Below are 44,058 nucleotides of genomic sequence, written 5' to 3' on the forward strand. Positions count from 1 at the left end.
TCCGCGCGCTACCTGCGGGACCTGCGCGCGCGGCTGCCGCACGCGGACGTGCACCGCTTCGAGGGCGCCGGCCACCTGGTCGTCGAGGATGCGGACGTCGCGGGTGCCGTGCTGCGCTGGCTGGACGCACGTGACGACCCCGCCCCGACGACCGCGCCGCACGAGCCGTTCCGCGCGCTCGGCGCCATGCTGGTCGAGCGGGCAGCAGACCAGGGGACCGCGCTGATCGAGCTGGCCGGTCCGCGCTCGCGCCGGGTCACCTGGGCCGCGCTCGCCGCCCGCACGGACCAGCTGGCCCGCGGACTCGCGGCCAGCGGCGTTCGACCCGGCGACCGGGTCGCGCTGCTGGTGCCCCCGGGTGCCGACCTCACCGCCGTGCTCTACGCGTGCCTGCGCCTGGGCGCGGTCGTCGTGGTCGCCGACGCGGGCCTCGGGGTCCAGGGCCTCACCCGCGCCGTGCGCGCCGCGGAACCGAGCGTCGTGATCGGGATCGAGCGCGCGCTCGTCGCCGCTCGGTGGCTGCGCTGGGCGCCGACGCTGGTGAGCGCGGGTCCGCTGCGGGCGGGCGTCGCGAAGGCCCTCGGGGTGAGCACGTCGCTGGACGCGCTCGCCGCGCTCGGCAGAGAGTCCACGGTCGACCTTCCGTGGCCCGACGCCGACGCGGACGCCGCGATCCTCTTCACGTCCGGCTCCACAGGGCCCGCCAAGGGCGTGGCCTACACCCACCGCCGGCTGGCCGCGATGCGCGACGTGGTGGCCCGCACCTACGGGATCGGGCCGGACAGCCCGCTCGTCGCGGCGTTCGCGCCGTTCGTCCTGCTGGGCCCCGCGCTGGGCGCGACGAGCGCGAGCCCGGACATGGACGTGACGGCGCCGGGGACGCTCACGGCGCGGGCGCTCGCCGAGGCGGTGCGCGCGATCAACGCCAGCGTGGTGTTCGCGTCGCCGGCCGCGCTGCGGTCGGTCGTGCGCAGCGCGGACGGGTCCGAGCTCGCCGACCTGGCCGGTGTGCGTCTGTTCCTGTCGGCCGGTGCTCCGGTGGGCGTCGACCTGCTCGAGGCGGCGGCCGCGCTCATGCCCGGTGCCGAGGCGCACACCCCCTACGGCATGACGGAGGCGCTGGTCGTCGCCGACATCTCCCTCGACGAGCTCCGCACGGTCGGTGCCGGCGACGGCGTCTGCGTCGGCCGACCCGTGCCGGGCGTCCGCGTGGCGGTCAGCGCGCTCGACGCCGGCGGCGAGCCCACCGGTGCGCCCGTGCACGTCGCGGGGGTGACCGGCGAGGTGCTGGTCGGCGCGGCGCACGTCAAGGAGCGGTACGACGGGCTCTGGCTCACGCAGCAGGAGTCCGCGCGGGACGCGGGGTGGCACCGGACGGGCGACGTCGGGCACCTCGACGACGACGGCCGGCTGTGGATCGAGGGCAGGCTGGCGCACGTGCTGGTCACCGCGGACGGCGTCCGCACCCCGGTCGGGCTCGAGCAGCGGGCGCAGGGTGTCGCGGGGGTGGTGTCTGCGGCGGTCGTCGGGGTGGGGCCGCGTGGTGCGCAGCAGGTGGTCGTCGTGGTGCAGCCCGAGGTGTTCTCGCACGGCCCGGTCGTCGCGGAGCCGGAGCTGGCCGCGGCGGTGCGCGGAGCACTCGTCGGCACGGACGTCGCCGCGGTGCTCGTGGTGGAGCAGCTGCCGACCGACGTCCGGCACAACTCGAAGATCGACCGGTCGCGGGTGGCGGCCTGGGCCGAGCGCGTGCTGTCGGGGGACCGGGCCCGGCTGTGACACGGGTCCTGGTCACCGGCGCCAGCGGCATGCTCGGTCGGACGCTCGCCGAGCGTCTGGTCGCGGACGGCCACGACGTCCGCACGCTGCAGCGCAGCCCGTCCCGCGTGACCGGTGCGCACGACGTCGCGGGGTCGGTCACCGACCCTGCCGCCGTCCGTGCCGCCGTGCGCGACCGTGAGGCGATCGTGCACCTGGCGGCCAAGGTGGGCATCACCGGGCCGCTCGCCGAGTTCGAGGCCGTGAACGTCGGGGGCACGCGGCTCCTCCTCGAGGAGGCCCGGGCGGCCGGTGTCGGGCGGTTCGTGCACGTCTCCTCGCCGTCCGTGGCCCACGTGGGCCGCTCGCTGGCCGGAGCCGGCGCCGGACCGGCCGACCCCGAGCACGCCCGGGGACCGTACGCGCGGACGAAGGCTGCGGCCGAGCTGCTCGCGCTCGCGGCCGACGACCCCGACGCCTTCCGGGTGATGGCCGTCCGTCCGCACGTGGTGTGGGGCCCAGGGGACACCCAGCTCGTCGGGCGCGTGGTCGACCGGGCGCGGGCGGGTCGGTTGCCGGTGCTCGGTCAGGGAGCGGCGCTCATCGACACCACCTACGTGGACAACGCGGTCGACGCGCTCGTCGCCGCGCTGCACGCCCGTGCGAGCGCGTTCGGCGAGGCATACGTCGTCACCAACGGCGAGCCGCGCCCGGTCGTCGAGCTGCTGGCGGGGATCTGTGCCGCGTCCGGTGTCCCACTGCCGCGGCGGCACGTCCCCGCAGCGCTGGCACGCGGCGCGGGGTCGGTGCTCGACGTCGCGTGGCGCACCCTCCCGCTGCCCGGCGAGCCGCCGCTGACCCGGTTCGTGGCCGAGCAGCTGTCCACCGCGCACTGGTTCGACCAGCGCCGCACGCGCGAGGCGCTGGGGTGGGTGCCCCGGGTGAGCCTCGACGACGGGCTGGCGCGCCTGGCGGGATGGACGGCGAGGCAGGCCTCGGCGCCTGCTCCCTAGACTCGGCACGTGACTGCTGATCTCGCCCGCGGAGCGCTCCCGCTGCGCCCCGACCTCGTCGGCCTCGAGCCCTACGGCGCCCCCCAGCTGGACGTGCCGCACCTGCTCAACGTCAACGAGAACCCGTACGCGCCCGCCCCGGACGTCGTGGCGGACATCGCCGCGGCGGTCGGCGAGGCCGCGTCGGGGCTGAACCGCTATCCCGACCGTGACTTCGAGTCGTTGCGTGCCGACCTGGCCGCCTACCTGCGGGTGGAGTCCGGCGTGGAGCTCGCCACCGCGCAGGTGTGGGCGGCCAACGGGTCGAACGAGATCATGCTCCACGTCCTGCAGGCGTTCGGCGGCCCGGGCCGGACCGTGCTGTCGTTCGCGCCCACGTACTCGATGTACCCCGAGTACGCCCGGGACACGTTCACGGGCTGGGTCGCCGGGCGCCGCGCGGAGGACTTCGGCCTGGACGCCGACGTCGCGCGCGCCGCGATCGCCGAGCACGCCCCCTCGGTGGTCCTGCTGGCCAGCCCCAACAACCCCACGGGGACGGCGCTGCCGGCCGAGACCGTGCTCGCGGTGCTCGACGCCGCGGCCGCGGTCCCGGGCGGGTGCGTCGTGGTCGTGGACGAGGCCTACGGCGAGTTCCGCCGGGCGGGCACGCCGTCGGCGCTCGAGCTGCTGGCCGACCACCCGCACCTCGCGGTCAGCCGGACCATGTCCAAGGCGTTCGGGCTGGCGGGTGCGCGCGTCGGCTACCTCGCCGCCGCGCCTGCCCTCGTCGACGCCCTGCGCGTGGTGCGCCTGCCGTACCACCTGTCCGCGGTGACCCAGGCGGTGGCCCGGGCCGCGCTCCGCCACGCGCCCGCGCTGATGGCCCAGGTGGGGTCGCTGCGCGACGAGCGTGACGCCCTGGTGGTCTGGCTACGCGAGCGCGGGCTGACCGTGGCCGAGTCCGACGCGAACTTCGTCCTGTTCGGCCTGTTCGACGACCGGCACGCGATCTGGCAGGGTCTGCTCGACCGTGGGGTCCTGATCCGCGAGGTCGGGCCCGACGGGTGGCTGCGGGTGTCGGTCGGCACACCGCAGGACATGGTGGCGTTCCAGGACGCCCTGGTGGAGGTGGCAGGACTGTGAGCCCCAAGAGTGGCGGCCGTACCGCGCGCATCGAGCGCGCCACGAGCGAGTCGAGCGTGCTGGTCGAGCTGGACCTGGACGGCACCGGCCGCACCGACATCTCGACGACCGTGCCGTTCTACGACCACATGCTCACCGCGCTGGGCAAGCACTCGCTCATCGACCTCACGGTGAAGGCCACGGGCGACACCCACATCGACGCGCACCACACGGTCGAGGACGTCGCGATCACGATCGGCGAGGCGCTGCGCCAGGCGCTGGGCGACAAGCGCGGGATCTCACGGTTCGGCGACGCCACGGTGCCGCTCGACGAGGCGCTCGCGCAGGCGGTCGTCGACGTCTCCGGCCGTCCGTACCTGGTGCACACCGGCGAGCCCCCCGGGCAGGAGTACCACCTCATCGGCGGTCACTTCACGGGGTCGCTCACCCGGCACGTCCTCGAGTCCATCGCGCACCACGCCGCGTTCAGCATCCACGTGCGCGTGCTCGCGGGCCGCGACCCGCACCACATCGTCGAGGCGCAGTTCAAGGCCCTCGCCCGTGCCCTGCGGTTCGCCGTGGCGCTCGATCCCCGCGTGGAGGGCATCCCGTCGACGAAGGGCGCGCTGTGACCGACCTCCCCGACGACTTCGAGGTTCCCGACGACCTCTCCGGGCTGCTCGACGGCGCGGACGAGGACCCGTCGGTCGTCCTGGTGATCACGCAGGTCGCTGCCCCGGCCCCGCTCGCGGCGGCGTGCGCGATCGCCAAGGTGGAGGTCGACGTCGTGCCGACGCCCATCGGGGCGATCGCGTCCCTGCGCGACCCGAAGGCCGCCTCGGACGGTGCCGCGGCGATCTCCAAGCTGCTGCGGACGATCCCGGTGATCCTGCTGGAGCGGCGCGAGGGGCAGATCACCGCCTCGCGCTGGACCGCGGGCGAGCGTGGCGACGACCTGCCCGCCGGGCTGGTGCTCTCGGACGCGCCGCCCGTGCTCGAGGACCTGCTGCTCGGGTCGGTGCAGGCGGGGGACGTCGAGGGCGTGGTCACCAGCGTCGGGATGTCGCGCTGGCAGGCGATGCGGACCATCGCGAGCTCGGCCAAGCGCCGCTAGGCGTCGTCGTCTCGCGGACCGGCGGCCGTCCGTCCCGGGTCGGCGCCGCGGGTACCGTGGTCCGGTGCCTGCCCAGCCCCTCGTCGTCGTGCTCGACCACGGCGCCGACGACCTCTCCGCCCTGGCCGAGGCGCTCACCGGGGCCGGTGCGCGGGTCGTCGTCACCGCGGAGAAACGGGTCGCGCTCGCGGCCGACGGGCTCGTGATCGCCGGTCGTGCGCGCGCCGCGGACGTGATGCCGGCACTGCGCTCGATCGGTGCGGACCAGGTGGTCGACCGTCGCCTCGCCGGCGGCCGCGCGGTCCTCGCCGTCGGTGTCGGCATGCACGTGATGTTCTCCGAGGTCGTCCAGGACGACACGGCGACGGAGGGTCTGGGGGAGTGGGCGGGTGTCGTGGACGCCGTCGGTGCTCCCGCAGGGCCGGCCGAGGTCGAGGTGCCCGTGGGGTCGGCGCTGTTCGCCGGTCTCGAGGACGCCCGCTTCCACGTCGCCCTCGAGCACGCCGCCCGCACGTTCCCGCTGCTCGACGACTGGCCCGCGGACACCCGCCTGGTCGTCCCGCTCGTCACCTGGTCGCGCGGCGACGAGCGGTTCGTCGTCGCCGTCGAGAACGGCCCCCTCGTCGGCCTGCAGGTGCACCCTGAGTCCTCCGGCGAGCCCGGCGCGCAGGTGCTCGCCCGCTGGGTCTCGTCCTTGCCCGCCACCGCCCCCGACCTCCCGGAGTGACCGCATGACCGACCGCCTCGAGCTGCTGCCCGCCGTCGACGTCGCCGACGGGCAGGCCGTCCGGCTGACCCAGGGCGCCGCCGGCACCGAGACCGGCTACGGCGACCCGCTGTCGGCCGCGCTGGACTGGTACGCGGGCGGGGCGGAGTGGATCCACCTCGTGGACCTCGACGCGGCCTTCGGGCGGGGCTCGAACGCGGCCCTGCTCGCCGAGGTGACCGCGGAGCTCGTCGCCAAGGGCGTTAAGGTCGAGCTGTCGGGAGGCATCCGCGACGACGCCTCCGTCGAGCGCGCTCTCGGCACCGGCGCGACCCGCGTCAACCTCGGCACGGCGGCGCTGGAGAACCCCGAGTGGACCGCCCGCGTGATCGGGTCGTTCGGCGAGCAGATCGCGGTCGGGCTCGACGTGCGCGGCACCACGCTCGCCGCCCGCGGCTGGACGCAGGAGGGCGGTGACCTCTGGGAGGTCCTGGCCCGCCTGGAGGACGCCGGCTGCGCCCGGTACGTGGTGACGGACGTGAACAAGGACGGCATGCTCAACGGTCCGAACGTCGAGCTGCTGCAGCAGATGTGCGCCCGCACGGACGCGCCCGTGATCGCGTCGGGCGGGGTCTCCAGCCTGGAGGACCTGCGCGTGCTGCGGACGCTCGTCCCGCTGGGCGTCGAGGGTGCGATCGTCGGCAAGGCCCTCTACGCGGGCGCGTTCACGCTGCCCGAGGCGCTGGACGTCGCCGGGCGCCCGTGACGGGACGCGAGCTGCCCCCGTCGTCGCCCTTCGCGGGGGACGACGGCACGGCTGATCCAGCTGTCGCGGCGGCGCTCGCCGCGCTGGGCACCGGTGCCGGCACGGTCGCGGACCTGGTCGACGCGCTCGCGGGCACCCGCGTGCTCGTGCCGGTGCTCGCGGAGCTGGAGGTCGAGGACACGGTCGTGCACGACGGCCACGCGCACACGGTCGACAAGGAGGCGTCGGCGGGCATCGTCGCGCTCCGGGCGCCCGACGGCCGGACGGCGCTGCCGGTGTTCACCTCGGTCGCGACGATGGCCGCCTGGCGCCCGGACGCCCGCCCGGTCCCGTCGGACGTCGCGCGTGCGGCGCTGTCCGCGGTGACGGAGGGGTGGGAGGTTCTCGTCGTCGATCCCGGTGGTCCGACGACGGTGCTCGTCCCGCGGCCGGCCGTGTGGGCGCTGGCGCAGCAGGAACCGTGGCGTCCGGCGGTGACCGCGGGCGTCGTCGACCCCGAGGTCCGTGCCGCGATCGCGGCCGCGGTCACGCCCGTTTCCGGCGTGGTGACCGTCGACGCCGTCCCGGGGACCCGCGCCGAGGTGGCCGTGGTCGTCGAGCTCGTCGCGGGGCTCGACCGAGCGGGGCTCGACGCGGTGCTGGTGCAGGTCAACGCCGCGCTGGCGGGCGTGGAGCTGGTGGCGACGCGTGTCGACTCGCTCGAGCTGCGTCCGCGCGCAGCCGGCTAGCGACGCTTGACCGCCCAGGCGAGCGCGAGCGCGGTGACCACGACGGCGCCCACCAGCTGACCGCCGAGGATCACTCGGTTGAGGTCCAGCGTCGGCTGCCAGTGGGCGCCCGACGCGTCCACGACGAAGACGCCCACGGCCTTGACGTGGACGCCGTACCCGCCGCCCCCGCCGTGGCCCTCCTGGTGACCCGGCGGCACCTCCTCGCCCTCGGCCCTGGACGGCGCGCCTGCCTCGCCGGAGCCGGCCCCGGAGCCTGTGGCTCCCCAGACGCGTGCGACGGGGATGACGAGGGTGCCCTCGCGTTCGTACGCCTCACCGAACACGCGGCGCACGGTCAGGGTGTCGTTCACGGCCCGCGTGACGTCGGCGGGGTCGAAGTGCGGAAGCGCCATGGGGTTCCTCCCGGGGAACTGGTCAGCCGGTGCAGGGGGCGGTCGGTGTGAACGACGCCTCGTCCTCGAGCATGGACCGGAGCGTGCTCACGGGTACGACAAAACTGTGCCCCTTCGAGTCCTTCGCGTACACCACCCCGACCACTCGGCCGTCGCTGTCGAGCACCGCCGACCCGGAGCTGCCGGGTTCCACCGGCGCGTCGGTGACCAGCACCTCACCCAGGTTCGCGTTGAGCGGGTCGGTCTGGCTGCCGACCACCTGCCCGGCGGTGACGGTCAGGGCGCGCCCGAGCGGATAGCCGACGACGGTGATGGTGTCCCCGATCGCCGGGTCGGCGGCGGCGAGCTCGGGCGCCGCGGGCAGGGCGTCCTCGGTGCGGACGATCGCCAGGTCCGCCAGCGCGGCGGTGCTGGCTGCGGCGGCGGTCAGGTCCCGGCCGTCGTACGTGCTCAGCTGCAGGGTGGAGGAGTCCGTGACCACGTGCCGGTTGGTCACGAGCGTGTGGTCGTCGAGCGCGAACCCGGAGCCGGTGGAGAGGGTGCCGCAGCCGATGTTGCGGATCCGCACGGCCATCCGCTGCGCCGAGTCGAACCCGTCGGGGGACAGGTTGCCGCTCGACGACGGGGTCTGCTGCGGCAGGTCGGTCGGGACCACGCTCGTCGGTACGGGATCGGGCATCGCCGGCAGCATGCTGCAGCCGCCGGTCAGGGCGAGGAGCGCGACGACGCTGCCGACGAGCGCGGCGCGCCGGCTCATCGCTCGAGCTCGCGCTGCAGCGCCGCGTTGGCGTCCGTGGCGCGGGCGCACACGGTCTGCACGTCCGTGGTGAACCGCGCGAGGTCGTCCGGGTCGTACTGGGACGAGTTCTGCAGGTAGCCGATGAGACGCTGCTGGCCGTCCACGCAGCTCGCCAGCGCGGTGGCCACCTGGCCGGCCGCCTGCGACACCCGGGACTGGTAGTCGGCGAGCTGCTGCTGCGACGCGCTGGTGTCCCCGAGCTGCGCCTTCTCGTCCGCCAGCTGGGTGATCCGCTGCTGCGCCGTCGCCAGCTGCGCGCTGATCGCGTCCAGCTCGGCCTGGGTCGCCTCGAGGTCCGCCTGCGACGCCGCCAGCTGCTCGCCGGTCGAGCGCGCGAGAGTCTCCCACTCCTGCGTCGACGCCTGCCACGCCTCGTTCGTCGAGAACATGCGCGAGAGCACCAGCCCCGCGCCGACCAGGGTGGCGACGAGCAGCACGGCGAGGATGACCGTGGCAGCACGCGGACCGCGACGGCGGACCGGCTGCGGGTCGGCCATGGGCGTGGGCGCGGCGAGGGACCAGGGCGCGGGATCAGGGGCGGGCGCCGGCGCGCTCACGCGGAGGACCTCCGTGACCGGTGGCTCCGCGCCGGGGTGCACGTCGTCGCGCGGGCGAGGGTCGTCGGGCTGCATCGGCCCAGGATAGGAGGCGTTCCGCGCAGTCAGCGGGCGTCAGACGACGGAGCCCGTGAACTTCTCGCCAGGGCCCTCACCGGGGGCGTCCGGGAAGGGCGAGGCCTCGCGGAACGCCAGCTGGAGCGAGCGCAGGCCGTCGCGCAGCGACCGGGCGTGCTGGTTGCCGATGTCCGGTGCGGAGGCCGTGACCAGCGCGGCGAGCGCGGTGATGAGCTTGCGCGCCTCGTCCAGGTCGAGGAAGTCGCGGCCCTGCGCCTCGTCCGTGTCCGGGCTGAGCCCGCACTTGACCGCCGCTGCACTCATCAGGTGCACCGCCGCGGTCGTGATCACCTCGACGGCAGCGACGTCCGCGATGTCGCGCACGGCCTCCGCCTCGGACGTGCGGGGGGCGTCGGGAGTCGTGCTCGCGGTGTGCTCGTCCATGCGCCGATCCTCTCATCGCAGCGTGGGGGGTCGTCGCCGCAGGCGGGGTGGGTCAGGCGATCGGGACGCTCGCCGTCGCCGGCTCGCCCGTCTCGACCGGCGCCGCACCGGCCAGCGCCGCGCGCAGGGCGGCACCCAGGCCGGCGTCGACGTTCGTCCAGTACTGGATCGCGCGCTCGCGGATCTCGTCGCTCTGCACGCCGCCGACGTGACCCGTGACCGTCTCGAGGAACCGCCCACGCGCCGCGTCGTCGAAGACCTCGCGGTAGAGCGTGCCGGCCTGCCCGAAGTCGTCGTCCTCGGGGTGCAGCGTCGCGGCCGAGCGCTGCAGCACCCCGTCCGACTCCCAGCCGGGCGACTCGGCGGCGCGGGCCGGGTCGGCTGCGGCGCCACCGACGGAGTTCGGTGCGTAGACCGGCGTGGTCGGCGCGTTGAACGCGTACCGCGCCGCGCCGTCCTTGGAGTACGAGTGCACGGGCGCCGCGTGCGGGGCGTTCACGGGCAGCTGCGCGTGGTTGGTGCCCACCCGGTACCGGTGCGCGTCGGCGTAGGAGAAGATCCGCGCCAGGAGCATCTTGTCCGGGCTGGCCGCGATGCCCGGCACGAAGTTGCTCGGTGCGAAGGTGGCCTGCTCGATCTGCGCGAAGTAGTTCTCCGGGTTGCGGTTGAGCTCGAGCTGCCCGACCTCGATGAGCGGGTAGTCGGCGTGCGGCCACACCTTCGTCAGGTCGAACGGGTTGAACCGGTACTCGGCCGCGTCGGCGTACGGCATGACCTGGACCGAGAGCGTCCACGACGGGAAGTCGCCGCCCTCGATGGCCTCGAACAGGTCGCGGATGTGGTGGTCGGCGTCCGACCCCGCCAGCTGCGCGGCCTCGTCGCCCGTGAAGCTGCGGATGCCCTGGTTGGTCCTGAAGTGGTACTTGACCCAGAACCGCTCGCCGTCGGCGTTGATCCACTGGTAGGTGTGCGACCCGAACCCGTCCATGTGCCGCCACGACGCGGGGATGCCGCGGTCGCCCATGAGCCACGTGACCTGGTGCGCCGACTCGGGGGACAGCGACCAGAAGTCCCACTGCATGTCGTTGTCGCGCAGGTGGCTGCCCGGCAGGCGCTTCTGGGAGTGGATGAAGTCGGGGAACTTGATGCCGTCCCGGATGAAGAACACGGGGGTGTTGTTGCCGACCAGGTCGTAGTTGCCCTCGGTCGTGTAGAACTTCAGCGCGAACCCGCGGGGGTCGCGCCACGTGTCGGGGGAGCCCTGCTCGCCGGCGACCGTCGAGAACCGCAGCAGCGCCTCGGTGGTGACGCCCGGCTGGAACAGCGCCGCCCGCGTGTACGCGCTGACGTCGTGCGTCGTGGTGAACGTCCCGAACGCCCCGCCACCCTTGGCGTGCACGATGCGCTCGGGGACCTTCTCGCGGTTGAACTGGGCGAGCTTCTCGACGAGGTAGTGGTCGTGCAGCGCGATCGGGCCGTCGGCGCCGACGGACTGCGAGTGCGCGTCCGAGGCGACCGGCGCGCCGGCGTTGGTGGTGGTGTACGGGACCTGGGTCACAGTGTTCCTTTCACGAGGCCGGGCAGAGCCGACCGGGAGGTGCCGCGCGGCGGACGGAGCCGGCGGCGTGGGCGAGTCAGGGCGTCAGGTGGTTCCGGCGGCGCGGCAGGCGGGGCACAGGCCCCAGTAGGTGACCTCGGCGGTCTCGATGGTGAAGCCCGACGTGGAGCTGGGGACCAGGCACGGCGCGTGCCCGACGGCGCAGTCGACGTCGCCGAGGGCACCGCAGCCGCGGCAGGCGACGTGGTGGTGGTTGTCACCGACCCGGCGCTCGTAGCGGGCGGGATGCCCGGCCGGCTCGATGCGGCGCAGCAGCCCCGCGTCGGTGAGGGCGTGCAGCACGTCGTAGACCGCCTGCACGGAGACGGTCGGCAGGGTGCGGCGGACCTCGGTCAGGACGGTGTCGGCGTCGGCGTGGGGATGGCGGCCGACGGCCTCGAACACCCGCAGCCGCGGCTCGGTGACGCGCAGGCCGCGTTCACGCAGTGCGGCGGAGGGGTCCATGTCGGCAGCCTTGCACCGTTTCTGGAATCATTCAAGTAAACGCGGAGGCCCGTTCCCGTCTGACCGCCCGCACGTGGTAGCCTATTACCCGACCAGCCGCGTCCTGCTGCCCCGATCCGGGTGAACGGCCGCGGTGTACAAGTGGAGCTGATCCCACCCGAGCATCAACCGCTCGCCTCCTGCCTGCGCAGGGGACGACGACAGAGGCCGGGTCCGGTCCGAGGATGTGTCGCGATTTCCGCGGCGCGTGCCTGGTGTCGTGCCGTTCGTCGGCCCGCACTGTCGGACCTGTGAGGCCCCCACCTGTACCCAGGGCGGGGGCCTTCCTCGTTCCGGCGGTCACCCACGACGAACCTGAGGAGCACCACATCAGCGAGCCCCGCATCAACGATCGGATCCGCGTCGCCGAGGTCCGCCTGGTCGGCCCCAACGGCGAGCAGGTCGGCATCGTCCGCGTGGAGGACGCCTTGCGCCTGGCCCAGGACGCCGACCTCGACCTCGTCGAGGTGGCACCTGACGCTCGTCCGCCTGTCTGCAAGATCATGGACTACGGCAAGTTCAAGTACGAAGCAGACATGAAGGCCCGCGAGGCCCGGCGGAACCAGACGAACACGGTCCTCAAGGAGATCCGTTTCCGGCTGAAGATCGACCCGCACGACTACGGCACCAAGAAGGGCCACGTCGAGCGGTTCCTCACCGCCGGCGACAAGGTCAAGGTCATGATCATGTTCCGCGGCCGTGAGCAGTCGCGCCCCGAGATGGGCGTCCGTCTGCTCCAGCGGCTCGCGGACGACGTGTCCGAGCTCGGCTTCATCGAGAGCATGCCCAAGCAGGACGGGCGCAACATGATCATGGTGCTCGGCCCGATGAAGAAGAAGGCCGACCAGAAGCTGGAGCAGCGCCGTGCGGCGCAGGCTGCAGCCGCCCGTGAGCAGAACGCTGCGGCTGCTGCTGCTGCTGCGGCCGCTGCGGCGGAGAACCCGGCTGCGGCCGAGCCCGCCGTCGAGGCACCGACCCCCGTCGAGGCGCCGGCTCCTGTCGAGGCTCCGGCCGTCGTCGAGGCCCCCGCCGCTGCCGAGGCTCCCGTGGAGTCGCCGGCCGCTGTCGAGACGCCTGACGTGGTCGAGGCCCCCGCGGCGGTGGAGGCACCGGCGCCCGCGCCGGCCGCTCCTCGTCCGGCTGCTGCTCCTCGTCCGGCCGCGTCGCGTCCGGCCGCACCGCGCTCGACGCCCGCCGCCGCACCCCGTGCGACGACGCCGCGTCCGGCCGCGGCCGCTCGACCCGCAGCCTCGGCCCCCCGGCCAGCCGCTGCGAGCAAGCCGGCGACGCCGACCGCTGCGGCTCCTGCCGCGGCCCCGTCGACGCCCGCCGAGCCGAAGGCGGCCACGCCGAAGCCCGCCACGCCGAAGCCGGCCTCCACCCCGCGGCCCGCGCCGCGGCCCGGTCCGGCGAAGGCACAGACCAGCACGACGGCCTCGGAAGAGGCCAGCTGAACCAGCACGAACGGACGGCCCGGCCCACCGGTCGGACCGCACCAGACGAGTCGTACGAACCCGTGCGATGTGAAGGACAAGGAGACACGGCAGCCATGCCGAAGAACAAGACGCACTCCGGTGCCAAGAAGCGCTTCCGGGTCACCGGGACCGGCAAGGTCATGCGCGAGCAGGCCGGCGGCCGCCACCTGCTCGAGCACAAGTCGAGCCGTCGCACCCGCCGCCTCGCCGGCGACCTCGTCGTCTCCCCTGCCGACGCCCCCCGTATCAAGAAGCTGCTCGGTAAGTGACCTTGGGGGCGCTGCTGCGCCCCGGTCACTCGGCCCGAGCCTGAGACAAGCAAGGAGCATCACGTGGCACGCGTGAAGCGGGCGGTCAACGCCCAGAAGAAGCGCCGTACGACCCTGGAGCGCGCTGCGGGTTACCGCGGCCAGCGCTCGCGCCTGTACCGCAAGGCGAAGGAGCAGGTCACCCACTCCCTCGTCTACGCGTACCGCGACCGCAAGGTGCGCAAGCAGGACTTCCGCAAGCTGTGGATCCAGCGCATCAACGCGGCCTCCCGCGAGCAGGGTCTCACCTACAACCGCCTCATCCAGGGCCTCAAGCTGGCCGGCATCGAGGTGGACCGCCGCGTGCTGGCCGACCTCGCCGTGAACGACGCCGCGACGTTCGCGACGCTCGTCAACGCCGCGAAGGCCGCCCTGCCCGAGGACGTCAACGCGCCGAAGGCTGCGTGACCCTCGTCCGCCGCTGAGCCGACCGCCCGATCGCCCCGCCGCCGCGGGGCCGGGCGGCGGCTCGGAGCACCCGGAGCCCCCGGAACCGTCACGGTTCACGGGGGCTTCGTCGTGCCCGGGCATGATGTCCCCGTGACCGACGAGATCCTGACCAACCCCCGTGCCGAGCGCGTCAAGGCGGTGCGAGCGCTGGCGGGACGCTCCGTGCGCCAGCGCGCCGGGCGGTTCGTGGTGGAGGGTCCGCAGGCGGTGCGCGAGGCGGTGCTCGTTGCCGACGTGCACGACGTCTACGTGACCGAGGCGTCGGCGCAGCGGTACGAGGAGATCGTGGCCGGCGCGCAGAGCCGGGGGATCCGGGTGCACGTCGGGACGGCCGAGGTGCTCGACGCCATGAGCGCCGACGGGCAGCAGGTCGTCGCGGTCGCGTCGCTGCTCGAGCACACCCTCGAGTCGGTGCTGGCGGGTGCTCCGCGCCTGGTTGCGGTGCTCGCGCACGTCCGCGACCCGGGCAACGCCGGCACGGTGATCCGTGCGGCCGACGCCGCCGGCGCGGATGCCGCGGTGCTCACCGCGGAGAGCGTCGACGTGCACAACCCCAAGGTCGTCCGGTCGACGGCCGGCTCGCTGTTCCACCTGCCGGTGGTGACCGGCACGGACCTGGCCGTGACGGTCGCGGACCTGCGCGCCGCCGGGCTGCTGGTGCTCGCTGCGGACGGGGCGGGCACCTTCGACCTCGACGACCTGCTCGACGTCGCGGGCTCCGCGGAGGACGGCGTCCCGGACCTGTCGCGCCCGACGGCGTGGGTGTTCGGCAACGAGGCCTGGGGTCTGCGCGACGAGGACCGGGCGCTCGCCGACGCCGTCGTGCGGGTGCCGATCCGGGGCCGTGCCGAGTCGCTCAACCTCGCGACCGCGGCGACCGTCTGCCTGTACGCGAGCTCGCGGGCGCAGCGATGAGGATGTTCGCCGCGGTGTGGCCGCCCGAGGTCGTGCTCGACCACCTGGACCTGGCCCTCGCCTCGGTGCGGGGTGCGCCGTCGGGCCTCTCGTCGGCGGTGCGCTGGTCCGCCCGCGAGACGTGGCACCTGACCGTCGCGTTCTACGGCGAGCTGCCGGACGGGGCACTGCCCGGGCTCGTGGCGGACCTCGCGCAGGTCGCCGCCGGCGTCGAGCCGTACGAGCTCGGGCTGCGAGGCGCCGGCGTCTTCTCGCACCGCACCCTCTGGGTGGGGGTGGCGGGCGACCTGGACTCGCAGCGGGCCGTGACCCGCGGCTGCGTCGAGGCGGGGGAGTCGGCCGGGGGTCTGCTGGACGTCCGGCCACGCGACCGCCCGCACCTGACGATCGGCCGTGTCCGCCCGGGGAGCCGGCCAACCCGCCGGCGCTCGTCGCGACCGGACCGGCCCGGCGCGCGGCCCGACGCTCAGGCGATGGACGACGAGGACGTCGCAGCGGCGCTCGTGCGCGCGCTCGCCGTGTACGAGGGGCCGCGCTGGCTCGTCGACGAGCTGCACCTCATGTCGTCGCGTCCGGGAGCCGGGCGCGGTGGGGGACCGCTGTACGAGCGCGTCGAGACGTTTCCGCTCGGACGATAGGCGGGGTCGTGGCAGGATGGCCGCCATGACAGCGCGTGCGCAGGCGGCTGGTGGTCGCCGATTTCCCGGGCCCGTACCCGGGCCGCGCCGCTGACGCGCATCTGAGCAGGTCGTCCGTCGCTGGACCGGCCGCACTCACCCGGATCGGGCGCCTCTAGACTTGTCCGCTGGCCGGGCCCCTGCGCCCAGAGCCACGGCCGTGCGCTCGCGCCGGCTGCCCAGAACCTGCACTGGAAGGTCAGGATGTCCCACGACACCGCCCTGTCCCCGCTCGACGCCTCGGGCATCGAGTCCGCCGTCGAGGACGCGCTCAAGGCCCTCGCGGCCGCGACCGACCTCGACGCCCTGAAGACCGCCCGCCTCGAGCACGTGGGCGAGCGCAGCCCGATCGCGCTCGCCAACCGTGCCATCGGCGGCCTCGCGCCCGCCGACAAGGCGACCGCGGGCAAGCTGCTCGGCCAGGCCAAGGGCCGTCTGGCGCGCGCGCTCGCCGAGCGTCAGACGCAGCTCGAGGCCGAGCGCGACGAGCGTGTCCTGGTCGAGGAGTCCGTCGACGTGACGCTGCCCACCGACCGGCACCCGCGCGGCGCCCGGCACCCGCTGGAGACGCTGTCGGAGCGCGTCGCGGACATCTTCGTCTCGATGGGCTGGGAGATTGCCGAGGGCCCCGAGCTCGAGGCGGAGTGGTTCAACTTCGACGCGCTGAACTTCGGCGTCGACCACCCGGCGCGGCAGATGCAGGACACGTTCTTCGTCGACAGCCCTGGGCTCGTGCTGCGCACGCACACGTCGCCGGTGCAGGCGCGCACGCTGCTCGAGCGCGACCTCCCGGTGTACATCGCGTGCCCGGGCAAGGTGTTCCGCACGGACGAGCTGGACGCCACGCACACGCCCGTGTTCCACCAGGTTGAGGGCCTCGCGGTGGACAAGGGTCTGACCATGGCGCACCTCAAGGGGACGCTGGACCACTTCGCGCAGGCGATCTTCGGGCCGGAGGCCCGCACGCGCCTGCGGCCGTCGTTCTTCCCCTTCACCGAGCCCAGCGCGGAGATGGACCTCTGGTTCCCGCAGAAGAAGGGCGGCGCCGGCTGGATCGAGTGGGGCGGCTGCGGCATGGTCAACCCGAACGTGCTTCGCGCCTGCGGGGTCGACCCCGAGGTCTACTCGGGCTTCGCGTTCGGCATGGGCATCGAGCGCACCCTGATGCTGCGCCACGGCATCGCCGACATGCACGACATGGTGGAGGGCGACATCCGCTTCTCCGCGCAGTTCGGGACGGAGATCTGATGCCGCGCATCCCCCTGACGTGGCTCGCCGAGCACGTCGAGCTCCCCGCAGACCTGTCCGCCGAGCAGCTGGCGGCGGACCTCGTCCGCGTCGGGCTCGAGGAGGAGGCCATCCACCCCGCCGCCGTGACCGGTCCGCTGGTCGTCGGCCAGGTGGTGGAGCTGGCGCCGGAGCCGCAGAAGAACGGCAAGACCATCAACTGGTGCCGGGTGGACGTCGGCCCGGACCACAACGAGCCCGGCGGCGCACCCCGCGGCATCGTCTGCGGCGCGCACAACTTCGCCGTCGGCGACCGGGTGGTCGTCGCGCTGCCGGGAGCCGTGCTGCCCGGGCCGTTCGCCATCGCGTCGCGCAAGACGTACGGGCACGTGTCCGACGGCATGATCTGCTCGGCACGCGAGCTCGGCCTCGGGGACGACCACGCCGGGATCATCGTGCTCTCCACCCTCGGGCTGGACGCGCCGGTGGGCACCGACGCGCGCGAGCTCCTGGGCCTGGGCGACGAGGTCCTCGAGATCAACGTGACGCCCGACCGTGGCTACTGCTTCTCGATGCGTGGCGTCGCCCGCGAGTACGGCCTGTCCACGGGGGCGGCGTTCACCGACCGCGGGCTGCCGACGGGCGACGAGCGTCCGGCCGGTGGCGGCTTCGCCGTGGAGATCGACGACGCGGCGCCGATCGACGGCGTCCCGGGTGCGGACCGGTTCGTCGCGCAGATCGTCCGTGGCGTGCGCGCCGACGAGCCGTCGCCGTCGTGGATGCAGCGACGGCTGCAGCAGGCGGGCATGCGGCCGATCAGCCTGGCCGTCGACGTGACCAACTACGTGATGCTCGACCTGGGTCAGCCGCTGCACGCCTACGACCTGGCGCACTTGGCGGAGCCGATCGTCGTCCGGCGCGCGATGCCCGGCGAGAAGATCCGGACCCTCGACGACGTCGAGCGCACGCTCGACCCCGAGGACCTGCTCATCACGGACAGCCCGGACGGTGCGCGCGGCTCGCGCCCCATCGGCCTCGCGGCGGTCATGGGTGGCGGGGACTCCGAGGTGAGCAGCGGGACCACCGACCTGCTCATCGAGGCCGCGCACTTCGAGCCGATCACGGTCGCGCGGACCGCCCGGCGGCACAAGCTGCCCAGCGAGGCGGCCAAGCGGTTCGAGCGCGGCGTCGACCCCGAGCTGCCGCCGGTCGCGGTCGCGCGGGCGGTCGCGCTGCTGGTGGAGCACGGTGGGGGCGTCGCCGGCGAGCTGACGGACGTCGACCGGCGGGTGCCGGTGCCGCCGTTCGACCTCGCGCTGGACCTGCCCGCCCGGCTCGTGGGCGTGCCGTACACGGCCGACGAGGTGCGCGAGACGCTGGTCTCGATCGGGTGCGACGTCTCCGACGCCGCTCCGGGCACCGTGCGCGTGCAGGCACCGACCTGGCGGCCCGACCTCCTCGTGGGTGTCGACCTGGTCGAGGAGGTCGCCCGCCTGCGTGGGTACGACGCGATCCCGTCGATCGTCCCCCCGGCGCCCCCGGGCGCGGGCCTGACGTCGGGTCAGCGGACCCGCCGGTCGGTCGCCCGGGCGCTGGCCGACTCCGGGCTGGTGGAGGTGCTCAGCTACCCGTTCGTGGGCACCGAGCAGCTCGATGCGCTCCGTCTGCCCGCCGACGACGACCGCCGCCGCGCGGTCCGGCTGGTCAACCCGCTGTCCGACGAGCAGCCGTTCCTGCGGACGAACCTCCTGGTCACCCTGCTCGACACCGCCCGGCGCAACGTCAGCCGTGGCGCGAGCGACGTGGCGATCTTCGAGCTCGGTCTGGTCACCCGCCCGGTCGCGGACGCGCCCGCTGCGCCGCAGCTGCCCGGGGGAGTGCGCCCGTCGGACGAGCAGCTGGCGGCGATCGACGCGGCCGTGCCGCCGCAGCCGCGCCGGGTCGCCGGGGTCCTCGCGGGCCAGCGCGAGCCCGCCGGCTGGTGGGGGCCTGGTCGTCGGGCCGACCACACGGACGCCATCGCGGCCGCCCGTGTGGTGGCGGAGGTGGTCGGGGTGGAGCTGCACGCGCAGGCCGACGCCGACCACGCGCCGTGGCACCCGGGCCGCTGCGCGCGGCTCACCACGGCCGACGGCACGCTCGTCGGGCACGCGGGCGAGCTGCACCCGACCGTCGTGTCGGGCCACGGGCTGCCGGCCCGCGCGGTCGCGTTCGAGCTGGACCTCGACGTGCTGCTCGCGGCGGCCTCGCCCGACCCGGTGACGGCGGTGCCCGTCTCGACGTTCCCCGTGGCCAAGGAGGACATCGCCCTCGTCGTCGACGCGTCCGTGCCCGCCGCCGACGTGCTGGACGCGGTGCGCGTCGGTGCCGCGTCGAGCGCGGCAGGGGACGTGGTCGAGGAGGTCCGGCTGTTCGACGTGTACACCGGGTCCCAGGTGGGCGAGGACCGCCGGTCGCTCGCGTTCTCGCTGCGGCTGCGGGCCGACGACCGGACGCTCACCGCCCAGGAGGCGGCGGACGTCCGCGAGGCCGTCGTCGCCGAGGCGCACCGGAGGTTCGGCGCGACGCTGCGCGCCTGAGCACCGACGACGAGACCCCCGCCGACCCCACGGTCGACGGGGGTCTCGTCGTCCGGCAAGTCGTCGGATGAGTTCACCCAATAGTTACCGGGGAGTAGTTGCCACGATTCGGGCGAACAGCGAAGGTTGTCCAGGCCGTCACGAGCGGCCGCTTTTGCGTTCCCCCGACGAAAGTGAGCCCGACGTGCGCCGTGCGACGAAGTCGATCAGCGGGGGCATCGCCGCCCTCGCTCTGGCGGTGACGGGGGCGGTGGTCACAGCCGGTGCCGCCCACGCCGGTGTGGGCACCAGCCCACGCATCCTGATCAACGAGGTGTACGGCGGCGGTGGGAACAGCGGCGCCACCTACACGAACGACTTCATCGAGCTGGTCAACCCGACGAGCGCACCGGTCGACCTGACCGGCTGGTCGGTCCAGTACGCCTCGGCGGCGGGTGCGTTCGGCGCGACCCTGACCACGCCCCTCACCGGCGTCATCCAGCCCGGCGCCGCGTTCGTGGTGGTCGAGGCGGCCGGCACCGGCGGCACGACCCCCGTCCCCGGCAACGTCACCGGCACGATCGCGATGAGCGGCACCGCCGGCAAGGTCGCCCTGGTCAACACGACCGCGGCGCTGACCTGCGCGGCGGCCGCGTGCCCCGCGAGCGACCCGGTGGTCGACTTCGTCGGGTACGGCGCGACCGCCAACGCGTTCGCCGGCAGCGGCCCCGCCCTCGGCGCCTCCAACAGCCAGTCGGTCACGCGCGACGGGCTGCTCACGAACACCGCGAACAACGCGGGCGACTTCGCCGCGGCGACCCCGACGCCGGGCGTCGCGGGCACCCCCGGCCCGGTCACCCCGGTCGCGGCCACCATCGCCGAGGTCCAGGGAACGGGCGCGACGTCGCCGCTCGCCGGCCGGACCGTCATCACGGACGGCGTCGTCACCGCGGCCTACCCCACGGGCGGACTGAACGGCTACGTCCTCCAGACCCCCGGCTCGGGCGGCACGACCGACGCGACGCCGGGTGCGTCCGACGCGGTCTTCGTCTTCTCGTCGGCCACCGCCGGCGCGGTCGCGATCGGTGACCACGTCCAGGTCACCGGCGTCGTCTCGGAGTTCAACGGTCTGACGGAGATCACGGTCTCCGCGGCCGCGGACCTCGTGCCGCTGCCGGCCGCCGCTGCGGCGACGCCCGTGTCGGGCACGTGGCCGACCACCGACGCCGCACGCGAGGCGCTCGAGTCGATGCTGTTCCAGCCGACCGGCGACCTGACCATCACCAACACGTTCTCCACCAACCAGTACGGCGAGGTCGGCCTCGCGGCCGGCACCCTGCCGCTCCTGCAGCCCACCGAGGTGGGCCGTCCCGGCTCGCCCGCGGCGCTGGCGGCCGTCGCGGACAACGCGGCCCGCGGGGTCGTGCTCGACGACGGGTCCTCCACCAACTTCCTCTCGGCCGCCAACTCCGGCCTCACCCCGCCGTACGTCTCGCTGACCAACCCGGTCCGCGTCGGCGCCGCGGCGACCCTCACGGCCCCGGTCGTCGTCGACTTCCGCAACAACGTGTGGAAGCTCAACCCCACGTCCCCCGGACCGGCCGCCGTGACGTTCGAGAACGACCGGACCACGGCTCCGACCGCGGTCGGCGGTGACCTCAAGGTCGCGTCGTTCAACGTGCTCAACTACTTCACCACCCTCGGCGCCACGACGGCGGGCTGCACGTCCTACAACGACCGCACCGGTGACCCGGTCACGGTCAACACCGGTTGCGACCCGCGCGGTGCCTGGGACCCCGCCGACCTGCAGCGCCAGCAGGACAAGATCGTCGCGGCGATCAACGCGCTCGACGCCGACGTCGTCGGCCTGCTCGAGATCGAGAACTCGGCCCGCGTCGACGGGGTGCCCGACGAGGCGCTCGGCACGCTGGTCACCGCGCTCAACGCGGCCGCCGGCTCCACGGTCTGGGCCTTCGTCCCCTCGTCGACCGAGCTGCCGCCGGCCGCCGGCCAGGACGTCATCACCAACGCCCTCATCTACAAGCCCGCCGCCGTCGAGCGGACCGGCGAGTCCCGCGCGCTGGGCGACCAGAGTGGGGACGACCAGGCGTTCGGCAACGCCCGCGAGCCCATCGGCCAGGTGTTCACGCCGGTCGGCGGGGGCGCACCGTTCTTCGTCGCCGTGAACCACTTCAAGTCCAAGGGTTCCGCGGGACCGTGGCAGGACGACGCCGACACCGGCGACGGTCAGGGCGCCTCGAACGGGTCGCGGAAGCGGCAGGCCGCCGCGCTGCGCGACTGGGTCCCGACGGTCCAGGGCGACGCCCAGGCGGTCGCGCTGGTCGGTGACTTCAACGCGTACACGCTCGAGGACCCGCTGCAGACGTTGTACGACGCCGGGTACACCGACGCCGCCACGGCGCTCGCCGACGGCCAGTTCTCCTACTCGTTCAGCGGCCTGTCCGGCTCGCTCGACCACGTGCTGCTCAACGAGGCCGCCATGGCGCGCGCCACGGGCGCGGACATCTGGGAGATCAACGCCGAGGAGTCCATCGCGCTCGAGTACGACCGGTACAACTACCACGGCACGCTCTACTACGCCCCGGACGTCTACCGGTCCTCCGACCACGACCCGGTGGTCGTCGGGCTGGTCAACGGCGCAGCGAAGCCGGTGAACCTGACCCTCCTCGACATCAACGACTTCCACGGTCGCATCGACGCCAACACGGTGAAGTTCGCCGGCACGGTGGAGAAGGAGAAGGCCGCGGCGATCGCGGCCGGCGGCGCGGTCGCGTTCGTCTCGGCCGGCGACAACATCAGCGCATCGCTGTTCGCCTCGGCGGTCCAGCAGGACCAGCCGACGATCGACGTGCTGAACGCCCTCGAGCTGAACGCGTCGGCCGTGGGCAACCACGAGTTCGACAAGGGGTTCCAGGACCTCACGGACCGCGTGATCGCCGGCGGCACCAACGCGACGTGGGACTACCTCGGGGCGAACGTCTACCTCAAGGGGACGACGACGCCGGCGCTGCCGGAGTACGCGATCCTCGACATGGACGGCGTCTCGGTCGGTGTCATCGGCGCCGTCACCGAGGAGACCCCCTCGCTGGTCACGCCCGGCGGCATCACCGAGCTCGAGTTCGGCGACCCGGTCGACGCCGTGAACCGCGTCGCCGCGCAGCTCAGCGACGGGGACCCGTCCAACGGCGAGGCCGAGGTGCTGGTCGCCAGCTTCCACGAGGGCGCCCACGAGGGTGTGCCGAACGGCACCCTCGAGGAGGAGCTCGCGGAGGGCGGTGCGTTCAAGGAGATCGTCGAGGAGACGTCCGCGGCCGTCGACGCGATCTTCACGGGCCACACCCACCAGCAGTACGCGTGGGAGGCACCGGTCCCCGGCGAGGCCGGAAAGACGCGGCCGATCCTGCAGACGGGGAGCTACGGCGAGTTCATCGGCAAGGTCGTGCTCACGTTCGACCCCGCCGGCGGTGAGGTCGTCGCGCACACCCAGCAGAACGTCCCGCGTCTGGTCGCGCCGGTCATCCCCGGCAACACCCCGGCGCAGAACGAGGCCGCGTTCGCGGCGCAGCTCGTCGCGACGTACCCGCGCGTCGCGCAGGTCAACACCATCGTCCAGGCGGCGCTGGCCTACGCGAACGTGGTCGGCTCGGTCCCGGTCGGCTCGGTCACGGCCGACATCACGACCGCGTTCACCGGCGGCACGTACGGCCCGACCGGCTACACGGCCGCCTCCACGGCGCGTGACGACCGGGCGAGCGAGTCCACGCTGGGAGACCTCGTGGCCAACGCGCTGCGGGACACCCTCGCTCCGGAGAACCTGGGTGGCGCCGAGATCGGCGTCGTGAACCCCGGCGGCCTGCGGGCCGAGCTGTTCTACGCCCCGGACGGCGTCATCACGACGGCCGAGGCCAACGGTGTGCTGCCGTTCGTGAACAACCTCTGGACCACGTCGCTCACGGGCGCGCAGTTCACGACGATGCTCGAGCAGCAGTGGCAGACCCTTCCCGACGGAACGGTCCCGAGCCGGTCCTACCTGCAGCTGGGCCTGTCGGACAACGTGACCTACACGTTCGACGCCACGGCGGCGGCGGGGTCGCGCATCACGTCCATCACGGTGGACGGCCAGCCCATCGACCCGGCGGCGAGCTACCGGATCGGCACGTTCTCGTTCCTCACCACCGGTGGCGACAACTTCCGGGTGTTCACCGAGGGCACGGACGCGCGCGACTCGGGCCTCATCGACCGGGACGGCTGGATCAGCTACCTGCAGGAGCACCCGGGGCTCGCGCCCGACTTCGCTCGCCAGGCGGTCGGGGTCCCGACGGTGCCGTCCACGGTCACGGCCGGTGACACGTTCACCTTCCCGGTGACCAAGCTGGACCTGACGAGCCTCGGCTCGCCGCTGAACACCAGCCTGGACGTCCGGCTCGACGGCACGTCCATCGGGACAGCCCCGGTCAGCGGCGGCAACGCCACCGTGTCCGTGACCATCCCGGCGGGCACCGCAGCCGGCGCCCACACGCTCACCCTCGTCGCGAGCCCGAGCCTCACCACCGTGACGCTCCCGCTCACCGTCGAGGCGGGTATCCCGTCGTCGGCCACCACGCTCACGGCGGCGCCGTCGAGCCAGGTGTTCGGCTCGTCGTCGCGGGTGACGCTCACCGCGACGGTCACGGCGGACGTGCCGGTGACCGGGTCGGTCGAGTTCGTCTCCGGCACCACCGTGCTCGGCACGGCGCCGCTGACCAGCAGCGGCGTCGCCACCCTGCGGCTGCCGTCGACCACGCCCGCCGGCAGCTACGCCGTCGTCGCGCGGTTCGCCGGCGACGCCACGGTGACCGGCTCGGAGTCGGCACCCGTCACGGTGGTGGTCAACAAGGTGACCACCACGACGGGCCTGACGGTCACGCGGGGCTTCCTGTTCATCCCGTCGGTCGCGATCGCCACGGTCGCCACCGACAACGGGAAGGTGCCGTCGGGCACGATCGAGATCCGCGAGGGCACCACGGTGGTCAAGCGGCTCACCGTGGTCCTGGGCATCGCGATCGGGACCGTCCCGTCCGGTCGGCACACGTACACGGCGACGTTCGTCCCGAGCGACACCGCGAACGTGAGCCCGAGCACGAGCGCACCGGTCATCACCCGCTGACCGCGCACGACCGAGGCCCGCGTCCCGTCACGGACGCGGGCCTCGGCCGTGCTCAGAGGTAGTCGTGGTGCGCGTGCGCGATCGCCCCGGCCACGGAGTGCGTCGACGGTCAGCCCACGTCGCGGGACAGCAGCGCGACGACCACCGAGCCTCGCTTCGTCGCCTGCTCACCGACCCGGCGGAACCCGAGGCGAGCGTGGAACGCCAGCGACTCCGGGTTCGGCGGTTCGAGGTTGACCTCGCAGGTCACCACGCCGAGCCCGAGCTCGCGGGCGCGCGCGTCGACGGCGGCGTACAGGGCGCGCCCGACGCCGCGGCCGTGCGCCGCAGGGTGCACGACGATCCGGTCGACGTAGAGCGAACCGGGGACGTGGGTGGAGAACCATCGGTAGTTCTCGCTGGCGTAGGCGGAGCCGGGGGCCACCGCGAGCACGAAGCCGAGCACGTCCCCGTCCCCGTCCTCGTCCTGCGCGACGACCGCCAGGTCGCAGTCGGGCAGGTGCCCGGTCAGCCCGTCGATGCCGAGCGCGTTGACCGCCGGCACCGCGTCGTCGTTGAGCCGCGCCAGCCCGGGCACGTCGGCCGGGGTGATCGCCCGGAGGGTCAGATCGCGCACGAGTCGTCGACGCACGCTGCGGCGTCGGGGTCCGCGGTGGCCAGGGTCTGCAGCGGGTTGGCCTCGCGCCACCCGGCCTCGAGCAGCTGCGTGAACACGTCCGCGGGCTGCGCGCCGGAGACGGCGATACGGCGGTCGACGACGAAGAACGGCACACCGGTCACGCCGAGCGCGCGCGCCTCGTCCTCGTCGGCGCGCACCGCGTCGGCACCCTCGTCGCCGGCGAGCGCCGCCCTGACGACCTCCTCGTCGATGCCGGTGCCGCTGACGATGCGGACGAGCGTCTCGTCGTCGCCCAGGTCGGCGCCGTGCTCGAAGTGCGCCGAGAACAGGGCCTCGAGCGTCCGCTCGGCGAGCTCGGCGCCCCCGGTCGTCCGCGCGAGGTGCACCAGGCGGTGCGCGTCGAAGGTGTTCGCGGCCAACGACCGGTCGAAGTCGTACGCGAGTCCCTCGCCGGCCGCCACCGCGGTGACCTGCGCGAACATCCGCTTCACCTGGTCGTGCGGGATGCCCTTGAGCCTGGCCAGCATGTCGATCTCCGGCCTCCCCGGGCCCACCGGGGTGGTCGGGGACAGCTCGTACGACCGCCACGTGACGTCGACGTGGTCGCGGTGCGGGAAGTCGGCGAGGGCGGTCGCGAACCGGCGCTTGCCGATGTAGCACCACGGGCACGCGATGTCGGACCAGACCTCGACGTGGAGAGTGCGAACCGCATTCAGGGTGGGGATGCTCACGGGAGCAGCAGGACCTTTCCGGTGGTGGAGCGCGACTCGAGCGCGCGGTGGGCGTCGGCCGCGTCGGCCAGGGGGAACGTCGCACCGATCCGCACGTCGAGCGCGCCGGCGCGGACCGCGTCGAACAGCTCGTCGGCGCGCCAGATGAGCTCGTCACGCGTCGCGACGTGGTCGTCGAGCGTGGGGCGTGTGAGGAACACCGAGCCGGCCGCGTTGAGGCGCTGCGGGTCGACGGGCGGGACGGGACCCGACGAGGCGCCGAACAGGACGAGGGTCCCGCGGCGGCGCAGGGAGGCCAGGGACGCGTCGAAGGTGTCCTTGCCGACGGAGTCGAACACCGCGTGCACGCCGGCGCCCCCCGTGAGCGCCCGCACCTCCGCGGGCAGGTCGCGGGTCAGGTCGTCGAGCTCGCGGTAGCGGATGACGTCCGCGGCGCCGGCCTCGCGCGCCAGGCGCTCCTTGTCCGCACTGCCGACGGTCGCGATCACCCGGGCACCGCGCTGCGACGCCAGCTGCGTGACCAGCAGTCCCACCCCACCGGCGGCGGCGTGCACCAGCACGTCGTGGCCGGTCTGCACGGGGAACGTCGAGGTCACCAGGTAGTGAGCCGTGAGGCCCTGCAGGGGGAGGGCGGCGGCGACCCGGTCGGGCACCCCCTCCGGGACGAGCAGCGCCTTGGACGCCCGCACGGTCACCAGCTCGGCGTACGAGCCGGGTGCCGACGACCAGGCGACCCGGTCGCCGACCGCGATCTCGCTGACGTCGTCGCCGGTCGCGACCACCTCGCCCGCACCCTCCGAGCCCACGACGTGCGGGTACGTCATCCGGTACACGCCCGCGCGGCGGTACGTGTCGATGAAGTTGACGCCCGCGGCCGCGACCCGGACGAGGACCTCGTCGGCGGCCGGTTCCGGGTCGGGGAGGTCGACGAGGGCGAGGACGTCGGGACCGCCCGCAGCGGTCGCGTGGATGGCGCGCACGGTTGCGGCAACGCGGGGACGCGCGACGATCTTCCCGGGAAGGGCGTTCGTATCTTCGTACATCCTTGTGTATGTTCATACATATGACGTTCACGGTTGCGGTCGCAGGTGCCAGCGGGTACGCCGGCGGCGAGATGCTCCGCGTGCTCCTGGCGCACCCCGAGGCACGGATCGGCACGCTCACCGCGCACTCCAACGCCGGCACGCCCCTCGGCGCCCACCATCCGCACCTGCGCTCGCTGGCCGACCGGGTGCTCGAGCCCACCGGGGTCGACACGCTCGCGGGACACGACGTCGTCGTCCTCGCGCTGCCGCACGGGGCGAGCGGCGCGATCGCCGCGGAGCTCGAGGCGCGCGGCGACGGCGCGCTCGTCGTGGACCTCGGCGCCGACCACCGCCTCGTCGACGCCGCCGACTGGGAGCAGTTCTACGGCAGCGCCCACGCAGGGACGTGGCCGTACGGGCTGCCCGAGCTGCTGCACCCGGGGGAGCGGACCGCCGCCGGGCAGCGGTCCGTGCTCGCTGCCGCCCGCCGGATCGCCGTCCCCGGCTGCAACGTCACCGCCGTCTCGCTCGGCCTCCAGCCCGGTGTGGCCGCGGGCCTGATCGAGCCGACCGACCTCGTCGCGGTGCTCGCCAACGGCTACTCGGGCGCGGGCAAGTCCCTGAAGACCCACCTCCTCGCCAGTGAGGCGCTCGGCGCCGCCCAGCCGTACGCCGTCGGTGGCACCCACCGGCACATCCCGGAGATCGCCCAGAACCTGCGCTCCGCGGGAGCGGCGGACGTGACGATCTCGTTCACGCCGACGCTCGTGCCGATGGCCCGCGGCATCCTGGCGACCGCGACGGCCCGGCTGGTCGAGGGCGTCGACCCCGCCACCGTGCGGGCAGCGTGGGAGGAGACCTACGCCGGCGAGCCGTTCGTGCACCTGCTCCCCGAGGGGCAGTGGCCGACGACGGCTGCGACGCTGGGTGCCAACACCGCGCTCGTGCAGGTCGCGGTCGACGAGCGCGCGGGCCGCGTGGTCACCGTGACCGCCATCGACAACCTGGTCAAGGGCACCGCCGGCGGCGCCCTGCAGTCGCTCAACCTGGCGCTCGGACTCCCCGAGACGCTCGGCCTTCCCCTGGACGGAGTTGCCCCGTGAGCATCGAGACGCTCGCCCTGCCCTCGCCCGGCGTCACCGCGGCGGCCGGCTTCCGCGCCTCCGGTGTCACGGCTGGCCTCAAGGCCTCCGGCACGCCCGACCTCGCACTCGTCGTGAACGACGGCCCGTCGCAGGCCGCCGCCGCCGTGTTCACCACCAACCGGGTGGTCGGGGCGCCCGTGGTGTGGTCGCGCCAGGCGGTCTCCGACGGTGTCGTGAGCGCGGTCGTGCTCAACTCCGGCGGCGCCAACGTCTGCACGGGACCCGAGGGCTTCCAGGACACCCACGCGACCGCCGAGAAGGTCGGCGCCGCCCTGGAGATCTCCCCGGGCGACGTCGTCGTCTGCTCGACCGGCCTGATCGGCGAGCGGCTCCCCATCGACACCCTCCTCGCGGGTGTGGACGTCGCGGTGGAGGCGCTGTCCTCCGACGGGGGCCCGGACGCCGCCGTCGCGATCATGACGACCGACTCCGTCCCCAAGACCGCCCACCTGCACGTCGACGGTGACCGGGGAGCGTGGACCGTCGGGGGCATGGCCAAGGGCGCGGGCATGCTGGCACCCGGGCTGGCCACCATGCTCTGCGTGATCACGACCGACGCCGTCGTCGACGCCGAGACCGCCGCGGCCGCCCTGCGCACCGCCACGTCCGAGACGTTCGAGCGCGTCGACTCGGACGGCTGCATGTCCACCTCGGACACGGTCACCCTGCTCGTCTCCGGTGCCAGCCGCGCGGTCCCGGACCCGGCGGGCTTCACGGCCGCGCTCACCCAGGTCTGCGGCGAGCTCGCCCGCGCGCTGGTCGCCGACGCCGAGGGTGCCACGCACGACATCGCGGTGACCGTGATGGGCGCCGAGACGCAGGACGCGGCGCTCGCGGTCGCCCGGGCCGTGACCCGGTCCAACCTGTTCAAGGCCGCCATGTTCGGCAACGACCCCAACTGGGGCCGCGTGCTGGCGCAGGTCGGCACGGTGCCCGAGAGCGTGGCCGCGTTCGACCCCGCGCAGCTGGACGTCACGATCAACGGCGTCCAGGTGTGCAAGGCCGGCGGCGCCTTCCGGCCACGCTCCGAGGTGGACCTGGCCGCGCACCGGGAGGTGCACGTGCTGATCGACCTGCACGCGGGCGGCGAGGTGGTCACCGTGTGGACCAACGACCTCACGCACGACTACGTCCACGAGAACAGCGCGTACTCCACATGAGCGACTTCACGTTCAACACCCGCACGGACCTGCGCGCCGACCAGAAGGCGGAGGTCCTCATCGAGGCGCTGCCCTGGCTGCAGAAGTTCGCGGGCGCGCTCGTCGTCGTGAAGTACGGCGGCAACGCGATGATCGACGAGGACCTCAAGCGCGCGTTCGCCGAGGACATGGTGTTCCTGCGCCAGGTCGGCCTCAAGCCGGTGGTCGTGCACGGCGGGGGACCGCAGATCAACGCGATGCTCGACCGGCTGGGCATCGAGTCGGAGTTCCGCGGCGGTCTTCGTGTGACCACCCCCGAGGCGATGGACGTCGTCCGCATGGTGCTCACGGGCCAGGTGTCGCGCGAGCTCGTGGGCCTGCTCAACGCGCACGGCCCGCACGCCGTGGGGCTGTCGGGCGAGGACGGCGGGCTGTTCCAGGCGCGCCGCCGGACCGCGATCGTCGACGGCGTGAGCGTGGACATCGGCCAGGTGGGCGACGTGGTCAAGGTCAACCCCAGCGCGGTCCTGGACCTCCTGGACGCCGGCCGGATCCCGGTCGTGTCGACCGTGGCCCCGGACCTCGACGACCCCACCCAGGTGCTCAACGTCAACGCCGACACCGCGGCCGCGGCGCTCGCGGTGGCTCTCGGCGCGCGCAAGCTCATCGTGCTCACCGACGTCGAGGGCCTCTACACCAGCTGGCCCGACAAGACGTCGCTGGTGCGGCGGATCAGCGCCAGCTCGCTCGCGGAGCTGCTGCCCGGGCTGGACGCCGGCATGCGCCCGAAGATGGAGGCCTGCTGGCGGGCGGTCGAGGGCGGCGTCGGCCGCGCCCACGTCATCGACGGTCGCTCGGCCCACTCGATCCTGGTGGAGGTGTTCACCTCCGACGGCATCGGCACCATGGTCCTGCCCGACGAGGAGCCCGCCGACGCCCCGTTCACCGCGCCCATCCCCGTGGTGCCCCACGACCCCGAGGTGACCGCATGACCGTCGAGAACACGAGCGTCCGGGCCCGGCACCGGTCCGCAGAGAGCCCGGACGCGTCCCTGCCCGTGGCCGCCACGGACGGTTCCGTCGCCCAGTGGACCGACCGCTACACGCACGCCCTCATGGACACCTTCGGCGCACCGCAGCGGGTGCTTGTCCGCGGCGAGGGCGCGTACGTGTGGGACGCCGACGGCAACCGCTACCTCGACCTGCTCGGCGGGATCGCCGTGAACTCGCTCGGCCACGCGCACCCCACGCTGACCGCAGCGATCAGTGCGCAGCTGGGCACCCTCGGTCACGTCTCCAACTTCTTCGGCAGTCCCACGCAGATCGCGTTCGCGGAGCGGCTGCTGGGTCTGGCCGGTGCGCCCGCGGGCTCTCGGGTGTTCCTCACCAACTCCGGCACGGAGGCCAACGAGGCCGCGTTCAAGCTCGCCCGCCGCAACGGTGGCGCGGACCGGCCGCGCGTCCTCGCGCTCGAGGGGTCGTTCCACGGCCGGTCGATGGGCGCCCTGGCGCTCACCCACAAGGCCGCGTACCGCGAGCCGTTCGAGCCGTTGCCCGGCGGCGTCGAGTTCGTGCCGTTCGCGGACACCGCCGCGCTGGACGCCGCCTTCGCGGTCGACGGCGACAAGGTGGCCGCGCTCTTCCTCGAGCCGCTCCAGGGCGAGGCCGGCGTCCGGCCGCTGCCCTCGGGGTACCTGGCGCACGCGCGCCGGCTCACCGCGGAGCACGGCGCTCTGCTGATCCTCGACGAGGTGCAGACCGGCATGGGCCGGACCGGTGCCTGGTTCGCCCACCAGCTCCCGCACATCGGGGGCGGGATCGTTCCCGACGTCGTGACGGTGGCCAAGGGTCTCGGCGGCGGCTTCCCCGTGGGCGCCCTCATCGCGTACGGCGAGCGGACCGCGACGCTGCTCGGTCGCGGGCAGCACGGCACGACCTTCGGCGGCAACCCGGTGGCGTCGGTCGCCGGGCTGGCGACGATCGCGGTGATCGAGCGCGACGGTCTGCTCGCGCACGTCGCCGCGCTCGGCGCCACGTTCCGCGAGCAGCTCGCGGGCGCGGGGCTGGTCAGCGAGGTGCGGGGCGAGGGGTTCCTGATCGGGATCGAGCTCGTCGCGCCGGTCGCCGCCGCGGTGGCCGCCCGTGCGCTGGACGCCGGGTTCATCGTCAACCCGTGCACCCCGACGACCGTCCGGCTCGCGCCACCCTTTCTCCTCACCGTGGAGCAGGCGGGCACGTTCGTCGACTTCCTGGCCAGCCTCCCGGAGGACCTGTCATGACCCGGCACTTCCTCCGCGATGACGATCTGTCCCCCCGCGACCAGCGCGCCGTCCTCGAGCTCGCCCTCGCCTTCCGGGACGACCGGTTCATCCGCACGCCACTGACCGGTCCGCGGGCGGTCGCCGTCATCTTCGACAAGCCCACCCTGCGCACCCAGGTCTCGTTCACCGCCGGCATCGCCGAGCTCGGCGGCTTCCCGCTGGCTGTCGACGGGAAGCTCGCGCGGATCGGCGAGCGCGAGTCGATCGCGGACACCGCGCGGGTGCTCGGCCGGCAGGTCGCGGCGATCGTGTGGCGCACGTTCTCCCAGGACCGGCTCGAGCAGATGGCGGAGTTCTCGGGCGTCCCCGTGGTGAACGCGCTGACCGACAGCTTCCACCCGTGCCAGATCCTGGCGGACCTCGCGACGATCGCGCAGCACCGCGGCGGCGTCGGGGGACTGGCCGGTCGCACGCTGGCCTACGTCGGCGACGGCGCCAACAACATGTCGCACTCGTACCTGCTCGGCGGCACCACGGCGGGGCTGCACGTGCGGATCGGCACCCCCGAGGGCTACCTCCCGGACGCGTCGATCCTCGCGGACGCCACGGCCATCGCCGCCGACACGGGCGGGTCGGTGTCGGTCGTGCACTCGCTCGCGGAGGCTGTGACCGGCGCGGACGTCGTCGCCACCGACACGTGGGTGTCGATGGGCCAGGAGTCCGAGGCCGCCGACCGGGAGACGCCGTTCGTCCCGTTCCGCGTGGACTCGGCCGCGATGGCGCTCGCCGCCCCCGACGCGCTCGTCCTGCACTGCCTGCCCGCCTACCGCGGCAAGGAGATCACCGCCGAGGTGCTCGACGGCCCGCAGTCGGTGGTCTGGGACGAGGCCGAGAACCGCCTGCACGCCCAGAAGGCGCTCCTGTCCTGGCTGGTGGAGGGCACATGAGCGTCACCGTCCCGCACACCAAGGCCGCGCGGCACGCGCTGGTCACCTCGCTGCTCACCCGCGGCACGGTGCACTCGCAGCAGCAGCTGGCCGAGCTGCTCACCGCCGAGGGCGTCACCGTCACGCAGGCGACGCTCTCGCGCGACCTCGTCGAGCTGCGCGCGGTGAAGATCCGCACGCCGTCCGGTGCGCTCGCCTACGCGGTGCCCGCCGAGGGCGGTCTGCGCGCGCCGGCGGCCGGCCCCGACGAGGAGATGCTCGCCGCACGGCTGGCACGGCTCTGCGCGGAGCTGCTCGTCACCGCGGAGGCGTCCGGGAACCTCGTCGTCCTGCGCACCCCGCCCGGCGCGGCCCAGTTCCTCGCGTCGGCCATCGACCACTCGATCCTGCCGGCGGCGCTCGGCACGATCGCGGGCGACGACACCGTCCTGGTGATCGCCCGCGAGGGGGAGACCGGCGCCGCGCTGGCCGCCCGCTTCCTCGCGCTGGCCACCGACACGCCCTCGCGCACCCGTCCGTCAGACTGACCCCAGAACACCCTCAGAACCTGCGAAGAGAGAAGAACCATGACTGAGCGCGTCGTCCTCGCCTACTCCGGCGGCCTGGACACCTCCGTGGGCATCGGCTGGATCGCCGAGGCCACCGGTGCCGACGTGATCGCGGTGGCGGTCGACGTCGGCCAGGGCGGCGAGGACCTCAACGTGATCCGCCAGCGCGCCCTCGACTGCGGCGCGGTGGAGGCCTACGTGGCCGACGCCCGCGACGAGTTCGCGAACGAGTACTGCATGCCGGCGCTCAAGGCGAACGCGCTCTACCTGGACCGCTACCCGCTGGTCTCGGCGCTGTCGCGCCCGGTCATCGTCAAGCACCTCGTGCGGGCCGCCCGGCAGTTCGGCGCGACGACCGTCGCCCACGGCTGCACCGGCAAGGGCAACGACCAGGTCCGCTTCGAGGTGGGCATCACGTCGCTCGCACCCGACCTCACGTGCCTGGCACCGGTCCGGGACCTCGCACTGACCCGCGACAAGGCCATCGAGTTCGCCACCCGCAACGCGCTGCCGATCGAGACCACCAAGCACAACCCGTTCTCCATCGACCAGAACGTCTGGGGTCGCGCGGTCGAGACCGGGTTCCTCGAGGACATCTGGAACGGTCCCACCAAGGACGTCTACACCTACACGGACGACCCGACGTTCCCGCCGGTCGCCGACGAGGTCATCGTGACGTTCGAGGCGGGCGTGCCCGTCGCGCTCGACGGCGTGCCGGTCACGCCGCTGCAGGCGATCCAGGAGATGAACCGCCGCGCGGGCGCCCAGGGCATCGGCCGGATCGACATCGTCGAGGACCGGCTCGTGGGCATCAAGTCCCGCGAGGTCTACGAGGCGCCGGGCGCGATCGCGCTCATCGCCGCGCACCAGGAGCTCGAGAACGTCACCGTCGAGCGCGAGCAGGCCCGGTTCAAGCGGGGCGTCGAGCAGCGCTGGACCGAGCTGGTCTACGACGGTCAGTGGTTCTCGCCCCTGAAGAAGTCGCTCGACGTCTTCGTCGACGACACCCAGCGCTACGTCTCGGGCGACGTGCGGCTCGTCCTGCACGGCGGGCGCGCGACGGTCACGGGCCGCCGCTCGGACGCCAGCCTGTACGACTTCAACCTGGCGACGTACGACACGGGCGACTCGTTCGACCAGTCGGCCGCCAAGGGCTTCATCGAGATCTACGGCCTGTCCTCCAAGCTGGCCGCGGCGCGCGACGTCCGTTTCGGCAACGGTGTGGACCTGGGTTCGCAGGGCGGGATCAGTGGCTGACCAGCTGCCGGAGACCCCCCTGGCCCTCTGGGGCGGCCGCTTCGCCTCCGGGCCGGCAGCCGCCCTGGCGGAGCTGTCCCGCTCGACGCAGTTCGACTGGCGCCTGGCGGACGTGGACATCTCCGGTTCCGTCGCGCACGCGCACGTCCTGCACACCGCGGGACTGCTCACCGACGACGAGGTCGCCACGATGGTCGACGCCCTCGAGCGGCTGCGGGCCGACGTGGCCAGCGGGGCGTTCGGTCCGGCACCGGACGACGAGGACGTGCACACCGCGCTCGAGCGCGGGCTGATCGAGCGGGCGGGCGCCGACGTCGGGGGCAAGCTGCGCGCGGGGCGCTCGCGCAACGACCAGATCGCCACGCTCGTGCGGATGTACCTGCGCCGCGAGGCGCGCACGCTCGCCGGGCTCGTCCTGGACGTCGTCGACGCCCTGGTCGCGCAGGCGACCGCCGCCGGCGCGGCCCCGATGCCCGGGCGCACGCACCTGCAGCACGCACAGCCGGTCCTGCTCGCGCATCACCTGCTGGCGCACGCCTGGCCGCTCCTGCGCGACGTCGACCGCTGGATCGACTGGGACGCCCGCGCAGCCCTGTCGCCGTACGGGTCGGGGGCGCTCGCCGGCTCGTCGCTCGGCCTCGACCCGGCCGCGGTCGCTGCCGAGCTCGGCTTCTCCGGTCCGGTCGAGAACTCGATCGACGGCACCGCGTCACGCGACGCGGTCGCCGAGTTCGCCTTCGTGGCGGCGATGCTCGCCGTGGACGTCTCCCGGCTGGCCGAGGAGGTCGTCATCTGGGCGACCAAGGAGTTCGGCTTCGTCAAGCTGCATGACGCCTACTCCACGGGGTCGAGCATCATGCCGCAGAAGAAGAACCCGGACGTCGCGGAGCTGGCGCGAGGCAAGGCGGGACGCCTCATCGGCGACCTGACGGGTCTGCTGACCACGCTCAAGGGCCTCCCGCTCGCGTACAACCGCGACCTGCAGGAGGACAAGGAGCCGGTGTTCGACCAGGTCGACCAGCTCACCGTGCTGCTGCCCGCGTTCGCCGGCATGGTCGCGACGCTCGAGTTCGACACCGAGCGGCTGGCCTCGCTGGCACCGCAGGGGTTCTCGCTGGCCACGGACATCGCGGAGTGGCTCGTCCGCACCGGTGTGCCGTTCCGCGTCGCGCACGAGGTGGCGGGTGCCTGCGTCCGCGCGTGCGAGGAGCACGACCCGGCGATCGAGCTGTGGGACCTGACCGACGACGAGCTCGCCGCGATCTCGCCGCACCTGACCCCGGAGGTCCGCACGGTGCTCACCGTCGAGGGGTCGCTGGCCTCGCGGTCCGCGCACGGCGGCACCGCACCGGTCCGCGTCGCCGAGCAGCTCGACCGGGCCCGCGCCCGCGCGGCGGAGCTGCGCACCTGGACGTCGTGATCGCCGACGAGCTCGCGGAGCGGGCGCTCGCGTCGCGCCCACGGCTCGGTCGCGTGCGGCTCGTCGCGATCGACGGACCGGCAGGCTCCGGGAAGACCACCCTGGCGGCCGCGCTGGCCGCCCGCGGCGCGACGGTGCTGCACCTCGACGACCTCTACGAGGGATGGACGGGCCTCGAGGGATCGCTCTGGCCCCGCCTGTCGGCGCAGGTGCTGGAGCCGCTGCGCCGGGGGGTGCCGGGCCGCTACCAGCGGTTCGACTGGCCGACCGGGGCGTTCGCCGACTGGGTGGACGTCCCCGTTCCCGGCCTGCTGGTCCTTGAGGGCTGCGGCTCGGCCCGGCGCGCCGTCGACCCGCTCGCGGTGCTCCGGATCTGGGTCGAGGCGCCTGCGGACCTGCGTCTCGACCGCGGTCTGGCGCGCGACGGCGCCGACGCGCGGGAGCACTGGGCGACGTGGATGGCCGACGAGGCCGCGCACTTCGCCCGCGAACGCACGCGCGAGCGCGCGGACGTCCGGCTCGACGCGTTCGGTGCGCGGGTCCCCTGAGCGGCCTGGACCACGCCGCGGAACACCGGCGTCGTGCGGCAAGATGGGCCGCGTGAGCCCGTCGGAACCGCTCGAGACCCCGGACGCCGCTGACCCGCGCGCGCTCGTGGCCGTCCCGGCGCGCGTCTGGTTCAGCCGCGAGGTGCACGCGGTGGCGCGCGACCTCCTGGGTTCCTACCTCACCTCGCGCTCACCCGAGGGCGACGTCACGCTCCGGATCACCGAGGTCGAGGCCTACGGCGGTGCCGACGACCCGGGCTCCCATGCTTTCCGCGGCCGCACGTCTCGCAACGCGGTGATGTTCGCCGAGCCGGGCCGCCTGTACGTCTACCGGCACCTGGGGCTGCACCACTGCCTCAACATCGTCGCGGAGCCCACCGGACGTCCGGCGGCCGTGCTGCTGCGCGCGGGCGAGATCGTCGAGGGCACCGACCTGGCGTGGCGACGTCGCGAGTCCGTCGGCGTCGTCGACTCGGAGCGCCAGCTGGCCCGTGGCCCCGCCCGCCTGGCCGTGGCGCTCGGCCTCGACCTGCGCGCCAACGGCGCGGACGTGACGGAGGCGGGCGGCGACGTGGTGCTGCACCGCCACCAGGTCGTCGTGCAGCCCACGCACAAGTCCGGCCCCCGCGTCGGTGTCTCCGGGTCGGGCGGCGAGGGCTCGAGGTTCCCGTGGCGCTACTGGCTCACGGACGAGCGCACGGTCTCTGCGTATCGCCCGGCGTATCGCGCGCCGGCGTCGGTAGACGTCCCGTGAGGGACGACGACGCCGGCCACCCGCTCACGCCCGCCCCGACCGTTCTGCCTGAACCGGCCTTTCCCCTGGAGACCCTGTGAACCACATCCTCGACGAGCTCGAGTGGCGCGGGCTGATCGCCCAGACCACCGACCTCGACGCTCTCCGCGACGCGCTGTCCGCCGGGCCCGTCTCGCTGTACTGCGGGTTCGACCCCACGGCGGCCAGCCTGCACATCGGCAACCTCGTGCAGATCCTCACCGTCCGCCGGCTGCAGGACGCGGGCCACCGCCCGTACGGCCTCGTGGGCGGCGCCACGGGCCTGATCGGCGACCCGAAGATGGCGGGGGAGCGCACGCTCAACGACCGCGACGTCGTCTCGGGCTGGGTGGAGCGCATCCGCAAGCAGATCGAGCCCCTTCTCCGCTTCGACGGCCCGAACGCGGCCACGATGGTGAACAACCTGGACTGGACCGCGCCCCTGTCGGCGATCGACTTCCTGCGTGACATCGGCAAGCACTACCGCCTCGGCACCATGCTGGCCAAGGACACGGTGGCGCGACGCCTGCACAGCGACGCGGGGATCAGCTTCACCGAGTTCAGCTACCAGATCCTGCAGGGGATGGACTACCTCGAGCTGCACCGCCGGCACGGGATCAGTCTGCAGACCGGTGGTAGCGACCAGTGGGGCAACCTCCTCTCGGGAGTCGAGCTGATCCGCAAGGCCGAGGGCGTCGCCGTGCACGCGCTCACCACGCCGCTGATCACCAAGGCGGACGGCACCAAGTTCGGCAAGACCGAGTCCGGCACCGTCTGGCTCGACCCGGAGCTGACCACCCCCTACGCGTTCTTCCAGTTCTGGCTCAACACCGACGACGCCGACGTGGTGCGCTACCTCAAGGTGTTCAGCTTCCGGTCGCGCGCCGAGATCGAGGAGCTCGACGACGCGGTCGCGCAGCGCCCGGCGGCACGCGAGGCGCAGCGCGCCCTGGCGTACGAGGTGACCGCGCTCGTGCACGGGACGCCTGCGGCCGACCAGGTGGTCGCCGCGAGCCAGGCACTGTTCGGGCGCGGGTCGCTCGCCGACCTCGACGCCTCGACGCTGGCCGCGGCGGTCGCCGAGCTGCCGTCCGCGAGCGGTGCGGCGGGGGACTCCATCGCGGACCTGCTGGCCGCGACGGGGGTCGTCGCCAGCAAGGGAGCCGCCCGGCGCGCGATCGCCGAGGGAGGGGCGTCGGTGAACAACGCCCGGGTGGCCTCCGAGGACGCCGTACTCACCGCGGACGACCTGCTGCACGGGCGCTGGGCGGTCCTCCGCCGGGGGAAGCGGACCTTGGCGGTCGTCGACGCTGACGCCTGACGTTCCGACGAGCCCCCGGGTTTCGGGGGCTCGTCGGGCTCTGACCTGGACTTATGCACCGTCAGCCGGCCCTGGTGACCGGGGTCACCGCAGCGGGATTGGACACCCGCCGCAACACGCGCGTAATGTTCTCGATGTCGCCCGAGAGGGAGGAACGGACACCGCGGATCGAACCACGGTGGCTGGTCCCTAGGGTGGCCACCCCCGCTCGTGTTGACAGGCGCTTCGTGCGCCCTGAAACCGGCGGGGACGGGCTCCAGGCCCGCAGATGCTGCCGGAAACGGTGGCGGGAAGCGGTCCGAAAGCCAGGTAGGATTCAGAACGACAAAGCCTCTCGGATGAGATCGAAAGATCTCGAGGAGATGCGCGTCTGTTCCTTGAGAACTCAACAGTGTGCCAAATAGTCGATGCCATATGGCTCGCTATCGGAGGATGTCTTGTCCCGTTCGGGGTGGGGTGNGATGCGCGTCTGTTCCTTGAGAACTCAACAGTGTGCCAAATAGTCGATGCCATATGGCTCGCTATCGGAGGATGTCTTGTCCCGTTCGGGGTGGGGTGTTCGAGGGTGGTGGGTCTTGGTTGAGATAGGTGCCGTTTTTCCACCTCCGTGGGGGGCGGTGCCAAAATTCAGCCGAATCTGAACGGTCCTTATCGGGACCATTTCGTGTGTCGGTTGCTTCACCGCTTTTGGGTGGTGGGGTGCCATGTAGACATTTACGGAGAGTTTGATTCTGGCTCAGGACGAACGCTGGCGGCGTGCTTAACACATGCAAGTCGAACGGTGATGGCCAGCTTGCTGGTCTGATCAGTGGCGAACGGGTGAGTAACACGTGAGCAACCTACCCCAGACTCTGGAATAACCATGGGAAACGATGGCTAATACCGGATACGAGACGCACACGCATGTGTGGTGTCTGGAAAGATTTATCGGTCTGGGATGGGCTCGCGGCCTATCAGCTTGTTGGTGGGGTAGTGGCCTACCAAGGCGACGACGGGTAGCCGGCCTGAGAGGGCGACCGGCCACACTGGGACTGAGATACGGCCCAGACTCCTACGGGAGGCAGCAGTGGGGAATATTGCACAATGGGCGCAAGCCTGATGCAGCGACGCCGCGTGAGGGATGACGGCCTTCGGGTTGTAAACCTCTTTCAGCAGGGAAGAAGCGAAAGTGACGGTACCTGCAGAAGAAGCGCCGGCTAACTACGTGCCAGCAGCCGCGGTAATACGTAGGGCGCAAGCGTTGTCCGGAATTATTGGGCGTAAAGAGCTCGTAGGCGGTTTGTCGCGTCTGCTGTGAAAACCTAAGGCTCAACCTTGGGCTTGCAGTGGGTACGGGCAGACTAGAGTGCGGTAGGGGTGACTGGAATTCCTGGTGTAGCGGTGGAATGCGCAGATATCAGGAGGAACACCGATGGCGAAGGCAGGTCACTGGGCCGCAACTGACGCTGAGGAGCGAAAGCATGGGGAGCGAACAGGATTAGATACCCTGGTAGTCCATGCCGTAAACGTTGGGCACTAGGTGTGGGGCTCATTCCACGAGTTCCGTGCCGCAGCAAACGCATTAAGTGCCCCGCCTGGGGAGTACGGCCGCAAGGCTAAAACTCAAAGAAATTGACGGGGGCCCGCACAAGCGGCGGAGCATGCGGATTAATTCGATGCAACGCGAAGAACCTTACCAAGGCTTGACATACACCGGAAACTTCCAGAGATGGTTGCCCCGCAAGGTCGGTGTACAGGTGGTGCATGGTTGTCGTCAGCTCGTGTCGTGAGATGTTGGGTTAAGTCCCGCAACGAGCGCAACCCTCGTCCCATGTTGCCAGCGGGTTATGCCGGGGACTCATGGGAGACTGCCGGGGTCAACTCGGAGGAAGGTGGGGATGACGTCAAATCATCATGCCCCTTATGTCTTGGGCTTCACGCATGCTACAATGGCCAGTACAAAGGGCTGCGATACCGCGAGGTGGAGCGAATCCCAAAAAGCTGGTCTCAGTTCGGATTGGGGTCTGCAACTCGACCCCATGAAGTCGGAGTCGCTAGTAATCGCAGATCAGCAACGCTGCGGTGAATACGTTCCCGGGCCTTGTACACACCGCCCGTCAAGTCACGAAAGTCGGTAACACCCGAAGCCGGTGGCCCAACCCTTGTGGAGGGAGCTGTCGAAGGTGGGACTGGCGATTGGGACTAAGTCGTAACAAGGTAGCCGTACCGGAAGGTGCGGCTGGATCACCTCCTTTCTAAGGAGCATCTGGCAGCCACATCGCCTGTCATGGGTGGTGGAGGGTGTCCAGGCCCGTTGTCCCTGCCGAACGAGTGGGGGACGGTGCTCRAGGGTGGAACATCGACTGTTGGCCGGCTTTCGAGCTGGTGGCGACCTAGTACGCCAGGCCCTTCGGGGTTCTGGGTGGGAACGGATCGTTGCTGGGGAGGGGTCGGCTGGGCACGCTGTTGGGTCCTGAGGGAACAGCCGGAAGGTTGTTCGTTCAGGGTCGCTACGGGTCGCGTCTTCGCCTGCGGGTGGCGGTGGGGCTCGGGTGGCTGCGGGCTGGTACCGCTCAGTCAAACCGCCGGTACTGCGTTGCGCTTTTGCGCGAGGTGGTGGGGGTAGGTGCTGGGGTGAGGGTRCTGGTTTCCCGGTCGTAGCTTGAGAACTGCACAGTGGACGCGAGCATCTTTTTTGAATGATTTTTGTGGTCAAGTTTATAAGGGCACAGGGTGGATGCCTTGGCACTAGGAGCCGAAGAAGGACGTTGTAGCCTGCGATAAGCCTCGGGGAGTTGGCAAACGAACCGTGATCCGAGGATGTCCGAATGGGGAAACCCCGCACGAGTCATGTCGTGTGACCTGCACCTGAATATATAGGGTGTGTGGAGGGAACGGCGGGAAGTGAAACATCTCAGTACCGCCAGGAAGAGATATTCCGTGAGTAGTGGCGAGCGAAAGCGGATCAGGCCAAACCGTGTACGTGTTCAAGCCGGCAGGCGTTGCGTGCACGGGGTTGTGGGACCTTTCCGTTGGATCTGCCGATCCGACAGGGAGTCAGAAAGTCGCGTCATAGTCGAAGGGCATTGAAAGGCCCGGCACAGAGGGTGTGACCCCCGTAGACGAAATGGCGTGGCCTCCCGAAGGGGATCCCAAGTAGCTCCGGGCCCGAGAAACCTGGAGTGAATCTGCACAGACCACTGTGTAAGCCTAAATACTACCTAGTGACCGATAGCGGACAAGTACCGTGAGGGAAAGGTGAAAAGTACCCCGGGAGGGGAGTGAAATAGTACCTGAAACCGTGTGCCTACAATCCGTTGGAGCCTCCCTAGCAGGGGTGACAGCGTGCCTTTTGAAGAATGAGCCTGCGAGTTAGTGGTACGTGGCGAGGTTAACCCGTGTGGGGAAGCCGTAGCGAAAGCGAGTCCGAATAGGGCGATTCAGTCGCGTGCTCTAGACCCGAAGCGGAGTGATCTAGCCATGGGCAGGTTGAAGCGCGGGTAAGACCGCGTGGAGGACCGAACCCACCAGGGTTGAAAACCTGGGGGATGACCTGTGGTTAGGGGTGAAAGGCCAATCAAACTCCGTGATAGCTGGTTCTCCCCGAAATGCATTTAGGTGCAGCGTCACGTGTTTCTTGCCGGAGGTAGAGCTACTGGATAGCCGATGGGCCCCACCAGGTTACTGACGTTAGCCAAACTCCGAATGCCGGTAAGCCAGAGCGTGGCAGTGAGACTGCGGGGGATAAGCTCCGTAGTCGAGAGGGAAACAGCCCAGACCACCAGCTAAGGCCCCTAAGCGTATGCTAAGTGGGAAAGGATGTGGAGTTGCACAGACAACCAGGAGGTTGGCTTAGAAGCAGCCACCCTTGAAAGAGTGCGTAATAGCTCACTGGTCAAGTGATTCCGCGCCGACAATGTAGCGGGGCTCAAGTATACCGCCGAAGCTGTGGCATTCACATATCAGCTCAGCGCACCTTCGGGTGTGTTCAGGCGTGTGGATGGGTAGGGGAGCGTCGTGTGGCGAGTGAAGTCGCGGGGGAACCCAGCGGTGGACGCCACACGAGTGAGAATGCAGGCATGAGTAGCGAATGACGGGTGAGAAACCCGTCCGCCGAATGATCAAGGGTTCCAGGGCCAGGCTAATCCGCCCTGGGTAAGTCGGGACCTAAGGCGAGGCCGACAGGCGTAGTCGATGGACAACGGGTTGATATTCCCGTACCGGCGAAGAACCGCCCATACCGAGCCCGGTGATGCTAAACGCCCGAGATGCCACATCGTCCCTTCGGGGACACCGTGGCGTGGAGCGCGTGACCCGAACCGGTAGTAGGTAAGCGTATTAACAGGGGTGACGCAGGAAGGTAGCCAAGCGTGGCGATGGTAGTCCACGTCCAAGGTCGTAGGGCGAGGTGTAGGCAAATCCGCACCTCATATAGCCTGAGAGCTGACGGTGACCGCGAATGCGGGAATCTGGTGATCCTATGCTGCCAAGAAAAGCCTCGACGCGAGGTTCTAGCCGCCCGTACCCCAAACCGACTCAGGTGATCAGGTAGAGAATACCAAGGCGATCGAGAGAATCGTGGTTAAGGAACTCGGCAAAATGCCCCCGTAACTTCGGGAGAAGGGGGGCCTGAAGCGTGAACCGACTTGCTCGGGGAGCGTGAAGGGCCGCAGAGACCAGGGAGAAGCGACTGTTTACTAAAAACACAGGTCCGTGCGAAGTCGCAAGACGATGTATACGGACTGACGCCTGCCCGGTGCTGGAAGGTTAAGAGGACGGGTCAGCCGCAAGGCGAAGCTCAGAATTTAAGCCCCAGTAAACGGCGGTGGTAACTATAACCATCCTAAGGTAGCGAAATTCCTTGTCGGGTAAGTTCCGACCTGCACGAATGGCGTAACGACTTCTCCGCTGTCTCAACCGCGAACTCGGCGAAATTGCACTACGAGTAAAGATGCTCGTTACGCGCAGCAGGACGGAAAGACCCCGGGACCTTTACTATAGTTTGGTATTGGTGTTCGGTGCGGCTTGTGTAGGATAGGTGGGAGACTGTGAAGCCGGCACGCCAGTGTCGGTGGAGTCAACGTTGAAATACCACTCTGGTCGCTCTGGATATCTAACCTCGGTCCGTGATCCGGACTAGGGACAGTGCCTGATGGGTAGTTTAACTGGGGCGGTTGCCTCCTAAAATGTAACGGAGGCGCTCAAAGGTTCCCTCAGCCTGGTTGGCAATCAGGTGGCGAGTGCAAGTGCACAAGGGAGCTTGACTGTGAGACTGACAGGTCGAGCAGGGACGAAAGTCGGAACTAGTGATCCGGCGGTGGCTTGTGGAAGCGCCGTCGCTCAACGGATAAAAGGTACCCCGGGGATAACAGGCTGATCTTGCCCAAGAGTCCATATCGACGGCATGGTTTGGCACCTCGATGTCGGCTCGTCGCATCCTGGGGCTGGAGTAGGTCCCAAGGGTTGGGCTGTTCGCCCATTAAAGCGGTACGCGAGCTGGGTTTAGAACGTCGTGAGACAGTTCGGTCCCTATCCGCTGCGCGCGCAGGAAACTTGAGAAGGGCTGTCCCTAGTACGAGAGGACCGGGACGGACGAACCTCTGGTGTGCCAGTTGTTCCGCCAGGAGCACGGCTGGTTAGCTACGTTCGGAAGGGATAACCGCTGAAAGCATCTAAGCGGGAAGCCTGCTTCAAGATGAGGTTTCCATGCCCCCTTGAGGGGTGAGAGGCTCCCAGCTAGACCACTGGGTAGATAGGCCGGATGTGGAAGAGGGGACTAACGACCCTCGCAGCTGACCGGTACTAATAAGCCGACAACTTCACCACTTCATTCACTGCTTTGCTACGCGTCCACTGTGCGGTTCCCGAGAGACGAACGGGAACCCGTTTGACAACTCGACAACGTTACGGCGGTCATAGCGAAGGGGAAACGCCCGGTCCCATTCCGAACCCGGAAGCTAAGCCCTTCAGCGCCGATGGTACTGCACTCGCCAGGGTGTGGGAGAGTAGGACGCCGCCGGACATCATTCAG

36 protein-coding genes and 3 rRNA genes (1 of these 39 running past the window's edge) are annotated in these 44,058 nt (G+C 71.6%); 30 read left to right on the forward strand and 9 right to left on the reverse strand.

Annotated elements, in window-relative coordinates; translation table 11 throughout:
• From ASD18_RS14825 to ASD18_RS14860, 8 genes are all read left to right on the forward strand, one after another.
• A protein-coding gene (locus ASD18_RS14825) for an alpha/beta fold hydrolase (protein WP_056093458.1) crosses the window boundary here: on the forward strand, nucleotides 1–1,776 show its 3' portion. 777 nt of this gene lie to the left of the window's left edge; the window shows 1,776 of its 2,553 coding nt (coding positions 778–2,553); its start codon lies beyond the left edge, outside the window; it ends in the stop codon at nucleotides 1,774–1,776.
• Entirely contained in the window at nucleotides 1,773–2,768 is a 996-nt protein-coding gene (locus tag ASD18_RS14830) for an NAD(P)-dependent oxidoreductase (protein ID WP_255355447.1), read from the forward strand. Before ASD18_RS14825 ends, ASD18_RS14830 begins: the two co-directional genes overlap by 4 nt.
• Before the next feature lie 9 nt (nucleotides 2,769–2,777).
• Nucleotides 2,778–3,893 (forward strand): histidinol-phosphate transaminase, encoded by a 1,116-nt coding sequence (locus ASD18_RS14835; protein ID WP_056093461.1) that lies wholly within the window; start codon nucleotides 2,778–2,780, stop codon nucleotides 3,891–3,893.
• Nucleotides 3,890–4,504: an imidazoleglycerol-phosphate dehydratase HisB gene (hisB, locus tag ASD18_RS14840; RefSeq protein ID WP_056093465.1), complete on the forward strand. Its 615-nt coding sequence runs from the start codon at nucleotides 3,890–3,892 to the stop codon at nucleotides 4,502–4,504. The genes ASD18_RS14835 and hisB overlap by 4 nt, the downstream gene beginning before the upstream one ends.
• Nucleotides 4,501–4,986 (forward strand): hypothetical protein, encoded by a 486-nt coding sequence (locus ASD18_RS14845; RefSeq protein WP_056093468.1) that lies wholly within the window; start codon nucleotides 4,501–4,503, stop codon nucleotides 4,984–4,986. Before hisB ends, ASD18_RS14845 begins: the two co-directional genes overlap by 4 nt.
• A gap of 64 nt (nucleotides 4,987–5,050) precedes the next feature.
• Nucleotides 5,051–5,713 (forward strand): hypothetical protein, encoded by a 663-nt coding sequence (locus tag ASD18_RS14850; protein WP_056093471.1) that lies wholly within the window; start codon nucleotides 5,051–5,053, stop codon nucleotides 5,711–5,713.
• A 4-nt stretch (nucleotides 5,714–5,717) separates the two neighbouring features.
• Nucleotides 5,718–6,458: a bifunctional 1-(5-phosphoribosyl)-5-((5-phosphoribosylamino)methylideneamino)imidazole-4-carboxamide isomerase/phosphoribosylanthranilate isomerase PriA gene (priA, locus tag ASD18_RS14855; RefSeq protein ID WP_056093474.1), complete on the forward strand. Its 741-nt coding sequence runs from the start codon at nucleotides 5,718–5,720 to the stop codon at nucleotides 6,456–6,458.
• Nucleotides 6,455–7,186: an SseB family protein gene (locus ASD18_RS14860; RefSeq protein ID WP_056093478.1), complete on the forward strand. Its 732-nt coding sequence runs from the start codon at nucleotides 6,455–6,457 to the stop codon at nucleotides 7,184–7,186. Before priA ends, ASD18_RS14860 begins: the two co-directional genes overlap by 4 nt.
• On the opposite strand, the gene ASD18_RS20820 is transcribed toward ASD18_RS14860, so the two are convergent.
• From ASD18_RS20820 to ASD18_RS14890, 6 genes are all read right to left on the reverse strand, one after another.
• Nucleotides 7,183–7,581, reverse strand: coding sequence for a spore germination protein GerW family protein (locus ASD18_RS20820; RefSeq protein WP_082574074.1), 399 nt, complete (start codon nucleotides 7,579–7,581; stop codon nucleotides 7,183–7,185). The two genes, ASD18_RS14860 and ASD18_RS20820, sit on opposite strands and share 4 nt — an antisense overlap.
• Before the next feature lie 22 nt (nucleotides 7,582–7,603).
• Nucleotides 7,604–8,338, reverse strand: coding sequence for a serine protease (locus ASD18_RS14870; protein ID WP_056093480.1), 735 nt, complete (start codon nucleotides 8,336–8,338; stop codon nucleotides 7,604–7,606).
• On the reverse strand, nucleotides 8,335–9,012 hold the full coding sequence (locus tag ASD18_RS14875) for a hypothetical protein (RefSeq protein WP_235522407.1): 678 nt from the start codon (nucleotides 9,010–9,012) through the stop codon (nucleotides 8,335–8,337). Before ASD18_RS14875 ends, ASD18_RS14870 begins: the two co-directional genes overlap by 4 nt.
• A 39-nt stretch (nucleotides 9,013–9,051) precedes the next feature.
• Nucleotides 9,052–9,438, reverse strand: coding sequence for a DUF1844 domain-containing protein (locus tag ASD18_RS14880; RefSeq protein WP_056093483.1), 387 nt, complete (start codon nucleotides 9,436–9,438; stop codon nucleotides 9,052–9,054).
• 52 nt (nucleotides 9,439–9,490) lie between these two features.
• Nucleotides 9,491–10,996 (reverse strand): catalase, encoded by a 1,506-nt coding sequence (locus ASD18_RS14885; RefSeq protein ID WP_056093487.1) that lies wholly within the window; start codon nucleotides 10,994–10,996, stop codon nucleotides 9,491–9,493.
• An 84-nt stretch (nucleotides 10,997–11,080) separates the two neighbouring features.
• Nucleotides 11,081–11,500, reverse strand: coding sequence for a Fur family transcriptional regulator (locus ASD18_RS14890; protein WP_056093491.1), 420 nt, complete (start codon nucleotides 11,498–11,500; stop codon nucleotides 11,081–11,083).
• Between the two features lie 290 nt (nucleotides 11,501–11,790).
• Between ASD18_RS14890 and infC the strand changes: the two genes are divergently transcribed.
• The 8 genes from infC (at nucleotide 11,791) to ASD18_RS14930 (ending at nucleotide 24,316) form a co-directional block, all read left to right on the forward strand.
• A complete protein-coding gene (infC, locus tag ASD18_RS14895) occupies nucleotides 11,791–12,993 on the forward strand; it encodes a translation initiation factor IF-3 (protein ID WP_235522408.1) in 1,203 nt (400 codons plus the stop codon).
• A 95-nt stretch (nucleotides 12,994–13,088) separates the two neighbouring features.
• A complete protein-coding gene (gene rpmI / locus ASD18_RS14900) occupies nucleotides 13,089–13,283 on the forward strand; it encodes a 50S ribosomal protein L35 (RefSeq protein ID WP_056093494.1) in 195 nt (64 codons plus the stop codon).
• Nucleotides 13,284–13,346: 63 nt separating this feature from the next.
• Nucleotides 13,347–13,730, forward strand: coding sequence for a 50S ribosomal protein L20 (rplT, locus tag ASD18_RS14905; protein ID WP_056093498.1), 384 nt, complete (start codon nucleotides 13,347–13,349; stop codon nucleotides 13,728–13,730).
• A 132-nt stretch (nucleotides 13,731–13,862) separates the two neighbouring features.
• A complete protein-coding gene (locus ASD18_RS14910) occupies nucleotides 13,863–14,687 on the forward strand; it encodes an RNA methyltransferase (protein WP_235522409.1) in 825 nt (274 codons plus the stop codon).
• The gene (gene thpR, locus ASD18_RS14915; RefSeq protein ID WP_056093501.1) at nucleotides 14,684–15,325 is read left to right on the forward strand and encodes an RNA 2',3'-cyclic phosphodiesterase; all 642 of its coding nucleotides are present in this window, start codon (nucleotides 14,684–14,686) and stop codon (nucleotides 15,323–15,325) included. The genes ASD18_RS14910 and thpR overlap by 4 nt, the downstream gene beginning before the upstream one ends.
• A gap of 243 nt (nucleotides 15,326–15,568) precedes the next feature.
• On the forward strand, nucleotides 15,569–16,612 hold the full coding sequence (gene pheS, locus ASD18_RS14920; protein ID WP_056093504.1) for a phenylalanine--tRNA ligase subunit alpha: 1,044 nt from the start codon (nucleotides 15,569–15,571) through the stop codon (nucleotides 16,610–16,612).
• Entirely contained in the window at nucleotides 16,612–19,170 is a 2,559-nt protein-coding gene (gene pheT / locus ASD18_RS14925) for a phenylalanine--tRNA ligase subunit beta (protein WP_056093506.1), read from the forward strand. The genes pheS and pheT overlap by 1 nt, the downstream gene beginning before the upstream one ends.
• Before the next feature lie 184 nt (nucleotides 19,171–19,354).
• The gene (locus tag ASD18_RS14930) at nucleotides 19,355–24,316 is read left to right on the forward strand and encodes an ExeM/NucH family extracellular endonuclease (protein WP_056093510.1); all 4,962 of its coding nucleotides are present in this window, start codon (nucleotides 19,355–19,357) and stop codon (nucleotides 24,314–24,316) included.
• A 109-nt stretch (nucleotides 24,317–24,425) separates the two neighbouring features.
• On the opposite strand, the gene ASD18_RS14935 is transcribed toward ASD18_RS14930, so the two are convergent.
• From ASD18_RS14935 to ASD18_RS14945, 3 genes are read right to left on the reverse strand one after another with little or no spacing between them, the layout of a single operon-like run.
• The gene (locus ASD18_RS14935) at nucleotides 24,426–24,932 is read right to left on the reverse strand and encodes a GNAT family N-acetyltransferase (protein ID WP_162251753.1); all 507 of its coding nucleotides are present in this window, start codon (nucleotides 24,930–24,932) and stop codon (nucleotides 24,426–24,428) included.
• Nucleotides 24,920–25,666 (reverse strand): DsbA family oxidoreductase, encoded by a 747-nt coding sequence (locus tag ASD18_RS14940; protein WP_082574080.1) that lies wholly within the window; start codon nucleotides 25,664–25,666, stop codon nucleotides 24,920–24,922. The genes ASD18_RS14935 and ASD18_RS14940 overlap by 13 nt, the downstream gene beginning before the upstream one ends.
• Nucleotides 25,663–26,646 carry a quinone oxidoreductase gene (locus ASD18_RS14945; RefSeq protein WP_056093513.1) on the reverse strand — a complete coding sequence of 328 codons (984 nt, stop codon included), beginning with the start codon at nucleotides 26,644–26,646 and terminating at the stop codon, nucleotides 25,663–25,665. Before ASD18_RS14945 ends, ASD18_RS14940 begins: the two co-directional genes overlap by 4 nt.
• Before the next feature lie 83 nt (nucleotides 26,647–26,729).
• Here ASD18_RS14945 and argC point away from each other — a divergent pair, with 83 nt between their 5' ends.
• The 14 genes from argC (at nucleotide 26,730) to rrf (ending at nucleotide 44,049) form a co-directional block, all read left to right on the forward strand.
• Nucleotides 26,730–27,794, forward strand: a complete 1,065-nt coding sequence (gene argC, locus ASD18_RS14950; RefSeq protein ID WP_200938619.1) for an N-acetyl-gamma-glutamyl-phosphate reductase — start codon at nucleotides 26,730–26,732, stop codon at nucleotides 27,792–27,794.
• Nucleotides 27,791–28,996 (forward strand): bifunctional glutamate N-acetyltransferase/amino-acid acetyltransferase ArgJ, encoded by a 1,206-nt coding sequence (gene argJ / locus ASD18_RS14955; protein WP_082574082.1) that lies wholly within the window; start codon nucleotides 27,791–27,793, stop codon nucleotides 28,994–28,996. The genes argC and argJ overlap by 4 nt, the downstream gene beginning before the upstream one ends.
• Nucleotides 28,993–29,967, forward strand: a complete 975-nt coding sequence (argB, locus tag ASD18_RS14960) for an acetylglutamate kinase (RefSeq protein WP_056093519.1) — start codon at nucleotides 28,993–28,995, stop codon at nucleotides 29,965–29,967. Before argJ ends, argB begins: the two co-directional genes overlap by 4 nt.
• Nucleotides 29,964–31,253, forward strand: coding sequence for an acetylornithine transaminase (locus ASD18_RS14965; RefSeq protein ID WP_056093523.1), 1,290 nt, complete (start codon nucleotides 29,964–29,966; stop codon nucleotides 31,251–31,253). Before argB ends, ASD18_RS14965 begins: the two co-directional genes overlap by 4 nt.
• Complete coding sequence (argF, locus tag ASD18_RS14970; protein ID WP_056093526.1) at nucleotides 31,250–32,182, forward strand: ornithine carbamoyltransferase; 933 nt, start codon at nucleotides 31,250–31,252, stop codon at nucleotides 32,180–32,182. The genes ASD18_RS14965 and argF overlap by 4 nt, the downstream gene beginning before the upstream one ends.
• A complete protein-coding gene (locus tag ASD18_RS14975) occupies nucleotides 32,179–32,709 on the forward strand; it encodes an arginine repressor (RefSeq protein ID WP_056093530.1) in 531 nt (176 codons plus the stop codon). Before argF ends, ASD18_RS14975 begins: the two co-directional genes overlap by 4 nt.
• A 39-nt stretch (nucleotides 32,710–32,748) precedes the next feature.
• Complete coding sequence (locus ASD18_RS14980; protein WP_056093532.1) at nucleotides 32,749–33,987, forward strand: argininosuccinate synthase; 1,239 nt, start codon at nucleotides 32,749–32,751, stop codon at nucleotides 33,985–33,987.
• The gene (gene argH, locus ASD18_RS14985) at nucleotides 33,980–35,407 is read left to right on the forward strand and encodes an argininosuccinate lyase (RefSeq protein ID WP_056093536.1); all 1,428 of its coding nucleotides are present in this window, start codon (nucleotides 33,980–33,982) and stop codon (nucleotides 35,405–35,407) included. Before ASD18_RS14980 ends, argH begins: the two co-directional genes overlap by 8 nt.
• Nucleotides 35,404–35,955: a uridine kinase gene (locus ASD18_RS14990; protein WP_156388023.1), complete on the forward strand. Its 552-nt coding sequence runs from the start codon at nucleotides 35,404–35,406 to the stop codon at nucleotides 35,953–35,955. Before argH ends, ASD18_RS14990 begins: the two co-directional genes overlap by 4 nt.
• Before the next feature lie 52 nt (nucleotides 35,956–36,007).
• Complete coding sequence (locus tag ASD18_RS14995) at nucleotides 36,008–36,709, forward strand: DNA-3-methyladenine glycosylase (protein WP_235522410.1); 702 nt, start codon at nucleotides 36,008–36,010, stop codon at nucleotides 36,707–36,709.
• Between the two features lie 76 nt (nucleotides 36,710–36,785).
• Nucleotides 36,786–38,048, forward strand: a complete 1,263-nt coding sequence (gene tyrS / locus ASD18_RS15000) for a tyrosine--tRNA ligase (protein ID WP_056093539.1) — start codon at nucleotides 36,786–36,788, stop codon at nucleotides 38,046–38,048.
• A 713-nt stretch (nucleotides 38,049–38,761) separates the two neighbouring features.
• Nucleotides 38,762–40,282 (forward strand): 16S ribosomal RNA (locus ASD18_RS15005).
• A 455-nt stretch (nucleotides 40,283–40,737) separates the two neighbouring features.
• Nucleotides 40,738–43,853 (forward strand): 23S ribosomal RNA (locus ASD18_RS15010).
• A gap of 79 nt (nucleotides 43,854–43,932) precedes the next feature.
• Nucleotides 43,933–44,049: ribosomal RNA gene (rrf, locus tag ASD18_RS15015) — 5S ribosomal RNA — on the forward strand.
• Together the 16S, 23S and 5S rRNA genes form the textbook arrangement of a ribosomal RNA operon.
• Nucleotides 44,050–44,058 lie beyond the last annotated feature (9 nt).

Origin of the sequence: Cellulomonas sp. Root137 (assembly GCF_001426725.1) — a bacterium.
Taxonomy (GTDB): Bacteria; Actinomycetota; Actinomycetes; order Actinomycetales; family Cellulomonadaceae; genus Cellulomonas.

Bases quoted from the DNA above. Each gene is read 5' to 3' on its own strand.
- ASD18_RS14980 (WP_056093532.1), top strand. From the start codon at position 32,749: ATGACTGAGCGCGTCGTCCTCGCCTACTCCGGCGGCCTGGACACCTCC.
- ASD18_RS14880 (WP_056093483.1), bottom strand. From the start codon at position 9,438: ATGGACGAGCACACCGCGAGCACGACTCCCGACGCCCCCCGCACGTCC.
- ASD18_RS14890 (WP_056093491.1), bottom strand. From the start codon at position 11,500: ATGGACCCCTCCGCCGCACTGCGTGAACGCGGCCTGCGCGTCACCGAG.
- pheT (WP_056093506.1), top strand. From the start codon at position 16,612: ATGCCGCGCATCCCCCTGACGTGGCTCGCCGAGCACGTCGAGCTCCCC.
- ASD18_RS14870 (WP_056093480.1), bottom strand. From the start codon at position 8,338: ATGAGCCGGCGCGCCGCGCTCGTCGGCAGCGTCGTCGCGCTCCTCGCC.
- ASD18_RS14965 (WP_056093523.1), top strand. From the start codon at position 29,964: ATGACCGTCGAGAACACGAGCGTCCGGGCCCGGCACCGGTCCGCAGAG.
- ASD18_RS14975 (WP_056093530.1), top strand. From the start codon at position 32,179: ATGAGCGTCACCGTCCCGCACACCAAGGCCGCGCGGCACGCGCTGGTC.
- pheS (WP_056093504.1), top strand. From the start codon at position 15,569: ATGTCCCACGACACCGCCCTGTCCCCGCTCGACGCCTCGGGCATCGAG.
- argC (WP_200938619.1), top strand. From the start codon at position 26,730: ATGACGTTCACGGTTGCGGTCGCAGGTGCCAGCGGGTACGCCGGCGGC.
- ASD18_RS20820 (WP_082574074.1), bottom strand. From the start codon at position 7,581: ATGGCGCTTCCGCACTTCGACCCCGCCGACGTCACGCGGGCCGTGAAC.
- argF (WP_056093526.1), top strand. From the start codon at position 31,250: ATGACCCGGCACTTCCTCCGCGATGACGATCTGTCCCCCCGCGACCAG.
- ASD18_RS14875 (WP_235522407.1), bottom strand. From the start codon at position 9,012: ATGCAGCCCGACGACCCTCGCCCGCGCGACGACGTGCACCCCGGCGCG.
- argB (WP_056093519.1), top strand. From the start codon at position 28,993: ATGAGCGACTTCACGTTCAACACCCGCACGGACCTGCGCGCCGACCAG.
- thpR (WP_056093501.1), top strand. From the start codon at position 14,684: ATGAGGATGTTCGCCGCGGTGTGGCCGCCCGAGGTCGTGCTCGACCAC.
- priA (WP_056093474.1), top strand. From the start codon at position 5,718: ATGACCGACCGCCTCGAGCTGCTGCCCGCCGTCGACGTCGCCGACGGG.
- rpmI (WP_056093494.1), top strand. From the start codon at position 13,089: ATGCCGAAGAACAAGACGCACTCCGGTGCCAAGAAGCGCTTCCGGGTC.